Here is a 57,671-nt window from a genome sequence, read left to right as displayed (position 1 = left end):
CGAAAATTCGGTACAGGCTATCCCCTTGAAAAAAGGGGAGGAATTATTAAGTGGCTTATTTTTAATGTTTTGAACTTTTCATTTTCATTTTTGTCATGTACGGAAATAAAAGAGTCTAAAGAAACGAAGAAATCTTTTGTCAAGACGATGAAAAAAACCTTTGCATAGCATAGCTACGGAACTGTTTTTTGAAGATTTATTGGCGAAAAAGAACAAGTTTATTGGGCTGTTTTATATGTGCAATTGGTATTATTTGGGCGTTCCCCTATCGGGTCGCGCTTTCCGCACTACACGGTAGTTTGCTCCAATCGCTAACGCGGGCATATTTACCAGCTATTTGCATTGGTATTAAGGGCTCACATAAATTTTCAAGGAATTAGGCAAAAAAGTTTTTCCATTCTAAAGAGAAAAAATTTAGTGTCCACGGCACCCCTTTAATTAGCTCTGAAGAGTTTTATTTTTGATCGCAACTTTATTGCACAAAACAAAAAACCACGCTAAAGGCGTGGTTTTTTGTTTCAATCAAAAGTTGTAAATCTAATTTACAAGGTCTTCTTTTGTTACTTTTTCAATTTTAACCAATGCGGTTTTTTTATTATTTTTTATGGCCTTGATACTGGCATCTACATCAACTTCCGTTCCTTCAAACGTTTCATAACTTGTATGGGGCTTTTCTCCATTTTTTTGGGTTATGGTGGTTACAACCGCTTTAACGGTTCCATCATCATTTGTAGTTTTTTCAATTTTAACTTCTCTCGTCATTTCAACTGTTTCAGGTACATTATTTGAAACATAGGCAGTAACCACCTCTGGGTTTAAAGCAATACTTGGTGCGATAACCAAAGCCACAACCGACATTAATTTCAATAGAATATTCAATGAAGGGCCCGAAGTATCTTTAAACGGATCTCCAACAGTATCACCAACCACTGCCGCTTTATGGGCATCGGTACCTTTTCTACCTTGTTCTTCGATGGTTTTTTTAGCATTATCCCAAGCACCACCTGCATTCGATTGGAAAATTGCCATAAGCACACCACAAGTTGTTACACCTGCCAATAAGCCACCTAACATTTCGGCACCACCAATAAATCCAACAGCAACAGGAACAGCAATGGCCAACACCCCTGGCAGTACCATTTCCTTAATGGATGCTTGTGTTGAAATGGCTACACATTTATCGTATTCTGCATACCCATCAGCGGCATCAAAAATAGCTCTATCTTCTTTTGTAGCTTTACTCATATCAGAATCATACTTACGCATAACAGCTAAAGCAGCTTTTAATTGTGGAATATCCCTGAACTGGCGACGCACTTCTTCAATCATGGCCATAGCTGCACGACCCACGGCGTTCATCGACAAGGCAGAAAACACAAATGGCAACATGCCGCCTACCAACAAGCCTGCCATAATACCGGGTTTTGATACATCAATGGAGCTAACATGGGCTGTTTCCATAAAGGCAGCGAATAATGCCAAAGCAGTTAATGCTGCCGAGGCAATAGCAAATCCTTTACCAATAGCTGCCGTGGTATTTCCAACGGCATCCAGTTTATCGGTACGTTCTCTAACTTCTTTAGGTAATTCAGCCATTTCGGCAATACCACCGGCGTTATCAGAAATGGGGCCATAAGCATCAACAGCCAATTGAATGCCCGTATTTGCCAACATACCTACCGCTGCGATGGCAATACCGTATAATCCTGCAAAATAATGGGATACCAGTATGGCTGTGGCAATTAATAAAATAGGGATCATGGTAGACATCATTCCAATACCCAAACCTGCAATAATATTGGTGGCAGCTCCGGTTTCAGATTGCCGGACTATGGAATTTACAGGGCCTTTTCCGGTACCTGTATAATATTCCGTTACTTTACCAACCGCTAAACCAGCGACCAAACCGGCAATTGTTGCCCAAAAGACACCCATGGAGGAATACTCCATCCCTTTAAAAATATACGTTTCTGGTATAAAAGCATCAATAATAAAATACGATGCTATGACCATTAATAATGCAGATCCGAACTCACCAACATTTAAGGCCGTTTGTGGGTTTCCACCATCTTTTACTCTTACAAAAAATGTTCCTATAATGGACATGATGATACCAACCGCAGCCAGTACCAACGGTAAATATACCGCACCCATGCCACCAGCTACATCGGGCGTAATAATGAGGGCTCCCAAAATCATGGTACCTATAATGGAACCCACATACGATTCAAATAAATCGGCCCCCATACCGGCAACATCGCCCACATTATCACCCACATTATCTGCAATGGTTGCAGGATTCAATGGATGGTCTTCAGGAATACCAGCTTCTACTTTACCAACCAAATCGGCGCCCACATCGGCAGCCTTTGTATAAATACCACCACCAACACGAGCAAACAATGCAATGGATGATGCCCCTAATGAAAACCCAGAAAGCACATTAAGTACCATGGATATGTTTTCTTCGCCGGGCCATATTTCTTGATAAATAGCAAAAAGACCGCTTAGACCCAAAACACCCAGACCAACCACGCCCAATCCCATAACGGCACCACCGGCAAAAGCGACTTCTAAAGCTTTTCCTAACGATGTTCTTGCGGCTTGCGTGGTTCTTACATTTGCTTTTGTGGCAACTTTCATGCCTATGAATCCCGCTAAAGCAGAGCAAATAGCTCCAACTACAAAGGAAACGGCCACCATGCCATCAGACCCTGCTTCTGCTTGGCCCTTAAAGAATAATAAGATGGCAACAGCAACAACAAATATGGCCAATATTTTATATTCGGCTTTAAGAAAAGCCATGGCACCATCGGTAATGTTTTTGGCAATCCGGATCATTTTCTCGCTGCCTTGGTCCTGTTTAGTAACCCAAGCACTTTTTACAAATACAAATACCAACGCTAAAACACCAAAAAGCGGTAAAAGTTTTACTATTAATTCCATACAAAGTCAGTTAGTTTAAATTAATTTTTTTTAACGGGGCTAAAATTAGTAAAATATATGTGATAAAAAAAGCCACCTTTGATTAAAGATGGCTCATTATTTTTTTAAAATATCGAGAATTCAATAATTATATAGTAAAGGTTCTTTTTTTCTTGTGTTCGCTTTCTTCATAACGTTGTACACATTCATGATAAATTCTAACCGCTTCTTTGGCATCGCCCCAACCACCAACATCAACTTTTTTCTCTTCCAAATCTTTATAAACTTGAAAAAAGTGTTCGATCTCTTTCAATCGGTGTGGATTTAATTCAGAAATATCATCCCTGTTGCTCCAAACGGGATCGGAAACGGGTACACAAATAATTTTTTCATCGGGTCCTTTTTCATCGGTCATATAAAAAACGCCTATGGGTTTTACCTCCATAACAACCATAGGGAAAGTGGGTTCAATACCTAAAACCAATACATCCAATGGATCTTTATCCAAAGCTAGGGTTTCAGGAATAAAACCATAATCACCAGGGTACATCATAGATGAAAACAAAGTACGGTCAAAACGTATTTTGTGCAATGTGAAATCGTATTCGTATTTATTTCTACTTCCTTTAGGTATTTCAATCAATACATCAAAGGTCAATGGATTTTTATCGCTCATTTTTTATTTTATTAGACGCACAAAGATACTTAACGCAATGGCGTTGAGCAATAAAAATTGCATGATTTATACGAATAAATTGTTATCTTGTGAAGGACTAATTCTAATAAATAATTCAAAAATCATGCGACATCTATTATCTGCATTTTTACTGCTTTTATGCTTACCGAGTATTCAAGCCCAAAACGAACCCTGGAAAGGGAAATTTGAACCTATTGATAATATGATTGCGCCTCCAAACACTTATAGAACAGCAAGTGGCGCTCCTGGAAAAGATTATTGGCAACAATGCGCCAACTACCACATAAAAGTGCTGCTCAATGAAAAGAACAATACCATTTCTGGTGAAGAAACCATTACCTATTTTAATAACTCGCCCGACGATTTGAGCTATTTATGGCTTCAGTTAGAACAAAATGTCAACAAAAAAGGGAATGAAGATTTTGGCACTTTTAATAATAATGTAAAAGATTCCATATCTGCAAGACAAATGCAGTTTTTAACCAGAGCCATAGACTTTCCAGCAGGGTATTCCATTAAAATGGTAAAGGATGCTTCAGGAAATAATTTGAAGACCATGGTTAACAATACCATGATGAAAGTAAAATTGAACACCATTCTTAAGTCTGGCGAATCTACCGGTTTTTCAATTGCTTGGTCGTACCCCATTACCGATAGAAGTATGTATTTGCTTTCTAGGGAGGGCTACGAATATTTCCCCGAAGACGGCAACACCGTTTACCTAATAGCCCATTGGTTTCCTAGAATGGCGGTTTATAATGACACGGAAGGTTGGCAAAATCAGCAATTCCAAAAATTAGGGGAGTTTGCTTTGGAATTTGGTGATTATCATGTAGAAATCACGGTACCGGATAATCATATTGTAGCATCAACAGGAACATTGCAGAACAGTGAAGAAGTGCTTACCAAAGCACAACGAAGCAGACTGGAAACAGCAAGAAAAACGTTTGATAAACCCATCATGATTATCACTAAAGAAGAAGCGCAGGCCAACGAAAAAACAAAGGCCATCAAACAAAAAACGTGGAAATTCAACGCCATGAATGTTCGCGATTTCGCCTTTGCATCATCAAGAAAATTTTTATGGGATGCGCAGGCCGTAAAACTGCCCACAAACACGGTTATGGGCATGTCGTTTTATCCAAAGGAAGGTTTGCCCGTATGGCAAGAAGAATCCACCAAAGCGGTAACCCAGGCCTTGGAAGTTTATTCTGAAGCTACTTTTGATTATCCTTATCCGGTGGCTATTTCTGTAAACACCTCTAATATTGGTATGGAATTCCCGATGATAAGCTTTAACGGTGGGCGCCCAAAAAATGGTAAAATAAGTGATGCTGCTAAACAAGATATGATAGGAACCATCATTCATGAGGTAGGTCACAACTGGTTTCCTATGATTGTGAGTTCCGATGAACGTAAATGGATGTGGATGGATGAAGGGTTGAATACTTTTTTGCACCAACGCACCTTGGCAGAAAGGTATCCTGATTTTAATAGCACCACGCCTAAAAGTATTGTGCCTTTTATGAATGGGGATAAAAATATTTTACGTCCTATCATGACCACTTCTGATTCTGAATTGCTAAATCAATTTGGTGCTAATTTTTATATGAAGCCCACAGTTGGATTGCAAATGTTGCGCAACTCCATTATTGGAAAGGAATTATTTGACGAGGCTTTTAAGGAATATGCCAATCGTTGGAAATACAAACACCCTAACCCAAGTGATTTATTTAGAACCCTTGAAGATGCCACGGCAACCGATTTGGATTGGTTTTACCGAGGCTGGTTTTTTACAACCGATCATGTAGATATGGAACTAAGCAATGTAAAATGGTTTAAGGTATTTGAAGAAAACAGTAATATTGAAGATAAAAACAAGAATAAAAAAGTAAAAATAGCGGCAACCGAAAAAAATGATGATGAACAAGCCAACGGTTTTTCGAACGGACCAGAGGTTATTACCATGACCAATACACCCGATACTGCTTATGGCGAGTTTTTATCACGATTAGATGATAAAGAAGTTAGAAAACAATTGTCTGGCAAAAATATATATGAAGTAACCATTAAAAATGTGGGCGGATTGGTAATGCCCGTGACCATTGAATGGGTTTTTACTGATGGCACCACGGAAACAGACCGATTGCCTGCTGAAATTTGGAGAACCAATGAATATGAAGTAAAAAAGACTTTTATAAAAGCAAAAGAAGTGAGCAAAGTGAATTTAGACCCTAATTTTGAATTTGCCGATACCGATGTGAACAATAACAGTTTCCCGAAAGTTGAAAACCAATCGGAATTTGATGCTTTCAAGAATAAAAAAAAGGGAAAATAGTTTTTGGAAATCTTCTTAAATTATTAAATAGCAACCAAAAGATTTACCACCTTATCTGAATAAATATTTACAGCAAACATTACATATTACATCAGCGGTAAATTAATGTAATACATCGACTAAATTAGTGTAATACATAGACTTATATTTATATTTACTCGCTATTAACCAATTAATATAATTAAAATGAAATCACTAAGTAAAATATTCACAATCGCATTAGTGCTTTTAGCATTCACATTTACTAATAATTTAAATGCATCAGCAAAAGACAAGGACAAACCCAACAAACCCAAAGTAAATGGAAACAACGGTAATGGAGTAGGTAATTATGATGGATTCCAAACAGGTAATGCTGGACATTCTGGCAACCAAGGAAATGATAAGCCTGTAGGAAACACTGGTCCGAAAAAAGACAACGGCAACGACTCTGTTCCATTAGATGGTGGGCTTTCAATTTTATTGGCAGGTGCAGCAATTTTTGGAATTAAAAAATTGCGCGATAACAAAAAGAATGTGATTTAGTATATTTATTATATATATAGTTATAAAAAAAGCTTTCTACGGAAAGCCTTTTTTATGGGATGATTTTATTGAACTCATTTAAAGCTTAATTTGAAGCTTTAAAACTAAATTTATTCTGAAGAATATAACTATAAACCACACTGATGATGATGGTTATAAACCTAGAAGGCGTGGGGTAAAACTTTAAGTAATCTACCAAAAACTTCATGGCAGCATAACTTATTAAAATAGCTCCTAAGCCAACCATTAAATATCTGAAAAACTGAACTCGTGGTAATAAATCGGAATTCGGAAATGTAATATACCTATTGAGTAAAAAGCCTGTAAAAAAAGTGATTGGAAATACAAAAAACAAAGAGGCTATGTGGGGGCTTAACACAAAAAAATGCATGTCCACATTCTGTTTTGCAAAAATAAAATTATAGAAAACGAAATATAGAATGGTGTCAAATAACAGATTGCTTCCTCCACATACTGCGTACCTATAGGTTTTTAGTGGAACAAACTTTTTAAAGATAAAGTAGAATGCATCTATAAACCGTAAAATAAATTTTATCATAGAAAAATCAGCTAAATCAAAAAAAAATTTTTGCCTTTATAAACATTTAGAAATGAAACCCGAAAGAGCCCGTAATACCAAATTTTCTGGCATCGGGATAATCTGTTCCATTTAAATAATTACCTCTAAAATTGAAATCGATCCTGAAAACCTTAAAAATGTTCCCTACACCGAACCCATACTCATAATACGGTTTTTTGTTAGGTGCTATCAATGGAATACTATTAGGATTTGTTGTGGTGCTCAATGCAATGTTCTCACTTGAAAGATCTCCGACAACGCCTCTGAAGCTCACTATTTCCCGAAGATTTAATTTTCTTAGAAACGGAATTCGGGAAAAGAAACGCCCGTTAAAATTATGTTCCAAATGAACCGATGCATAAGTATCGGACACAAACTCATAATAGTCTAATTGTGAGAAGGTGTTATAAATGGAAAAATAAGATTGATTGCCAGGGATAACACTTAACAACCCAAGCGGCACTTCGCCAAAAGTTTTGCCAGCTTCAATGGTGGTGGTCAATCTACCAAAACCGCCTACTTGCATAGGTTGTAAGTACGACATTTGCAGTTTGGTATAATCAAAATCACTATTGAATATATCTTTATCGCCACGGCTTATTTGGGCAAAAAGACGCGCAAAATCGTCATTGGCTTCTCTACGTTCCACACCAAAACCTGTCATTTTCCGTTTCGGAAAATAGGAAACCGAAAACGTTGTTTCATATTGGTTTATTTCAGGTTTTTCGCCATCAGGTGTGTTGTAATCCAAGCTAAATGTGGGTGATGCCGACTCTAAAGTACGGTAGTTTATGCCCAATCTGAAAATGATATTGCGCCAAGGTTCCAACTCTGCTGCCAAGGTTGTTAAATTTACATTGGTAAGTTTGTTGTTTGCACCGGTAACAATTACTGCGGACGATGCCAAACTCCGCCCTAAAACATCGGTACTTGTTGTTAAGCTGGCGCCTATTTGCTCTACATCGCGTCGGTTTCCACCCGAAATGATAAACCGATTTTTCTTGTCAATCAACCATTTTCCGGAGATCCCATATTTAAATTTATCGTCGTTGAAACCATAGGCTAAAAAACCTTCTAAACGCCATAAATCATTTTTACCAAAATAGGTGCGCCCTCCTGCCCGTAATCGCAAGCCTTCTACTTCATTAAACCCAAAGGTTGAAAAAATGGGGCCATAATCCAAAGGCAATGTATTGAACTCTATATAGCCTGATGCTAAGATGCTTCCTAAGTTATAAAGGCGTTTAAACTTTTTAACGGTTTTTAAGGTGTCTAGCATTTTATACACCCCTTTTTCATCTTTATTTAATGCTTCCAAACGGTTATCTGCCCAAAAGGCATCGTCTCTATCATAAATATCCTGATTGAAATCATAAACTTTTTCATCATAGAATTTTTTATCCAACGGCTTGTCAAACTTATAATTATTGTACAACGTGGTGCGTTTTCCGTAAACCCCTCGCGATTTTTCCTTTTTATTCAACGCAAAATCGGACATCATATAATCCCGTTTCACAAGAAAAATAGAATCGTTCAATACTTCAAATTCTTGCTCAATATAAATTTCTTTGACCCAGTTAATGTTGGCGCTTTTAGAAGCCTGAAGTTTGATTTCCTTAATGGCGAATGTGGTATCTGCTACCCAAAAATCGCCTTTAAACGTAAGCTCGTTTTTGCGTCTGGGATAATAAATAATGTTATAGCACCATTTGTTTTCTATAAAAGCACTGTCTTTTAAAACATAATTGTAGGTGCCAATTCCTGTTCTGGACAAGGGGCTCACAAAACTTTTATCGAAAAACTGGAGATAGTTATCGTAAATATCATAATCGGAATATAAATCATCCACAAAATCGATGACCATCTGGTTATCGCTAAAGCCCGAGTTTTTATTTCCTTTTAAAACCGCTTTTTGTTTGTTTAAAATATTATCGCCGTACACGGTGGAAACCGCTTCGTTAATAAATATGGGCAAATAGGTTTTTCCGGTAACGTTTGAGGTGTCCACTTCACTAAAAACAAACTCCATGCCCCTAAACAATTTGCTTTTTATAAGCGCACTGTCTATGGTGTTAATATCGAATTCTACTTTTTCGTATTTATCGAATTCGTATTGGTTGTAATGTTTTAAGCCGTTCTTGCGTTTATGTTCCCAGATTTTCCGAAGCAAATCAATCGCAGGATTGTTCTTTTTGGGTTGTTTTCCGGCAACAATAAACACTTGGTTTAACTGGGCAGCTTCTTCTTTTAAAATAAATTTTAAATCGTAGTTTACTTTTTTAACCAACGGTACATCTAAAGTTTCATACCCTAAAAAGGAAATTATTAAACTTGGCCACGTTTGGGTGGATTCCATATAAAACTTCCCGTTTTCATCCGTAATGGTGCCTTGCGTAGAGCCTTTGAAAATAACATTGGCAAAGGGTATGGGTTTATTATCTTCATCAAGCACATAGCCGCTTACTTTGGTTTGGGCGAATGTGGAAATAATTCCGAAGAAAAAAAATGTAGTAAGTAGTTTTGGGTTCATAATACAAAAAAACTTCATCAACAATCTTGCTAATGAAGTTTCTATAACGTAAATATTATTATTTTATTTATACAATACTTTTTTTACGGCCTTAATAACCTCGTCGCTATTTGGCAACCATTCTGCCAATAAAACCGGTGAGTAGGGTGCAGGCGTATCAGCGGTATTGATTCTTACTATGGGGGCATCCAAATAATCAAATGCTTCGGCTTGCACAAAATAAGTGATTTCTGTTGAAACATTTCCAAAAGGCCATGCTTCTTCCAAAATCACTAATCTATTGGTTTTCTTTACAGATTTTAAGACCGCTTCCTTGTCTAACGGACGCACGGTGCGCAAATCGATAATTTCACAAGAAATCCCTTCTTTAGCAAGTATATCGGCCGCTTTATAGGCTTCTTTGATGATTTTTCCGAAAGATACAATCGTCACATCGGTTCCTTCACGCTTTATGTCCGCTACTCCAATGGGCAGGATGTATTCGCCTTCGGGCACTTCGCCCTTATCACCATACATTTGCTCGCTTTCCATAAAAATAACCGGGTCATCATCACGAATGGCAGCTTTTAAAAGCCCTTTGGCATCATAAGGGTTTGATGGCACAATTACCTTTAAACCAGGTGTATTGGCAAACCAACTTTCAAATGCTTGGGAATGGGTGGCCCCTAACTGACCTGCAGATGCTGTTGGACCACGAAAAACAATCGGACATTTAAATTGCCCACCAGACATTTGTCTGATTTTTGCGGCATTATTTATAATTTGATCAATTCCAACCAAAGAAAAGTTAAAAGTCATGTACTCCACAATAGGTCTATTGCCCGTCATGGTGGAGCCTATGGCTATACCGGCAAAACCAAGTTCTGCAATAGGCGTATCAATCACACGCTTCGCTCCAAATTCATCCAACATGCCTTTTGATGCTTTGTAGGCACCATTATATTCCGCTACTTCTTCGCCCATCAAATACACGCTTTCATCCCTGCGCATTTCTTCGCTCATCGCCTCACAAATGGCTTCTCTAAATTGAATTGTCTTCATTAAGTATATTTTATTCGAATTGCAAAAATAACAATAAATGAAATACGGACTTATAAGAATATTTAAAAACTTACTATGCGTGCATAGTAAATATTCAGAATAAAATAATTAACTTCGTAACCGTTAAATAAGTCCGCAGTTTTCAGTAACAGTTAACGGTTTCAATTTTCCGATGCTTTTAGTGGACATAAACTAAAATTAAATATTTAAATAATTCAATATGAGGATATTAGTATGTATAAGTCATGTTCCAGACACAACTTCTAAAATCAATTTTTCAGATGGTGATACAAAATTTGACACGAATGGGGTTCAATTTGTAATCAACCCAAATGATGAATTTGGATTGACCCGTGCCATGTGGTTTAAGGAAAAGCAAGCGGTCCATGTTACCGTTGTAAATGTTGGTGGTGCCGAAACCGAGCCTACGTTGCGTAAGGCTTTGGCCATTGGTGCCGATGCCGCCATACGTGTAAATACGGTGGCAACCGATGGTTTTTCGGTGGCTAAACAATTGGCAAATGTAGTGAAGCAAGGTGATTATGATTTGGTAATTGCCGGTCGGGAATCCATTGATTACAACGGTGGTATGGTACCAGGAATGGTTGCAGGATTAACCCATGCCAACTTTGTAAACAATTGCATAAGTTTGGAGGTTGATGGAAATTCTGTGAAAGCTGTTCGGGAAATTGATGGCGGAAAAGAAACCCTTTCAACAACGCTTCCTTTGGTAATTGGCGGACAAAAAGGATTGGTTGAAGAAAGCGATTTGCGCATCCCCAACATGCGAGGTATTATGATGGCGCGCCAAAAACCATTAACGGTGTTGGAACCTGTTGATGCAACTAATGAAACATCGTCTGTAAAATTTGAAAAACCTGCACCAAAAGGTGCTGTTAAATTGGTGTCTCCAGATAATTTAGATGAGTTGATAAACTTGCTTCATAATGAAGCGAAGGTAATATAATCCTCCCCTAGCCCCTCCGAAGGAGGGGAACTTGTTGCGGAGAATACGCAAAAGAACAAAATTTAGTAATAATAAACGAGCTCAAAAGACCCTCTCCTTCGGAGAGGGGTTGGGGTGAGGAAAATTTAATAATATTATGTCAGTTTTAGTATATACGGAATCAGAACAAGGAAAATTTAAAAAAGTAGCTTTGGAAGTGGCTTCTTACGCAAAAGCAGTGGCGGACCAATTAGGCACTACTGTTACGGCCATTACTTTTAACGTTAGTGATGCTTCCCCGTTGGGAAACTATGGCGTTGATAAGGTATTGAACGTCAGTAATCCGGAATTAATCACCTTCAATGCCAATGGATATGCGCAAGCCATACAACAAGCTGCTGAAAAAGAAAGTACAAAAATCGTGGTATTAAGTTCCAGTGCCAATAGTAAATATGTAGCACCGCTTTTGGCAGTGGCTTTAAATGCTGGCTACGCTTCCAATGTTATAGCAGTCCCTTCTAGCACGTCGCCATTTACAGTGAAGCGTCCTGCGTTTACCAATAAGGCTTTTGAAATGCTTACTATCAACACCGATGTTAAAATAGTGGGGGTTTCAAATAATTCTTTTGGATTGGTTGAAAATAAAGGGAACGCTACTGCGGAAGACTTTTCGCTTTCCATTTCAGAATTGGGAGTTAAAGTAGAATCGGTTGACAAAGCCTCAAATAAAGTAAGCATTGCAGATGCCGAAATAGTTGTTTCTGCTGGTCGCGGCATGAAAGGACCTGAAAACTGGGGCATGATCGAAGAATTGGCTTCTGTTTTAGGTGCTGCAACCGCATGCTCTAAACCTGTATCCGATCTAGGTTGGCGGCCCCATGGCGAACACGTAGGGCAAACCGGAAAACCCGTGGCGGCCAATTTGTATATTGCTATTGGAATTTCAGGAGCCATTCAACATTTGGCAGGGATTAACGCTTCCAAAGTAAAAGTGGTTATCAATAACGATCCTGAAGCACCGTTTTTTAAAGCTGCCGATTATGGTGTTGTGGGTGATGCTTTTGTGGTTGTGCCACAGCTTATTGAAAAATTAAAGGCTTTTAAGGCGCAACAATAAAATTTTTTTTATAAATTGTATCGTTTAAAGAACTGCTTAAATTAGCATAATATTCTTAAATCTGCTTATTGCAGTTGGTAAAGTCCTAATTTAAACAGTTCTTTGCGTTTTAATACATTATGAGTTTAGTAAGATTAAATATAAAAGGAATTTCTTATAGCCAAACCCAAAACGGTGCTTACGCATTGATTTTAAACGAGGTAGATGGCGACCGTAAACTCCCCATAGTTATAGGGGCTTTTGAGGCGCAGTCCATTGCCATTGCTTTAGAAAAGGAAATTAGGCCTCCAAGACCTTTAACACACGATTTATTTAAAAATTTTGCCGACCGATTTGATATCATAGTCAAACAAGTCATTATCCATAAGTTGGTTGATGGTGTTTTTTATTCCAGTTTAATTTGCGAACGCGATAAAATTGAAGAAATAATCGATGCCAGAACCAGTGATGCCATTGCATTGGCACTTCGTTTTGACGCCCCTATTTTTACCTATAAAAACATTCTCGATAAAGCAGGCATTTATTTAAAAGTAAATCCTAAAAAAGAAGATGAAGAAGATACGCAAGACAGTATTTTGATGGATGAATTGATAGCCAATGAAATGGAACCCAATGCGCCCCGAGAAAACTTTAAAGGCAAAACACTGGAAGAATTGCACCATTTGTTGGATGAAGCTGTTGCAAATGAAGATTATGAAAAAGCAGCATATATTCGGGATGAAATTTCTAAACGGGAATAACGCCACTAAATTACCACCTTCTTATGAGAAAAGTATTTTTGTTAACTGTCTTTGCTTTATTAGTATGTAGTTTACCAATATCAGCACAAGACACCAATAAAAATACACTCCAGGAAACTGTTCTTTTAGAAACACAAATAACAAACCAAGTTACCGATTCCTTAGAATCTCAGGCAGAAGTAACAAAAAAAAAAGAAATTATAGCTCCAATTATAGTTTCAACACCCATTATACCAAGTCAAGGATTTTCAATTAGCAGTCTGTGGCGAGGCGCATTGGGAATGGTTTCTTTAATTTTTATAGCTTTTTTATTTAGTAGCAATCGTAAAGCCATCAATTGGAAAATTGCTGGGGTTGGTTTATCCTTTCAGTTATTAATTGCTGTTAGTGTGTTGAAAGTAGAATTTATAAAAACTGTTTTTGAATTTGTTGGCGGTTTATTTGTTCAGGTACTGGAGTTTACACGAGCAGGCAGTAAATTTTTATTTGAAGGGCTGGTGGTAGATATGGATACTTTCGGTTTCATATTTGCTTTTCAAGTGTTGCCTACCATTATATTCTTCTCTGCATTAACTTCAGTCTTATTTTACTTAGGAATCATACAAAAAGTGGTAAAAGGTATGGCTTGGTTACTTTCAAAAACATTGAAAATTTCTGGTGCTGAAAGTTTAAGTGTAGCAGGCAATATCTTTTTAGGCCAAACGGAAGCACCGCTTTTGATAAAGGCCTATTTGGAAAAAATGAACAAGTCTGAAATACTTTTGGTTATGATTGGTGGAATGGCAACCGTAGCGGGAGCGGTTTTGGCGGCATATATTGGATTTTTAGGCGGTGATGACCCGGTGCTTAGATTGTTTTATGCAAAACATTTATTGGCAGCCTCGGTAATGGCAGCTCCGGGAGCTATCGTCATTTCAAAAATATTATATCCGCAAACGGAAGACATAAATACGGATGTAACAGTTTCCCAAGAAAAAATTGGCTCAAACTTTTTAGACTCTATTGCAAATGGCACCACCGAAGGTTTAAAATTAGCTGTAAATGTGGGCGCCATGCTTTTGGTTTTCGTTGCATTTATTGCCATGTTTAACGGTATTTTAGGTTGGATCGGGAATGTTTCCACTATAAATAATTGGATAGCAGATAATACAGGGTATCAAAATCTATCCATAGAACTTATATTAGGCTATGCCTTTGCACCGCTAATGTGGTTGATTGGCGTTGCAAAAGAAGACATGATGATGATGGGGCAACTACTCGGTATTAAAATAGCGGCGAGCGAATTTATAGGTTATATACAACTTAGAGACCTAAAGGATATGGCGAATGCTACGCATTTAAACTACGAAAAATCAATTATTATGGCAACGTATATGCTGTGTGGTTTTGCAAATTTTGCTTCTATAGGCATTCAAATTGGGGGTATTGGCTCGTTGGCCCCTGGGCAACGTAAAACGCTTTCACAATTCGGTATAAAAGCACTTATTGGTGGTAGTATTGCATCGTTGGTTTCTGCAACCATCGCAGGCATGATAATTGGTTAGGAATTCCTGCCAATGCAGGGATCCCATCAACCTTAGTCACTAATATTATTATATTTATTGGTCTTAAAAATAGTTAAAACTAAGCACCTTAGTGCATCTCGCTTTCCCCAAATTACTCAGGGCTAAAAATTTTTAATCGCAAAACCACAAATTAATTATCACAGTTTTATGTGTTTTTCGCAAATTTCACGAATCAGACTTTCAGTCTGCTAATCAAACCTATGGACTTCTAGTCCATAGTGGTTTATTAAAGCTTCAAAAGTAAATTTTGACGTTTTTCGTAACTTCTCCATTAAAACCCACGTAAATTTTTAGTAAAAAAAAGGTAGTTCCTTAGAGATAGAATAAATCAGAAGGAACCCCATCTATCTTAGTTAATAACTTTATGATATTCATTGAAGCTTCGTGATTAAGGTTTTGACTCTTTTTTCTATTTTTAACCTCAAGAAAATTTTAGTTTAATTTAAAGAGATCCCCACCTACGTGGGGAATAGGATGAAACAATATCACGACTTAGTAAAGCACGTTTTAGAGCACGGAAATGAAAAGGGAGACCGCACAGGCACGGGCACAAAAAGTGTTTTTGGCTACCAAATGCGTTTTGATTTAAGGGAAGGGTTCCCGATGGTAACCACAAAAAAACTGCATTTAAAATCGATTGTTTATGAGTTGCTTTGGTTTTTAAAAGGGGATACCAATATTAATTATCTTACCGAAAATGGGGTGCGTATCTGGAACGAGTGGGCTGATGGGAATGGCGATTTAGGCCCTGTGTATGGCCATCAATGGCGAAACTGGAATAGCGACGACATCGACCAAATTAAAGAAGTTATTCAAACTTTAAAAAGCAGTCCGAATAGTAGGCGGATGTTGGTTTCTGCTTGGAATCCTTCAGTATTACCGGATACTTCAAAATCGTTTAGCGAAAATGTTGCCAACGGTAAAGCGGCGTTGCCACCTTGCCATGCCTTTTTTCAGTTTTATGTGAGCCCCACAACCCCTGAAGGAGGCATAAATGCAAAACCCCAATTGTCTTTGCAGTTATATCAGCGTAGTGCCGATATCTTTTTAGGAGTGCCTTTTAATATTGCATCGTATGCATTATTTACCATGATGATGGCGCAAGTGTGTGGTTATGAAGCAGGGGAATTTATCCATACATTTGGCGACGCCCATATTTATAGCAACCATTTTGAACAATTGGAACTACAACTTTCAAGAGACATCAGACCGCTTCCTAAAATGAAACTAAACCCAGAAGTAAAGGACATTTTCGACTTTACTTTTGAAGATTTCACACTGGAAGATTACCATCCACATCCACACATAAAAGGTAGTGTTGCTGTATAAAAAAATGCCCTCAAATTTGAAGGCACTTTTCGGTTTAATTGTTCGGATTTAACTAAACGTTTACCACACTGTTATCAGCAACAGCAAAATCATTCCATACATACGCATCGGCAGCATCGTCATTAACAAAAGCTCCATCTACAAGGTATTTAAATTCATAAGAATTGTCTTGATCTAAGTCCACAGTCCCTTTAAAAGTCCCGTTTTTTAATTTTTTAAGCGGAGTAGCCTTCGCGTTCCATTCATTGAAACTTCCTACCAATGACACTTTTTTTGCGTTTTCAGCAAGGATAGAGAACGTAACTTTACAAACCGGTTTGCTTTTTAGATATTGTTTTGAAATAGCCATAATTTAATTTTTTGTGTTGTTTTATACTGCAAATTTAAAAAACAATTTTCCCGTACTAAACTTTTAATCCATTAAAAAACAAAGAATTATCAATTTAGTAATATCGATTGAAAAAAAATTAATGTTAGCAATAATTATAGCACTTTATTTATGTTATTGTCAACTCTAAAATTTTGTTTTTGATTGATTTTCAGGTGTTTTAAAATAAAACGTTCGTGAGAACAGAACGTTTCCAAGATTGTAAATGCATCATTATGAAACATCAAAACTAAATTTTTTTCGCACAACCAAAATGATTATAGGGATGAAACACCTGCCCATCGGCTCTTATGTTTGATGAATTAAAAACAATAAGCATAACCAGATGAATCATTAAAAAACAGTAACTTTGTGTTTATAATTCAAGCAGTATGTTCGGTAAAAAGAAAGAGATCCCACAAATAGACAAAGAGCAGTTAGAGCTTATAAAAAACGCCCAAAAACGTATTGAACAAAAAAAGCGTTTATACGTTCATTTTGTGGTTTTTTTAATTGGCGCGGTTTTTTTGATAATTGCCAACACCGTTTTGGGAATTGGCAAGGATTTTAAATTATTTGAAATCAATTGGTTTGTTTATGCCATAGCCTTTTGGTTGTTCTTGTTCCTTTACCATCTATTCAATGTGTTCATTACCCATAAATTTATGGGGAAAGCTTGGGAAGCGCAACAATTGAACAAATTGGTTGCAAAACAAAAAGAACGTATAGAAAAACTTAAAAATGAGTTGCCACAACATAAGACTTTGATGGGACCTGACGATTTCAATACTCCGAATTCCGAAGAAAAAAAAAAGTCTGAACTTACCATTGTAGTTGCCGCCGCCGAAAATAATGCGATTGGCAAGCACAATAAATTGATTTGGCACATTAGCGACGATTTAAAACGATTCAAAAACCTAACCAGCGGACATCATATTATTATGGGAAGAAAAACATTTGAAAGTTTTTCTAAGCCTTTACCTCATAGAACCCATGTGGTTATTAGCAGGAATTCAGATTATCAAGTTCCTGAGGGTGTTATTTTGGTACATACGCTAAATGATGCCATTAAAGCTTGCATTAATGACTCTCAGCCTTATATTATTGGTGGTGGTGAAATTTATAAACAAGCTATTTTGCTGGCCGATAAAATTGAGCTGACGCGTGTGCACGAATCTTTTCCTGCCGATACCTATTTTCCAAAAATCGATGCTTCTGTTTGGGAAGAAACCTCCAATGTATTTCATAAAAAGGATGTGGAAAACGAGTTTGATTTTTCTTTTATAACTTATGAACGGAAGTAATAGTTCATTATTCCTGAACAAAATGTAAATGCATATTATCTGTAGCTAGCGCTCGTTTTGTAGTTGAAATTCAATTTGTTGCATTTTATTTTAGCTGGCCTTCGCAAATAATAATTGCCTTTTTAACTCTATTTGAGACCAATAAACTTAAAAAAGCCCATTAATTTCAGCATCAATGGTATTGATAACCTGGCCTAAATCTTCTGGTTTATCCACAAAATCCAGTTTATCAACATCAATAATCAATAGTTTGCCTTTTTTGTAGCCGTGTATCCAAGCTTCATAGCGTTCGTTCAGCCTGCTTAAATAATCGATGCTGATGGAGTTTTCGTATTCTCGACCCCGTTTATGGATTTGAGACACTAAATTAGGGATGGTGCTTCGCAAATAAATAAGCACATCGGGCCCTTTAACCAGCGATTCCATTAAATCGAAAAGCGATTTGTAGTTTTCGTAATCGCGATTGGTCATCAAACCCATCGCATGTAAGTTCGGGGCAAAAATGTGGGCATCTTCGTAAATGGTTCTATCTTGTATAATATCTTTTCCACTTTCACGAATTTGCAAAACCTGACGAAACCTACTGTTTAAAAAGTACACTTGCAAATTAAAGCTCCAGCGTTCCATTTGGTTGTAAAAATCGTCTAAATATGGGTTGTCCACCACATCTTCAAGTTGTGCTTCCCATTTGTAATGTTTTGCTAGTAATTTTGTTAGCGTTGTTTTTCCTGCGCCAATATTTCCGGCAATAGCAATATGCATAATTCTAGTTGATTTTTAATTGGAATTGGTAAAGCGTTCCATCGCTATAAATATACAAGGTTTCGTTGGTTACAAAAAACTGATTTATCAACAAATTCGGCAAACTAATGGGAGCAACCGTTCCTGAGTCTTTTTTTAAATAGAATAAAGCGTTATCCTTTTTGAAAACCATGTTTTCATTGTCTATAACCAATGAAGAATACCCTTCATTTTTCATTTTCTTTAAAAGATTTCCAAAATAATCATATACATACAGTTGCTTATCGGTAAGCACCCAGCAGTTATTATAGTTACTTTTAATATCTAAAACAGGACTTTGAATCGGCAAGGTTTTAGCCCTTGTGCTATTGGTTTTATAATCAAAAAGTTCCAATTGTTGGGTATCTTGGTTAAAAACCCAAAGCGTATTGTCAGAACCTGTTGAAACAAACGAAACGTTTTTGTACTCTGGCAATGTGTTAAAATCTATTTTAAATATTTCGGCCAAACGATTATCCAGAATCACCACCGTATTAAAATCTTTATAAAACAGATTGATTTTTAAAGGGTTAAACGTGTTTACGGTTGAAATATTTCCCAGTTGAAAGTTACTGTATCCAATGTCAATGCCTTTTGTTTCCTTGCTGTTTTTAAAAAGCACGTTGTCCTGAATATAAAAAGTAGTATCAAAATTGTTTGTGCTAACAAAGGCATCCGCTTGTAACACTGTTTTTGTTACCAAAGCGCTTGAAATAGGCTCTTGTGAGCTTACGGACAACGAATAGAAAAAGAATAAAATGAATATATGTTTCATAGAAGTTTGAAAAATACAAAAATCAAACGGGTTTCAATAAAAATAATTGTATGCATCAAGTTTAAAAGCTTCAAATAAATTTAAGAACACTTTAACACTTAGCAGTTTAAACTTATTATCATGTTCACGGTCTTAGTAGTGTATAAAAATATATTTTTACAACAATCTATAATAGCATGTTTTATGAAACTCCATTTTAAAAAATTAAATATCATCGTTTTTGTACTTCTGGTTTCTGTATGTGCCTTTGGGCAAAAAGATTTTCAAGGAAAAGCCTATTACTTTTCAAAAACTACGGTAGATATGAGCAATTTTGGTCGCCCAGGCATGAGCGAAGACCAAAAAAAGCAAATAGCGGAACGCATGAAAAGCATGCTGGAAAAAACATTTGTGTTAACCTTCAATCAATCGGAATCTTTATATAAAGAAGAAGAAAAATTAGAAGCCCCAGGAGCGGGAGGTAGCCGTTTTGGTATGATGATGGGCAGCATGACCAGTGGGCCCCAATATAAAAATATTAAAGACCAATTGTTGTTACAGGAACAAGAACTTTTTGGGAAACAATTTTTGGTTAAAGATTCTTTGCCCAAATTTGATTGGATAATGGAAAGCGAAACCAAGCAAATTGGCCAATACACGTGTTTTAAGGCAACAGCTACAAAAACAGTGGATGCTGAAAGCGGTTTTAATTTTAGACGACCCCCTGACGATGAAAAAACAGATGCACCTACAACCAAAAACATTCAAATTGTTGCGTGGTACACAATGCAAATTCCAGTAAATCAAGGCCCTAGTGATTATTGGGGACTTCCAGGATTGATTTTAGAAGTAAGTGCTGATAAGACTATTATATTATGTTCTAAAATTGTATTGAATCCTGAAGTCAAAGATGTTATTAAAGTCCCTTCAAAAGGAAAGGAAATTACCAAGATTGAGTATGATGAAATAGTGAAAAAGAAAACCGCGGAAATACGCGAAAACTTTAGATCTAGAGGTGGCCCTGGTGGTGGAAGAAGATAGTAGGCACAAATAAAGCATATTGATAACCACCCATAAACATTCATTGATGAAATTAATATTAACCACACTCCTCCTATTAGCTACCAGTACCCTTTTTGCCCAAATAAAGTTGGAAGGCGTTGTAAAAGACAGCATAGGAAACCCCTTAGAACTTGCCAATGTTATCGCCATCAACCAAGAAACAAAAGCCTTGGATTCTTACGGAATTACAAACGATCAAGGGCGTTACAAACTCAGTTTAAAAAAGAACGCAACTTATAAACTTCAGGTAAGTTATATTGGCATGAAAACGGCAGAGGAACTTTTTGAATCCAAAGATGTCGATCTTGTTAAGAACATCACTTTACAAAATGACAATACCTTAGATGAAATTAATTTGGTTTACGAAATGCCCGTAGTAGTAAGGGGCGATACCTTAATTTACAATGCCGATTCATTTAATAAAGGCACGGAACGCAAGTTAGGCGATGTGCTTAAAAATTTACCCGGAGTGGAAATAAATGATGACGGGCAAATACAAGTTGAAGGCAAAGTAGTAACAAAAATAATGGTTGAAGGCAAAGAATTTTTTGATGGCGATTCAAAATTGGCCACACAAAACATTCCTTCAAATGCCGTTGACAAAGTTCAGATACTAAAAAATTACGCTGAAGTTGGGCAATTAAGCGGTGTTACCAACAATCAAGACAATGTAGCCATAAACATTAAATTAAAAGAAGGAAAAACCAATTTTTGGTTTGGGAATGTAACCTTGGGCGGAGGTGCTTCCAACCAAAACGGTCTGTACTTAATACAGCCCAAATTGTTTTATTACAGCCCCGAATACAGCATCAATACCATTACAGATTTGAACAATATTGGCGAAGTGACCTTTACACGTCGTGATTATTTCAACTTTACCGGTGGTTTTAGAAACCCGAGCAGAAGCAGCGGCACCAATATTAATTTAGGAAGCAATGATTTGGGGTTTTTAACGGTTCAGAACAATAGGGCAAAAGATATAAACACCAAATTTGGAGGCGCCAATTTTAGTTGGGCGGCCAACAAAGCATTGGATTTAAGTGGATTTGCTCTTTTTTCGAATAGTAGAACAGATTTAGAGGAAAACAGGGATATTCAATACACCAACCCCGCACTTGGTATTCCAGATGAAAGCACTACGAGCAATACCACGCAACGAAGCGATTTAGGCATGCTAAAGCTGTCGGCAAAATATAAACCTAACACTAGAAATCAGTTGGATTATGATATTTTAGGGCGCCTTTCAAAAGAATCGCAAGACGAGCGTTTTTTCTCATCGGTTAATGGCAATATTGGGCAATTTGAAAACTCAAGCCCCTATAGCATCAGTCAAAATCTAAATTATTACTACACCCACAATGAGAATCATATTTTTGCTTTGGAAGTTCAGCATCTATTGCAAGACGAAGATCCTTTTTATAATGCCGTTTTGGAGGATAAAGAAAATTATGATGGTACCGCCAATAACTTAGGATTGGATGGTGCGCAATTGGGCTATAACATTGCTCAAAATAAACGTGTTAAATCCAATCAAATGGATGCCAAACTTGATTATTGGAACATTTTGAATACCAAAAGCAATATTAATTTCACTTTGGGAAGCGTTTTAAGCACACAGCAATTCGACTCTAATATCTTTCAGTTTTTAGATGACAATTCCCAATTCAACCCAACACCAACCATTAATGATGGACTTGATACAAACGATATTAAATACAATTTTAGCGATGTGTATTTAGGCTTCCATTATAGATTGAAAACTGGAAAATTCACTTTTACACCTGGGGCTTCAGCACATGCCTACAGTGCCAAAAACACGCAGTTAAACATTCAGGTTACCGATAATTTTTTCCGTTTGTTACCAGATTTCAATATGATAATGCAATTGAAAAAAAGTGAGCAAGTAACTTTAAATTACAGGATGCAAACACAGTTTACCGATGTTTCCAAGTTTGCAAGTGGTTTGGTTTTAAATAGCTATAGCGCCTTGTTTTCTGGAAATCCAGAGTTGGAAAGCGCCTTGTCGCACAATATCAACCTAAATTATTATAGTTTTAATATGTTCAATTATACCAATGTATATGCTGGCCTTAATTACAGCAAAAGCATTGATAACATTAGGAACACATCGGTTTTTGAACCCGGTAGCGTCATTCGTATAAGTTCGCCCTTCAATTCTGGGTTTGCCGACGAAAGTGCTAGTGCCAATGGTCGTTTTCAGCGTGCATTTGGTAAAATAAGAGCCTCTTTAAGTGGCAACTTTAATTATTCCAAGTTTAACCAATTTATTCAAAATAGGCTATCAATAAACGAAAGTTTTTCGCAAACCTATCGAACCGAATTAAGGACTAATTTTAAAACGGCCCCTAATTTTGAGCTTGGTTATAGATACACTATCCAAGACAACAACCAAGGGAGCAACAATACAAAATTTTATACCAAAGCGCCATCCATTGAGGTAGATGCGCTTATATTAAAATCATTTACCTTTAAATCTGATTACTCTTATACTAATTTTAGTAACGCCAATGGCACTATTAACAGTTATGAGTTTTTGAATGCTTCGTTATCATACAGAAAAGATAAAGACGCTAAGTTGGAATACGAAATCAAAGCAACTAACCTGTTCAATACCAAGTCTCAGAACAACAGTAATACCGGTGCAATTTCAGTAAGTGCTACCGAGTATTTTATACAGCCCTTGTTTGTGTCGTTTAGGTTGCGCTACGAATTGTAAAATGGCAGGATTTTATTTTGCATAGTTGGTAAACTATAATATATTTGCGCTCGGTTTTGGGGAGATACTCAAGCGGCCAACGAGGGCAGACTGTAAATCTGCTGATTTCATCTTCGCAGGTTCGAATCCTGCTCTCCCCACGGATAAATAGAAAAAGCAAGCAAAATATAAAGCTTGCTTTTTTGTTTTGTGGGTTTTTCTATTTTCAAAACGTAGTTTTCAGGATGGACGGAGTCAATCCTGCTCTCCCCACTTTAACTCGGAAAGTCTGCTTTTGCAGGCTCTTTTTATTCTAAACTGTTTTGAAATGTGTTTCAGAAAATAGTTTAGAATGAAAAATGTGCGCTGTGATAACAGCGTTACTTTTCATTTTCACAAATGGAGAAATAGGATATTTAATCCTGCTCTCCCCACTTTAACTCGGAAAGTCTGCTTTTGCAGGCTCTTTTCTTTTTATCTCGCAAAGCCGCAGAGACGCAAGGTGTATGACTTAAACTGAACAAGATACTGCTTATTGATTGGGATTGGTTTTAAAAACCTTGGGAGTGTTGCTGTGAAAATTTGCGGAATCTGCAGGAGAAACCTATCGCAAACTCTCCAACCAATCATACAACCTATCAGTCCAAGTTTGAAGGTGCCCTTTCCCCAATGCCAAACTATAACCATGTCCTCCGTTGGGATATATATGCATTTCGGTTTTAATGCCTTTATCTTTCAATGCTTTATACAAATTCAGGCTGTTTTCAATGGGAACTGCATTATCATCTTCAGAATGTACCATAAAAGTAGGCGGTGTATTTTCGGTTACTTGCAATTCATTGGAATATTGGTTTATCAACGCTTCAGTAGGATTATCGCCTAATAATGCCTGTTTAGAACCTTTGTGCGTATAATCTGGTTTCATGGTAACAACGGGATAAATCAATGCCATAAAATCCGGTCGTGCAGAAATGGTATCGATAGCGGTTTCTTTAAAAAAGTTGGGTTTATCAAACTGAGTTCCTAATGTAGAAGCTAAATGCCCTCCTGCCGAAAAACCAATAACTCCAATTTTATTTGGATTGATGCCCCATTTCGCAGCTTGTGAACGCAGCAATCTTATAGCCCGTTGCGCATCTTGTAAAGGTGCTTCATAAGACACTTTTATGGATTTGGAATTCGGTAGTCTATATTTTAAAACAAAAGCAGCAATGCCTTTGGAATTAAACCATTTGGCTATGTCCGTTCCTTCCCAATCATAAGCTAAATACTGATAGCCGCCTCCAGGACAAATGATCACCGCTTTTCCTGTAGCGTTGCGTTTGGAAGGCAAATACACCGCCAAAGTTGGTTTCTGCACCAATGACATTCTAACAATATCGGTACTTTCAACAACCTCCTCTTCGTTTGATTTTTGGCTGTTAGGAATGTCGCCATCCCATAAAGGTATTATTTCTACTTGGGCGAAACCACTGAACATTACAAATGATAAACAAAAAATTAAAATCGTTTTTTTAGCTGACATTCCATTAGGTTTTAGAAATCATTTTTATATGGGAAATTTTCCTCTAATTTTATCCAAACACAAATTGTGAATGCTCCCAACATGGGTATGCTTTTTAGAGGTATCAGGTTTGTAGGTACCATCCTGTACTTGTCCACCAATTTTCTGGTAAGCTTCCCTAAAACTTTGTCCTTCAACAACAAGTGTATTAATATTATCAACCGTAAACAAGTATTTATATAAATCGTTGTGAATATCAACATCTTTAACGATGATTTGCTGAATGGAATAGTTAAAAATATCCAGAATGTCTTTTACATCCTCAAAGGCAGCAATCATATTTTCTTTTAGCAACTGAAAATCTCTATGATAGCCACTTGGCAAATTGTTGGTTATTAACAACATTTCTGTTTGAAGTGCTTGTATTTTGTTGCATTTTCCTCGAATCAACTCAAAAACATCTGGGTTTTTTTTATGGGGCATGATGCTACTGCCTGTTGTTAACTCATCTGGAAACGATATAAAGCCAAAATTCTGACTCATATACAAACACACATCCATGGCAAAACGGCTCATGGTGTTGCATAAACTCCCTAAACTGGCAGCAATGGTGCGTTCGCTTTTGCCTCGGCTCATTTGAGCAGCAACCACATTGTATTTTAGGGTTGAAAAATTCATGTCTTTGGTCGTGAATTCCCTGTCAATAGGAAACGAGCTTCCGTAACCAGCGGCAGAACCCAAAGGGTTTTGATCGACTGTTTTTAAAGCGGCATTTAGCAAATAAACATCGTCGATCAACACCTCTGCATACGCCGAAAACCACAACCCGAACGAAGATGGCATGGCCACTTGCAAATGGGTATATCCAGGAAGCACTTTGTCTTTATAAGTATCTGCCAATCCTAAAAGGGTTTCAAAAAGAGTGTGTGTTTTCTGTTTTACAATGCCTAAGTTTTCTTTGTAATACAGTTGCAACGCCACTAAAACTTGGTCGTTTCTGGAACGTGCGGTGTGGATTTTTTTACCAACCTCGCCCAAAGTTTTAGTCAACTCAAACTCAATCTTGGAATGTACATCTTCAAATTGTGGGTCTATTACAAAAGTGCCATTATCAATTTGGGCTTCCAATTTTTTTAATCCACCTAATAATTCCACTAATTCGTGTGCTGATAGAATACCGATTTTTTGAAGCATTTTAGCGTGTGCCCGTGATGCGATGACATCGTATTTTGCAATATGCATATCAATTTCCCTATCGTTTCCAACGGTAAATTGTTCTATTTTTTTATCGATTGATATGCCTTTATCCCAGAGTTTCATAAATTTCTGCGAAAGCAGAAATCTCTACTTTCATTTTTAGTTATTATTTCAGATCTTTCAGGTTTTAAAAACCTGACAGGTCTATTTCATGTTTTCTATTTCAGACCTACAAGGTTTTTAAAACCTTGCAGGTCAATCATCAAGATTCCTGCTTACGCAGGAATTAAGACCCGATTCAACAATTCAACATATATTTTTATGCCTTCTTCAATTTCATGCAAATAAATAAATTCATCTGCTGAATGCGAACGTGGACTATCGCCTGGACCCAATTTTAATGATTTACATGATAACCATGCCTGATCTGATAATGTTGGCGATCCATACGTAGTTCTTCCTAAGGCAATTCCTGCTTGCACTAATGGATGTTCCACCGGAATAGATGATGAATTCAAATTTAAACTACGTGGCGCAATACTTGAACATGGTGCATTTTTATGTAAAAATTCTGCTATTTCGGCATTCGTATATTTATCGTTGACTCGAACATCTATCACTAATTCTACATCTGCTGGCACCACGTTATGTTGCTTACCTGCATTGATTTGTGTGACGGTTAGTTTTACATCGCCTAAGGCTTCGGAGGTTTTTTCAAACGCTACGTCCTTAAACCACTGTAAAGTTTCAATCAATTTATAAATGGGGTTATCGTCATTTGGATGCGCTGCATGACTCGCCGTTCCTTTTACTTTGGCATCAAAAACCACCAAGCCTTTTTCGGCAACAGCTAAATTCATCAACGTGGGTTCGCCAACAATGGCAACATCAATTTTTGGAATGATGTTCAGCATACTGTTCAATCCATTGGGTCCGCTGCTTTCTTCTTCCGCGGAAGCGACCAAAATTAAATTATATTTTAAATCTTTATGGTTGTAAAAATGGGTAAATGTTGCGATTAACGACACCAAACACCCACCTGCATCATTACTTCCTAAACCGTATAATTTCCCATCTTCTACAATGGCTTTAAACGGGTCTTTCGTATAAGCGGTATTGGGTTTTACGGTATCGTGGTGCGAATTAAGTAACATGTTTGGTTTGTTGGCATCGAAATGCTTGTTAACTGCCCAAACGTTATTTTGGGTTCGCTTATATTCGATGTCATTTCGCTTAAACCAAGCTTCAATATGTGATGCCGTTTGGTCTTCTTCCGAAGAAAAAGAAGGTGTTTCTATTAACTGTTTTAATAGTGCAACTGCGTTATTTGTTAGTTCCTGTAATGCCATATTATAGAGTTATTCTTGTAAAATGATTGTTTTCTTGGGTCAACATCGCCGTGTTTCCCATATTTATGGTTTTTACGCCATGTTTTAAAGCGTCGAAACAATTCTCCAGCTTTGGAAGCATGCCGTCTGCAATAATGCCATCTGCCAATAATTGGTTGTATAAATTAGAATCGATGTGTTTTATCACCGAATTTTTATCGTTGATGTCTTTTAAAACACCATTCAATTCAAAACAATAATAAATGGATGTTTCGTAAATTTTGCTCATGCCAACAGCGACTTGTGATGTTATGGTATCGGCATTTGTGTTTAGTAATTGTCCGTTGCCATCATGTGTAATCGCACAAAAAACGGGAGTAAAATCCGCCTGGATTAATTTATCAATAGACTTGTGCGCTACTTTTTTAACATCACCCACAAAACCAAAATCGACTTCTTTTATAGGTCTTTTTTCTGATGAAATACTGTTGATATCGGCTCCTGTTAAACCAATCGCATCTATTTGTAATGCCTGTAATTGTGCTACGATGTTTTTGTTTACCAAACCACCGTAAACCATAGTTATCACTTCCAATGTTTCGGCATCGGTAATACGTCTGCCATTCACCATTTTAGATTCAATGCCTAATTTTAATGCGATACTGGTGGCGCGTTTTCCGCCACCGTGGACTAAAATTTTTTTTCCTTTTAAGTTAGCAAAGAGTTTTAAGAATGCGCTTAAAGACGCATCGTCCTCAATGATGTTCCCACCTATTTTTACTATGGACAGTTTTTCCATTTTTCTTTTATAAATCTCAGTTTAGCTTTGTGTTTTTTGTGAATCCTTTGTGCAACTTTGTGAAATAGTTATACACAAAACACACAAAGAAGACACAAAGTTTCACAAAGGAAATTAATCTACTTATTGGCTTCTAATAATTTCTTCAACACTAATTGTGCTGCATAAGTTCTATTATTCGCTTGTTCAATAACCAATGAATTTTGTCCATCCAAAACGGCATCTTCAACAATTAAATTTCTTCTAACTGGTAAACAGTGCATAAATTTAGCATCGCCTAATTTTTCATTAGTAATCATCCAATTGGGGTCTGTGTTAAGCACTTTTCCATAATCGTTATAACTGCTCCAGTTTTTCACATACACGAAATCGGCATCCTTAAATGCTTCTTTTTGATTGTTATTTATGGGCGTATTTCCTGTTATTTCAGGATTCAACCCATAGCCTTCGGGATGTGTAATGACAAACTCCACCTCCATTTTTTGCATGGCTTGAATAAAACTATTTGCCACCGCATGAGGTAATGATTTAATATGTGGTGCCCAACTTAAAACTACTTTTGGCTTCGTTTTTTTGGTGTGTTCTGAAATGGTAATGGCATCGGTAAGCCCTTGAAGCGGATGTCCGGTGGCGCTTTCCATATTTACAATGGGCACCGATGCATATTTTACGAAGGACTTTAGCACATGCTCACTTTCATCTTTTTCTTTATCGGTTAATGTTGGAAACGCTCTTACGGCAATAATATCGCAATACTGCGACACTACTGCGGCGGCTTCCTTAATATGTTCTGCCGTGTTTCCGTTCATGATGGTGCCATCACCAAACTCAATGCCCCAGGCATCGCCAGAAACATTCATAACAATAGCATCCATACCTAAATTCAATGCTGCTTTTTGGGTACTTAAACGGGTTCGTAAACTAGAATTAAAAAACAATAAACCAAGGGTTTTATGTTTTCCTAAATCGATATGTTTAAGCGGATGTGCCTTTAATGCCTTCGCTTCCTCAATCCAAGTATGGATGTTATCTATATCGTGTATGGAGGTGTAGTTCTTCATTGTGTTAGTGTTATTTTTTTCATACCTACAAGGTGGGATGTCAAATATTAAGTACATAAAATTTAAAATTCCGTTCTCTTTTTTATCTTCAATAATGAATTTAAAAATGACCTAAAGTCTTTATTTTACTAGCTTTTTAGGTTTTTAACACCGAAAAAGTTTAAGAAACAGAACGAACGATTTTTTTATGAATACGCACAAATTTGACACCCCACCTACAAGGTTTTAAAACCTTGCAGGGTAATGTTTCTTTATAAAAATGACACGGTTATGTATATTAGGCTTTTACGTAATTAAATTTGACAAATACGTAACTACCTTTTTTAATACTCAACTGTATTTTTTTTATACAGTGTTAACAATAGTTCTGTTTAATACTATCTATTCTCAATTGCTATTAAAAACCAAAGCCCTTTTATTCTTTTAAAAAAAAGCCCTATATCAATGTTGTCCTTTATTTGAACATAATCAATTAACCTTTCGTCCGTTTCCTTTAATGTTTTTTGAAAATTATCATAAATTTGAACTCTTGTTAGCTTGTCTAAATTTAAGTTTTGGTGTTTCCAAAGTGATATTGGAATTGTGCTTTTATTTAACGATGAATCATTATTCTCAAAATCTATTCTTTTACTATAATCTAAAGGGAATTTAATTCTTTCTATTTGAAATTCTTCATTCATACTAAATTTATGTATAAATGAATCAAATGTTTCATTTTCTAGATAGTTGCTTATAATACCCGAATTTAATTTGTATTTATTAAAAAAATCTAATAATTCAGCAAGATTTTCTGAATTAATAAAACGTAAATTTATTTGTGAAGAATTAAGGCTATGGAATTCATCAGAATTTAGATATTTTTCTTGAATTGAATTTTCAGAATCAGAAATAAATTTTAGTTTAGTAATATTTGTTTTTTCATAAAACTCTGTTTCTATTTCAAGTATTTCTTTTAGTTTTATTTTCACCTCACTTTCATAGACAGGTTTTCCGTCAAATCCCATCATTATGTTTTTGGTAGTTAATAGTCCGTTTTTTAAAGTAATCGGTTCGGATAGATTTACTTTTTGTCGATTTAGGATTGACTCAATCTCAGATTCGGTCTGAAATACTTGGTTTTGACCAAAGCAGTTATTAAGTCCAACAATAAAAAATATTAATATTAAGTTCTTCATTTTCTTCAAAACATTACCAATTTATTTCTAGACCTCACAGGTTTTAAAAACCTCTGTGAGGTCTTTTATACTATTTTATTTTAGTAAAAAGTACTTTGTTCTCCATAGCATTTACCATGAAATTATCTTCCAGCCCGTTTACTATCCACGTTTCTATATTCGCTTTTTTGGTAACGGCAGCAGCTTCGATTTTAGACTGCATCCCGCCGCTTCCATGTTTCGATTTTGAATTGACCACTTGTTCCAACAAAACATCAAAATCGGCCACCACTTCAATGGTTTTTGGCGTACCATTCTCCATAGATTCCTTGGTATAAATACCATGGGTATTGGTAGCAATAATAAACAAATCAACCTCTAAAAGTGATGCGGTTAAAGCACCTAATTTGTCGTTATCACCAAATTTAATCTCATCGGTAGCAACCGTATCATTCTCATTAATGATGGGGATGTAATTATTACTTACCAATACATTAATCGTGTTTACGATATTGGTTCTGCTTTGCTCCTTTTCAAAGTCGGAATACGACAATAAACACTGTGAAGTAAGCAACCCATATTCCCTAAAAATCTCTTGATAGATACGTATTAAATGTGGCTGACCAATAGATGCCAAGGCTTGTTTTACATTAATATCTTTGCCTTTACTTTCCAATTTTACAAACTGTTTTGCCACAGCAATGGCACCCGAACTTACAATAACAAACTCACAAGTATCTTGTAAATGTGCTATTTGGTTTGCCAAATCTTCAATCTTACCTCTCGAAATATTATCGGTTTCTTTAGTGAGCGTATTAGAGCCCACTTTAAGCAATATGCGTTTCTTTTTCTGCATTATCTTATTTGTCCGTTTCCATGGACATACCATTTATTTGTTACCAAATGTTCTAAACCAATAGGGCCTCTTTGGTGTAATTTATCGGTGCTGATTGCCAATTCGCCACCCAAACCTAATTGGCCACCATCCGTAAATCGCGTAGAGGCATTATGGTAAACCGCTGCTGTATCTACATTTTCCATAAACACTTTAGCAACTTCGTTGTTTTTTGTAATGATGGATGAAGAATGCCCGCCAGAATATTTATTTATCATAGCAATGGTGTCTTCATTCGAATCAATTTCCGCCATCGCGATTTTATAATCTAAAAATTCTTTGTACCAAATGTCATCTGATTGAATGGCCTCAACATCATCAAATTTTGAAATCGCTTCATCACCTAAAATCTTTATTTTAGACTCTTTTAATTTTGAAATCAAGGTTTTTATGAAGGCTTCTTTATTTGGAAGGTTCTTATCAATCAATACTTTATCCAACGCATTACACGCCGAAATTTTGGTTGTTTTCGCATTGATAATGACGTCTAAAGCTATTTGTTGGTCTGCTTCTTTATGAACATACACAAAGTTATTGCCTCGACCGCTAATAATTACCGGACAGGTAGCATGTTCCTTAACAAAGGCAATTAAACGTTCGCCTCCACGAGGTACAATTAAATCGACTTTTTGCGTCGGATTTTCCAAAAACGCCTGGGTTTCTGTTCTGTTAAATTGTAAATATTCCACCCAATCGGTTGAAGCTCCATGTGCTTTCAGCGCTTGATGCCACAATTCCACGATTTTCAAATTTGATCTTAAAGACTCCTTACCACCTTTCAGTAAAATTTTATTTCCCGATTTAAAAGCGATTCCAGCAGCTTCCACGGTCACGTCTGGTCTGGATTCGTAAATAATCAGCACCGTTCCAAAAGAAGCGGTTTTATTATAAACCTGCATGCCATTATCGTGTTTAAAGCTAAAGCGTTCAATGCCCACTGGGTCTCTTTGAGCCGCTAAATGTTTTACCGAAGCAATCATTTCATTTACTTTAGAATCATCTGCTTTTAAACGGTCGTACATAGATATATCCTCCCCATTATAAGCCTCTAAATCGGCTTTGTTAATCTTAATTATAGCGGCTCTTTCAGAATCTAAAAGTGCTGCCATTTTAAGTAATACGGCATTTCTTGTTTCTATGCTTAATAAAGTATTCATAATTTTAGTTTTCAGTCGCAGTTACAGTTTTCAGTACTGCTAACTTAGATTTTTCTGAACTTTAAATCCCCAGACTTTCTAAGGTTTAAGTATCAGAGTTTTTAATAGTCATCTTACTTTAAAGCTACTTTTAAAGCTTTAAAAAATTGATCGACATGTTCTTTTTTAATGGTTAAAGGAGGTAAAATCCGAATCAACTTTTTATTTGAAGCACCTCCTGTAAAAATATGATGTTCGTAAATCAGCTTTTTTCTTAGGTCGCCGACTTCAAAATCGAATTCCAGTCCAATCATGAGTCCGCGTCCTTTAATGTTTTTTATCTGCGGAATTGTTTTCGCTACGGCAATGAAATAGTCTGAAATGTCATTGACATTAGCCATCAAGTTTTCTTCTTCAATCGTATTTAAAACCGCTAACCCAGCAGCACAAGCCAAATGATTGCCGCCAAAAGTAGTCCCTAACATGCCGTGTTTCGCTTCAATATCTGGATGGATTAAAATCCCTCCAATGGGGAAACCATTTCCCATGCCTTTCGCAATGGAAATAACATCGGGCGTGACATTGTAATATTGAAACGCAAAGAATTTACCGGAGCGTCCGTAACCCGATTGCACTTCGTCCGCAATAAAATACGTATTATTTGCTTTACATAGCGCGTCCACTTGCTCAAAAAACTCAGCCGTTCCCTGGTCCAAGCCACCAACACCTTGAATAAACTCCACAATAACCGCACATACATCGCCTTTTTCCAGTTCCTTTTTAACGCCTTCAACATCGTTCAAAGCTAAAAAAGTAACCGCCTGTTGTGCATTGATAGGTGCTACAATATTTTTATTATCGGTTGCCGCCACCGCTGCCGATGTGCGCCCATGAAATCCATTATTAAAAGCAACAACACGCGCTTTTCCTGTTTTGAATGAGGCTAATTTTAAAGCGTTTTCATTGGCTTCAGCACCCGAATTGCACAAAAACAATTCATAACCTGTACAACCAGAAAGTGTTTCTAATCTATCAGCTAATTCAACTTGCAACGGATTTTGAATGGCATTTGAGTAAAACCCTAAAGTTTTAACTTGATTAGTAATAGCCTTCACATAATTTGGGTGTGAATGCCCAATCGAAATTACGGCATGACCTCCGTAAAGGTCTAAATATTCAACACCTTTTTCATCGTAAACAAGCATATCTTTGCCCGAAACTGGTGTTACATTGTATAATGGATAAACGTCAAATAATGGCATTTTAATTCTTTTTAATTTGATTGATTTTTTCAAACGAAGCCACAATGCCTTGTATCAAAGCAGAGCTTAAACCTTGGTGCTCCATGGCATTTAAACCTTCAATAGTACAACCACTTGGGGTGGTTACGCGGTCTATTTCCTGTTCAGGATGTCTGCCCGATTCCAACAACAAACTCGCAGCACCAAAACAGGTTTGCGTTGCCAATTCGTGTGCTTGTTCTGCCTCAAAACCTAATTGTATAGCCCCTTGAGTAGTTGCACGTACAAGGCGCATCCAAAACGCAATGCCACTGGCGCAAATAACAGTAGCTGCTTGTATTAAATCTTCGGGAATCACCATAGTTGTTCCCAATTGGTTAAATATGGTTTGAGCCATCGCCACCTTGTCTTGCGCTTTTTCATTTGCCGCAATACAGGTCATCGATTTTCCAATGGAAATCGCTGTATTTGGCATCACCCGAATAATGTTTTTATCACTTCCAATAATGCCTTCAATTCTAGCAATATCAACCCCAGCAGCCACGGAAATAACCACATGTTTTTCTGTGATTTTAGAAGCAACACTTTCCAAAACAGCATTTATATGCTTCGGTTGTAAAGCAAAAATAACCATATCGCTTTGTTCAACAGCTAATAAATTATCGCTAGTAACAGTCACGTTTTTAACGTTTTCAAAACTTTTTACGGACGTCGTATTCTTATCGCTTAAATACAAAGCTTCAAAAGATTTATTTCCAATAAGTCCTTTTGCGATAGAGCTTCCTAAATTTCCTGTTCCAATAATGGCTATTTTCATTTTTAACGTTTTGTTGCCACGAATACACGAATAAAATTATTGGCGTTTTCGTGAGTTGTTTTCAAATTACTTTTTCTTCCTCTAATACTTCGGAAGAAGAAAATTTTATACTTATTATTATTTTGGGCGTTTCCCCTCGCTATTACCTACAAGGTTTTTTTAAACCTTGCAGGAACGCTCAGGGTCGCGCTTTACGCTGCAAGTCCTCGCTCGTGCCTCGCTGTGGGCTTTCCACTTCAATCGCTAACGCGCCACTCTTGCTGTAGAACCCACCCCTAACCCCTCCGAAGGAGGGGAATTGCGCATTGGTTCCTCCCCTTTGGGGAGGCTAGGTGGGGACTAAAAATAACTCCCCTTTAACTGCAACCCCATCGTTTCTTCCAACCCAAACATTAAATTCATATTTTGAATGGCTTGTCCCGAAGCTCCTTTCAATAAATTATCGATAATACTGGTTACCAATAATTTATTATTGTGTTTATGCAAATGTATTAAACACTTGTTCGTGTTAACCACTTGTTTTAAATGCAACACCTCATCAGATACAAAAGTGAATTTCGCATCTTTATAAAATGCTTTGAACATGTCTTTAGCTTCTTCCAAAGTGCCTTCAAAATCTGTGTATACCGTTGCAAAAATACCTCTTGAAAAATTTCCTCGGTTCGGCATAAATAAAATTTCAGAAGTAAAATTGTTTTGCAATTGCTTAACTGACTGATTTATTTCACCTAAATGCTGATGCGTAAATGGTTTATAATATGAAAAATTATTATCCCTCCACGGAAAATGTGAGGTATCAGACAATGATGTTCCTGCACCTGTAGCACCTGTAACCGCATTGATGTGCACATCATTACTTAACAATCCTTTTTCAGCAAGTGGCAACAAAGCCAACTGAATCGTGGTTGCAAAACATCCAGGATTTGCAATATAATTTGCTTTTTTAATGGCATTCCTTTGCAATTCCGGTAAACCATAAACAAAGGTTTTACCTTGAAACACTTTGTCTTTTTCAAGTCGGAAATCGTTTCCTAAATCAATAATCTTCGTGTTTTCAGAAAAGGTATTAGCCGATAAAAATTTTACGGAGTTTCCATGCCCTAAACATAAAAACAACACATCAACATTTGGGTTGATGGTGTCTGTAAATTTCAAGTCTAAATCGCCCAATAAATCTTGGTGTACACTGCTTATTTTATTTCCTGCATTGGATGTGCTGTACACAAAATCGATTTCGGTTTCAGGATGGTTGATCAATAATCTGATTAATTCGCCTGCCGTGTAACCGGCACCTCCTATTATTCCAACATGGATATTTTTCATTTTAGTTATAGTTCTATAAACCTACAAGGTTTTGAAAACCTTGCAGGTTATGTATTTTGCAGGTTTTCATTTTTAACAATCTTTAAATTAAGAATTTACTTGATGATAAATTTTATTCTGATTTCCTAAGATTTTTATAAACCCTTTCGCTTCATCGGCGGTCCATCCTTTATTTTCTTCCCCATAGCTACCAAATTTCGCATTCATTAAATCGTGATCAGAGCTAATTCCATCTAAATTAAAATGGTATGGCCTCAACGTTACAAACACATCGCCACTCACTTTGTCTTGACTGCTTTGTAAAAACGCTTCTATGTTTCGCATCACAGGATCTAAATATTGCCCTTCATGTAAGTGCATACCATAGAAACTCGCCAAATATTCTTTATGTTGTAATTGCCATTTGGTAAGCGTGTGCTTTTCCAATAAATGGTGTGCTTTAATTGTGATTAATGCCGCCGGTGCTTCAAAACCAACACGCCCTTTAATGCCCACAATGGTATCGCCCACATGGATATCCCTGCCAATAGCATAGGCTTTTGCAAGGTTATTCAAAGTTTCAATATTTATTTCTGAGTCGTTTTCGATGCCGTTTACAGCAACCAACTCGCCTTTTTCAAAAGTTAAAACCACTTTTTCATCCTCTGCATGCTTTAATTGTGAAGGGTATGCGCTGTCTGGCAATGGTTTATCAGAAGTCAACGTTTCTGAGCCGCCAACACTGGTGCCCCAAAGTCCTTTGTTAACCGAGTATTTGGCTTTTTCCCAAGACATATCGATGCCATTGGCTTTTAGATAGTCTATTTCCGCTTGCCTGGTTAATTTTTCATCCCGTATGGGTGTGATGATTTGGATTTCTGGTGCCAAGGTTTGAAAAATCATATCAAAACGCACTTGGTCGTTTCCAGCACCTGTACTACCATGCGCAATATATTCGGCACCAATGCTTTTAGCGTATTCGGCAATTTCAATAGCTTGAATAATACGTTCGGCACTCACAGAAAGTGGATAGGTATTGTTTTTCAACACATTTCCGAAAATCAAATACTTCACTACTTTTTGGTAAAATGTCGCCACCGCATCCACATTTTTATAAGTTGAAACACCCATTTTATAGGCGTTCGATTCTATATGTTCTATTTCAGCTTTGGTAAAACCACCAGTATTAACGCTTACCGCATGCACTTCATATTTTTTTGATAAACTTACGGCGCAATACGAAGTATCCAATCCTCCGCTATATGCTATAACTAATTTCTTCATTTTATTATCTTTATAACTTATTTTTTCTTTTATTTTAAATCGCCTATTTCCGCCTCAAAACAGGCATTCACATAATACCTAAAACTAAACTCATCGCGAAGTTTTCCTAATTTTTCCAGTTCTTCAACCAATACTGCCGACATTTTAGCCAAGGTAACATGCGTCATTCCCAACATTTCGTTGTAGCGATGCACTTTAGGCGTTTGTGCAACGGAAATAAGAAAGGTGTCAGAATAAAACTCTGTTATTTTAGCCATTAATAACAAACCCAGATTATGATTTCGGTATGTATCGTCTATCCATAGTGACGTACGTTCATAAACATAATGTCCTTTAACTTGGTGTTCGTGGACAAAGATATGACCATAAATCTGACCTTCTTTTTTCAATATAAAACATCCGTTTTCAGCACGTTTTTTCAACATTTCAACACCTACGAAATACAAAGTTGGAAGTGCTTGCGATCTTTCAGAAATAATTTCCAATGATTTATTTGAAAGTTTATAAACAAGCTGTATTTCAAGTCCTTCTGCTTCACAAAAATGTTCAGCTTTTTCTAAAACAGTTTTAACTTCTATGTCTGTTGTTGTATTCATTTCATTCATTGGCTGAATTCTTTATGGACAAATTCTTCGGTTGAAATATTTTCTGCACATTCTTCATCTTGACTCGTTTAAAATTTGCCATTTCAGGTAATTACTGATTTTTCATCACCATTACTTTTTATCTTTTTTTAGAAACATGGTTTCTTTAATATGTTTTAATCTATTAAAAACCTTTTCCTTAATTTTTTTGGGCTCAAACTTCTTCGCCTTCGGATCGTACAACATGCCTGTGCACAAACACATTTTGCGGTTGGTACGCGTTAAAACATCGTAGTTTTTACAGGTTTGGCAACCATCCCAAAAAGTTGGATCATCCGTCAGTTCTGAAAACGGCACGGGCTTATACCCTAACTCGGTATTCATTTTCATAACCGCCAATCCCGTAGTGATACTAAATACTTTGGCATCCGGGAACTTGGTTCTTGAATGCTTAAATACCTTATGTTTTATTTTTTTTGCTAACCCTGCACCACGATAATCGGGGTGGACAATCAATCCTGAATTGGCAACAAACTTGCCATGGCCCCAAAGTTCTATATAGCAAAAACCCGCAAACCGATCGCCATCCAACGCAATAACAGCATTGCCATTTTCCATCTTTTTTGTTATGTACTCTGGCGTGCGTCTCGCAATACCCGTGCCTCTAACCGCTGCAGATTCCGCAATGGTTTCGCAAATGGTCTCTGCGTATTTGGCATGTGATATATCGGCAATTACAATGTCCATTATAATTATAAAAATGAATTAAAAATTAGGATTGTTTTTTTGGTGAACCGCACGTAGCGATTCTTAAATAGAAGTGCACCCTTACGGGCGACGGGGAAAAATATAACCAAAGAAGCGTTTGTTAATTAAATAACTAACTGAATTTTGATATGCTATAAAGGATGTTTTGTACACTAAGAAAAAAATTAAAATGACGTTTGGGTTTTGCTGTTACAATAAGATTAAAAGCGGCGGCGACTGTGCGCTGGCAAACCGGGTATAGAAGAACGTATTTTATTTTTTAAAATTTTCATGTGTGTTTTTAATTTCTTTTCCAAAGGACACATGCTACATTCATATATTGATTTTAATAAAATAAACCCATGATTATGAATGTTTCATATTGTAAAACTATAATTTTATTCAATACAAAGTAAAAAAAGCAAATACTTTTATGAAAAAATTATCAATATCGGCCTATTTGTATTCTTTTTATTATAAATATCTCGTTATTAACAAATTTCATTGAATAATTAAAAACGTTATTCAATGAAATTTATTGCTAAAATCACACAAATCACAAAATATAATCCGTGCTAATAAAATTGGATGTTTTCTTTTCCAACAATTCCTTTAAAATGGCATTGTTATAGTCGTTATCTTTTGAAGCCACAAAGGTTCTAATTGAAAATGAACGCAAGGCATCGTGAACGCTCAAGGTACCATAAGCAGAATCCTTTCTTCCTGTAAACGGATAGACGTCTGGTCCACGTTGACAAGAACTGTTTAAATTCACACGACAAACCAAGTTCACCAAGGTATCAATTAATGGGGCTAATTTTTCAATGTTTTTACCAAACAAACTGACTTGTTGACCATAATTGGATTCTGCCATATCGTGTAACGGTTCTTCAATATCTGAAAACGGAATCACAGGAATTACAGGACCAAATTGTTCTTCGCTATACACTTTCATACCTGTATTAACAGGATACAAAACCGCTGGAAAAATAAAGTTTTCGGTTATTTTTCCGCCTTTTTCATTTAAAATACGGGCACTTTTTTCTAAAGCATCTGCAATTAATTCTTTAATATAACCTGGTTTTTCAACTTCGGGAAGCGGTGTTAACTTTACACCCGGTTCCCAAGGATTTCCAAATTTAAGGGCATCTACTTTTGCGGTGAAACGCTTGTTGAATTCATCTACAATCGATTCATGCACATACAATACTTTTAAAGCCGTACAACGCTGACCGTTAAAGGATAAAGTTCCTGCAATACATTCATCTACCGTTAAATCTAAATCGGCATCAGGCAAAACGATGGCTGGATTTTTAGCTTCCAAACCTAAAACCATACGCAACCTATTTCCTTTAGGATGTACTGCTTGCAAAGCATTGGCAGATTTACTATTCCCTATTAACGCCAATACATCTATTTTACCAGATTGCATAATGGGTGTTGCCAATACACGCCCACGACCGTAAATAATACTTACTACCCCTTTTGGAAAACTGTTTTGGAAAGCTTCCAATAATGGTGAAATTAACAAAACCCCCAATTTCGCAGGTTTGAAAATAACGGGATTCCCCATAATCAATGCTGGAATAAGCAACGTAAATGTTTCGTTTAGCGGATAGTTATAAGGCCCTAAACACAAAACCACCCCAAGTGGCCCACGGCGAATGTGTGCATACACACCATCATTTTTTTCAAACTTGGCCGAATCCCTGTCTATTTGTTTGTAGGCTTCAATGGTATCGTAAATATAATCGACCGTTCTGTCAAACTCTTTTTGGGAGTCGGGCAAGTTTTTACCAATTTCCCACATTAAAAGTTTTACAATTTCCTCGCGCTTGGTTTTCATTTGCTTTACAAACTTTTCCATGCAGGCAATGCGATCTAACACTTTCATAGTTGGCCATAAACCTTGTCCCTTATCATAAGCACTTAAAGCGGCGTTTAAAACCTCCAAAGCTTCTTTTTCGCCTAATTGCGGAATGGTACCTAAAAGTGTGGGCTTATAATTTTCTGTGGAAGAAATGGTGGAATATACCTCAGCGGTTTCTCCTTTCCACTCTTTTAATTCGCCATCGGACAAATAGGTTGATTGATGGAGAAGTGTTTTTATTTTATATGGTTCCGGAATTTCAATTGTAGCAGTGCTCATGTTTAAAAATTATAGTGTTAAAAGCAAATGCTAATATACCCATAATTTGATACAATCACTTTTAAAAAAAGGAAGTCCTCTTAAAAAATATCAAATTCTTAACGTATTATTTACATGTAAAGAAATTGCATAAAACTCAAACGTTTTCGACCATGGAATCAAAAAACAGAAACCATAGTTTTAAACCAAGAATTGAAACAGTTCTGGTTTATTGTTCAAATAATCGCCATAAAAATTATGTTGTTTCATTTTGGTGATTAGAGGCTCCAAATCGGAAGCAGATTTTAATTGAATCCCCACCACAGCAGAACCATTTTCACGATTTGTTTTTTTGGTATATTGAAAATGGGTAATGTCATCATGAGGCCCTAAAATATCGACCACAAACTCTTTTAACGCTCCGGCACGCTGCGGAAAAGTGAGAATGAAATAGTGTTTTAAATTGGCATACAACAGCGCGCGTTCCTTAATTTCGGGAGTTCGTGTAATATCGTTGTTACTGCCGCTAACCACGCAGACCACGTTTTTTCCTTTTATGGCATCCGCATAAAAATCCAATGCCGAAATGCTAAGCGCACCTGCTGGCTCAACAACTATGGCATCTTTATTATAAAGTTCTAAAATGGTTTCGCACACTTTTCCTGATGGCACGGTTATCATGGCATGTAAATTGGCTTTGCAGATGGGGAAGGTTAAATCGCCCACTCGTTTTACCGCAGCACCATCAACAAATTTTTCAATGGTTTCCAATTCGGTGTTTTGGTTGTTCTCCATTGAAACCGACATGGAGGGCGCCCCTTCCGGCTCCACACCAATAATTTTGGTGTTGGGTGATAGTTCCTTAAAAATGGTTGATAAACCTGCTGCCAATCCGCCGCCGCCAACAGCGATAAAAACATAATCGATGGGCGCGGTGGCTTGCTCTAAAATTTCGAGACCAATGGTTGCTTGTCCTTCAATAACTTTTTTGTCATCAAAAGGATGGATAAATACTTTATTGAATTCTTTACACTCCAACATGGATGCATGGTATGCATCATCATAAGTGTCGCCAACCAACTTAATTTCAATATAATCTTCCCCAAACATTTTAACCTGCTCTATTTTCTGGTTGGGTGTTGGCGCAGGCATATAAATAACACCTTTAATCTTCAACAATTTACAGGATAACGCCACACCTTGCGCATGGTTGCCCGCACTGGCACAAACCACACCGTTTTGGGATTCTTCCGCGGTAAGCGAACTTATTTTGTTATACGCCCCCCTAATTTTATATGAACGCACTTGCTGAAGGTCTTCACGCTTTAAAAGAATGTTAGCACCAAATTGGTTAGAATATCTATGGCTAGGGCTTAAAGGCGTCACAGCCGATACGTTTTGAATGGAATTGGCAGCTGCTTTGATGTCTTTTATTTTGGGGAAATAGGTTTGGTTTTTACTCATAAGTGTTGGTGATGTAATGCAATGAGATTTTGTTTTGGGTCGAAATCTTCAACAAAATCCGCTTTGTTCTCCTTTTTCAAGAGCCTTAATCAATGCTTTTTCTTTTTTTTCTTCACTTTCTAAAATTCGCAATGCGGAACGAATGACTTCACTCACCGAGCTATATCTACCAGATTTAACTTCTCCGTTTATAAATTCCTCAAAATGACTTCCAAGTGATATGGATGTGTTTTTTCCCATTTGACGTATGATTTTATCAAAAATACCAAATCTTGGTAATCTAGGCAAATTTGATTGATTACTTGGGTAGCATTTAAAAGTTTATGCGTAAAAAAAATGAGTATTGTGTAGCAGCATTTTTAATTTGAAAGAGTGAGGTAGTTTTAATAGGTTGTTACACATCTTAACTTTTAATTCGTTGTATCCAGAATTATTAAATTTATGTTCACACTAGTTGACTTAATTTTAACAATGGTATTTTTGTTTGTTTTAAAGTTAGTTTTTAAAAGAGCTAAATTTGAATTCAAATTTGGCACGGCTACTAAATTCAAATACTCTTCATTTTTATAAATGGAGTTACCAAAAACAGCAGCCAGTCCATAATGTTCTTCTTTTGAATTATCAGATATTGTTAGATTTGTCAAGTTAATGATCTCTGGTTTAGCTCCATTTAAAATGTTAGGAACAACTTGCATTATTGCCATTTCTGAATCATTGATTATAGCCATTCTGCTTCCACTAATAGAATTTAATCTGTTTACTGTATTATTATTTAAATCTATTATTAAGAAACCTTCGCCCCAAGTTGATAAATATAATTTGGAGTTAACTTTTTTCATTGAGGTAATTAAATCTTCTGTAAAAGTAATACCTAAATCTGTGATCGAATGGTCTTGAAGATTAATAGTGACAAGATGCTTTGCAGATTTTTTTTCCAAAGCGTTTTCTGCTAAAACCCCAATCAGGTCATTGTTATTCCATGCGAGAGCATAAAGATGTCTTTCAAAGCCACTAATATTAGAAGGCAATGTTAATGGGACAATTTGAGTTGTGCTTTTTTGTTTATCAAATATCAAAAGATTATTTGTTGGTGTTGGGTTGTAAATATATTCTATAGCATAAATTTTATCTTCTGAAGCTATCAAGCTGCTAGTAGATAAGATTGAACTACTACTTTCCTTCTTTATCTGTCCAATATTTTTTATATTTCCAGTATTATTTCCTATTTGAAATATTTCTCCAAGGTCTGAAGCAACTAATAGATTATAGTCGTCAGGAATTTGGTTATTTGTTTCATCTGTAATTCCACTGTCTGAATCCCCACACGAAAAAGTAAAGAAAGTTAACAATAACAGTACATAGTATAATTTGATATTTTTCATTGAGTTTTAGGAAAGGTTAAAAGGTTATAAGCTAGTTGCTCTTACATGAAGCTATCTTACTAAAAAGGAACGAATCAAAGTAAAGTTCAAAAGATTTCCCAAGTAGGTAAGAACCACACAATTATTTTTTAACGGTGTGCGCATAGTGTTTATTCATATTTTTCAGGGCTCACATTTATTTTTAAAACGAACTCTCCGTTTTTATCTTTATAATTATAAATCATGGTAATTCTATTTTCTCGATAAAGTGTCATGTCGGGGTTAGTTTTCATATTATTGACCACATTTGGCTCAATGAAATTTTTCATTTCATCAATATCAATATCTTGTTTTTCTAAATTTATTAATGTGTAATTGTATACAAATACATTATTAGGCATAGCCATTGTATTGTCAAGTCTAGTATTTTGGTCAACCATTACGGGACAGGATTTGTTTATTTCGCTAGCTGTTTCAACCATTACTTTGTCAAGTGATGGTTTCTTGAAAAAAAAATACTGAACAGCTAAAAACGATAGTACAAATGCAATTATACCGACTAATTTTGGATAGATATTTTTCTTACTTTCGGTTTTTCTTTGAGATTCTATATTATCTAAAATTTTAGGTTCTGTTTTAGGTAGTTCAAATCCACATCCAGAGCAATATTTTGCGATTTTATCATTGCTTATTCCGCAATTATTACAAATCTTTTCTTCCATATCATATTAAGTTTACTTTAATTTTATTGTTGATTTTTTTATTACTGGCAACTTAAATATATATCTACAAAATTTAACACATAATTTGATTTTAAAACCTAAAAAAAGACCTCACAGGTTTTTAAAAACTGTGAGGTCTAATATATATTGTTTACTTTATACTATCGGCTTCATAGCCTTCATAGACGCTCTTAAAAAACTACCTACTTTTTCAACGGGATGGTCTCTTAATGCTTTGTTTACAGCAATTAATTTGGCATTATCTACGGCTTTACCATTGTCTTTGGCATAGGCTTTACCAATAACATCGGTATCGATTTTCTTCATGAAATCTGCCAATAACGGTTTACATGCATGATCGAATAAGTAACAACCATACTCCGCAGTATCAGAAATAACACTGTTCATTTCATATAATTTACGTCTTGCAATGGTGTTCGCAATCAATGGTGTTTCGTGTAACGACTCGTAGTAAGCCGATGCATCAATGATTCCAGAATCGGTCATCGCTTCAAAAGCCAATTCAACGCCTGCACGTACCATAGCAACCATTAACACACCGTTATCGTAGTATTCTTGTTCTGAAATTTCAACGTTTCCTGCTGGGGTTTTTTCAAACGCAGTTTCGGCTGTGGCAGCGCGCCATCCTAATAAATCTTTATCGTTATTTGCCCAATCTGCCATCATGCCGCTAGAAAAACGTCCTTCCATAATATCGTCCATGTGTTTTTGGAATAATGGACGCATGATGTCCTTTAATTCTTCCGACAGTTCAAAAGCCTTAATTTTTGCAGGATTGGAAAGTCGGTCCATCATATTGGTTATACCGCCATATTTAAGACCTTCGGTAACGGTTTCCCAACCGTATTGAATTAATTTTGAAGCATATCCGGCATCAATACCTTTTTCAATCATTTTATCGAAACAAAGAATGGAACCTGTTTGTAACAACCCACAAAGTATGGTTTGCTCGCCCATTAAATCTGATTTTACCTCAGCAACAAAAGACGATGCCAATACACCCGCTTTATCGCCACCCGTTGCTGCTGCATAGGCTTTTGCTTGCGCCCAACCTTTTCCTTCGGGATCATTTTCTTCGTGAACCGCAATTAACGTTGGCACACCAAAACCTCTCTTGTATTCTTCCCTTACTTCAGTTCCCGGGCATTTAGGCGCCACCATAATAACGGTTAAGTCTTTACGGATTTGAGTACCTTCCTCAACAATATTGAAACCGTGGGAATAGGATAAAGTCGCTCCTTTTTTCATTAAAGGCATTATAGCTTTTACTACACTTGTATGTTGTTTGTCCGGTGTTAAGTTTAACACTAAATCTGCTGTTGGAATCAACGCTTCGTAAGTGCCCACTTTAAAACCGTTTTCTGATGCATTTACATAAGATTTACGTTTTTCTGCAATGGCTTCCGCACGTAAAGCATACGAAATATCCAATCCGGAATCTCTCATGTTCAACCCTTGGTTAAGGCCTTGCGCACCACATCCTACAATCACTATTTTTTTGCCTTTTAGTGCATTGACGCCATCTTCAAATTCAGATGCGTCCATGAATCTACATTTTGATAATTGGTTTAGCTTATCTCTTAACGACAGTGTGTTAAAATAATTTCCCATTTTTAATTTTAATTATTATTGATTATTGAATGCCTTAAGCATTTCGGTTACTTTCATTTCATCTTTAGTGACTGCAATGCGCCCTGAACGCACAAATTGCATGATGCCAAATACGTTTAAATCGCGACGCAAGGACTCGATTTCGTTTCTTCTACCCGATTTTTCAAGTACAAAAAACTCTTTATTTACCGTAACAATTCTTGTATTGCTTTCTTTTATGATGTTTTGGATTTGAGGTTCTTCAAACAACAACTCCGATTTGATTTTAAACATACAGGATTCTTGATAAATGGTCTGATCGTCTGTATGATAATAAGCGCGAATCACTTCCACTTGTTTTTCAAACTGGCCGACAATTTTTTTGGCATTTGCTTCGGATATATTCACAACAATTACAAAACGATTAACGCCTTCAATCTCTGACTGCGACGTTGTTAAGCTTTCAATATTGATATGTCTGCGCTGAAAAATAGCAGAGATACGATTTAATAAACCGATGTTGTTTTCGGTATAAATTGAAATCGTGAATGTTTTTATTTCTTCGTTCATATTTCTTTATGATGATAGAAAATAGATGATAGAAAATAGACTGTGTCAACAATGCTACAAGTTCATTTTCAAAAATTTACATCTTTTTTCTCTGTTCTTTATTCTATATTCTTTTTTCTTTATTCTATATTCTTTATTCTATATTCTTTTTTCTTTATTCTATATTCTTTTTTCTTTATTCTTTTTTCTCTATTCTATTAGTCTAATCTCTATATTCTATTTTTAGCATAAACGTACATCCGAAACCGATGCTCCCGATGGAATCATTGGAAATACATTATCTTCTTTTTCCACACAAACCTCAAGGAAATAGGATTCTTTTGATGCTATCATTTCTTTAATGGCATGTGCTAATTCCTCGCGTTTTGTAACACGTTTACTTTCTATATAATACCCTTTGGCAATGGCAACAAAATCTGGATTTGTCATTTCGGTAGATGCGTAACGCTTATCGAAAAACAATTGTTGCCATTGGCGTACCATACCTAAAAACCCGTTATTTAAAACCACCACTTTTACAGCCGCTTTTTGTTGAAAAATAGTGCCCAATTCCTGGATATTCATCTGGAAGCCACCATCGCCAATAATGGCAACCACTTCTCTATCCGGAGCGGCCATTTTAGCGCCAATAGCAGCTGGCAACGCAAACCCCATGGTGCCCAAACCGCCGGAAGTAATGTTACTTTTAGTCGTTGTAAACTCGGCATATCTGCACGCGATCATTTGATGCTGACCAACATCGGATACAATGGCCGCATTTCCTTTGGTCTCCAAATTTATTTGTTTTATTACCTCCCCCATGGTTAAACCTTCTTTGGTGGGAGTAAGATCTTCTTTTATCACTTTATCAAATTCAATGGCGTACAAATCCTTGAATTTTTGTAACCAATTGGTATGTGTGTTTTTATTTAATAATGGCAATAATTTAGCTAAACTGTCTTTGGAATTGCCTATGACCGCTACATCTGTTTTCACATTTTTATTAATTTCAGAAGGATCAATATCAAAATGAATGATTTTGGCCTGTTTTGCATAAGTGTTTAAACTTCCAGTTACACGGTCGTCAAAGCGCATACCGATGGCAATAAGCACATCACATTCATTAGTCAATTTATTAGGTGCATAATTACCGTGCATGCCTACCATGCCCACATTTAATGGATGTGAAGTTGGCAACGCAGAAGCACCTAGAATAGTCCACGCCGCTGGAATTCCGGCTTTTTCCACAACAGCTTTTAACTCATTTTCAGCTTGCCCTAAAATAACCCCTTGACCCCAAACAATAAATGGTTTTTTGGCACCATTAATCAATTCAGCAGCAGCCGAAACAGCTTCTGGTTTGGTTTTTGGAATGGGAACATAACTTCTTATCCCCGTACATTTTTCATATTTAAAATCCAGTTCGCCAAATTGGGCGTCCTTGGTAATATCGACTAACACCGGTCCTGGGCGTCCACTTTTAGCAATATAAAATGCTTTGGCAATGACACTTGGAATATCTTCAGCTTTTGTAATTTGATGATTCCATTTTGTAACAGGCGTAGAAATGCCAACAATATCGGTTTCTTGAAACGCATCGCTTCCCAATAAATGTGAAGGCACTTGACCTGTAATACAAACAATGGGCGTTGAATCTATTTGTGCATCGGCAATTCCTGTAATAAGGTTGGTTGCACCTGGACCTGATGTTGCAATGGCGACCCCCACTCTACCAGAAATACGCGCATACCCTTGTGCCGCATGGGCTGCACCTTGTTCATGACGCGTTAGTACGTGATGGATTTGGTCTCTAAATTTATATAATTCATCATAAACCGGCATGATGGCACCACCAGGATATCCATAAAGTATATCAACCCCTTCTGCCATTAAGCATCTTATAATGGCTTCGCTTCCTGTAATCCGCATGGTTTCTTGTGCCACTTCCTGTTTTTTAGTTACTGTTTGTGTGTTCATAATCTCAACTTAAATTAATGAGATTCCTTCTTGCGAAGGAATTATTCCCCATCGGTAATACAGCCTTTGGAAGCTGAAGATACCGATTTGGCATATTTATATAAAATTCCTTTTTTGTGTTTTAACGCTGGTGCAACCCATTGTGCTTTTCTTTTGGCTAATTCTTCTTCAGAAATCAGCACATTAATAGTATTATCTTCTGCGCTAATTCTAATGGTATCACCAGTTTTAAGCAGCCCTATGGTACCGCCTTCTTGTGCTTCGGGTGTAATATGACCTACCACAAAACCATGTGTGCCTCCAGAAAAACGTCCGTCAGTAATTAAAGCGACTGTTTTTCCTAAACCGGCTCCCATAATCAGTGAGGTTGGTTTTAACATTTCTGGCATGCCTGGACCTCCTTTTGGTCCTACATAACGAATCACTACTACATCGCCCTTTTCTACTTCGCCGTTTGCAATACCTGTATTGGCAGCTTGTTCGCCATCATAAACCACTGCTTTTCCTTCAAACAACAAACCTTCATTACCAGAGATTTTCGCAACAGCACCTTCTTCAGCAAGATTACCATACAATATTTGAAGATTTCCAGACGATTTTAAGGCTTTATCTTTCGGATAAATAACATCTTGCTCCCCATCAAACGACAATGGTTCCACATCTTTTAAATTTTCCGCTAAGGTTTTTCCTGTTACGGTTAAACAATCGCCATGTAGATAGCCATTATCCAATAAATATTTCATGACGGCAGGGGTTCCGCCAACGCCGTGAACATCTTCCATTAAATATTTTCCAGACGGTTTTAAGTCGGCAATTAACGGGGTTCTATCACTAACACGTTGAAAATCCTCTAATGTAAACTCAATATCGGCAGCATGTGCAATGGCCAAGAAATGCAATACCGCATTTGTCGATCCGCCTAAAGCGTTTACCAATGCAATGGCATTTTCAATGGATTTTTTGGAAATAATATCCAATGGTTTTAAATCCAGTTCCAAAAGTTTTTTAATAGCGATGGCCGTGCGTTCACTTTCTGATAATTTATTCGGATTTTCAGCAGGAATAGAAGAGTTGTACGGCAATGCAAAACCCATACATTCTATAGCAGAGGCCATCGTATTTGCCGTGTACATACCACCGCAAGCACCAGCACCTGGTATCGCTCTCTTTATAATTTCCCTATATTCATCATCGTCAATTTCCCCAGCCATTTTTTGACCTAAAGCTTCAAAAGCCGATACAATATTGAGTTTTCTTCCTTTGTATTTTCCGGATGCAATGGTACCGCCGTACATCATGATGGACGGGCGGTTTAAACGCAACATGGCAATCACAGCTCCCGGCATATTTTTATCACAACCAACCACCGATATAAGCGCATCATAACTTTGTGCATTCATAACAGTTTCGATAGAATCTGCAATAATATCTCGAGATGCCAATGAGTAATTCATCCCAGAAGTCCCCATAGAAATACCATCGCTAACTCCAATAGTATTAAATCCTAAAGCCACTAAACCGGTTATCTTGCATTCAATTTTAACCTCGGCAGCTAAATTGTTCAAGTGCATGTTACATGGATTGCCATCATAACCCGTACTCGCAATGCCTACTTGGGCTTTTTGCATGTCTTCATCCGTTAAACCTACGGCGTACAACATGGCTTGTGATGCAGGTTGCGATATATCTTGTGTTAATCTACTACTGTGTTTATTCAGTTTATTCATTTTTAATATGGAAAATTTTATGCTTTATTTTATTGTACTAAATCTTATAAGGATTTTATGGTTTTCATTAAAAAACGCTTCAATCCTTAAAATAATGCTCGAAATTAAATTTTTACTAAATAAATTATAGTGCTCTTTATAAATCAAGGTTAAATCCATTAGGTTTAAAAATATTTTAACATATTGTTATCCAGCATTTTAAACGATTGTTTTTATGATGTCCAAAACACTCAAAATAATCACGAACTCATTTAAACTTTTTCAACTGGCTAAAAAATTATCCTTTTGCACCCATATTTTGTCTTTTTTTAGTTCCGTAGCGATGCTATGCAACAAAAAAAAGCCTTCAACTGGTCACAAAATGATTAATTTTCGCATCAATCAAAAAAGTTTAAATGAGTTCATTAAAAAAAGCCTTCCGTTTTTGGAAGGCTTATAAATTTATCATGTTAATATATAAATAGCCTTCCTATCGATACAAAATAATCACAACAACGTTGATAGAAATGCTATTTAAAATTTGTTTCTTCATAATTAAAGAGCAAATGTTGAAAAATAAAATGTAACTGCCAATTTATTAGTTAAAAAAATAAAAAACTATTTGCTTTCTCTTTTATTTTTTTACTTTTGTGCAACAATTAACAGAGGAAAGATTTGACTGATTGCAACCTCTTTGTACTGAACTTATTTCTTTATCATCTTTAAAAGATACTGAAACAAGTTCAACACAAACAAAAATGCTAAAGGCAGTGCAAACTTCCTTCGACTTTATCGTCAAATCTTGCCCATAATATAAAATTAAATGGCATATTTATTTACTTCGGAAAGTGTTTCTGAAGGACACCCCGACAAAGTAGCAGATCAAATTAGTGATGCTTTAATCGATAACTTTTTAGCATTCGACAAAGACTCGAAAGTAGCTTGCGAAACACTTGTTACAACAGGACAAGTCATTTTAGCTGGCGAGGTAAAATCGACCACCTATTTAGATGTTCAAAAAATTGCCAGAGATACCATTAACAAAATTGGCTATACCAAAGGCGAATACATGTTTGATGGAAATTCTTGTGGTGTATTGTCCGCAATCCATGAGCAATCAGACGACATAAACCGTGGTGTTGATAGAGCAAGCAAAGAACTACAAGGTGCTGGCGACCAAGGAATGATGTTTGGTTACGCCACCAACGAAACCGAAAATTTTATGCCATTGGCGTTAGATTTATCGCATCGAATATTAAGAGAACTTGCCGATTTACGTCGCGAAAATAAAACAATTCCGTATTTAAGGCCCGATTCTAAAAGTCAGGTAACCATTGAGTATAGCGATGATAATATTCCGCAACGCATTGATGCCATCGTGGTTTCTACGCAACATGATGATTTTGCCGATGATGATACCATGCTTGCAAAAATCAGAAAAGATATTGTAGAGATTTTAATACCGCGTGTGGCGGCAAAATTACCTGAAAGTATTCAGGCGTTATTTAACAGCGACATTAAATACCATATAAACCCAACAGGTAAATTCGTAATTGGTGGGCCACATGGCGACACCGGACTTACAGGTCGAAAAATCATTGTAGATACTTATGGTGGAAAAGGGGCCCATGGTGGTGGTGCTTTTTCAGGAAAAGACCCAAGCAAAGTAGATAGAAGTGCAGCTTATGCTACGCGCCATATTGCGAAAAATTTGGTGGCGGCAGGAGTTGCCGATGAAGTTTTGGTACAAGTAAGTTATGCCATTGGAGTGGTAGAACCTATGGGAATTTTTATTGATACGTATGGCACCTGCCCTTTTAATTTGACCGATGGTGAAATAGCTGAAAAAGTGTCTGGAATTTTCGATATGCGCCCGTATGCTATTGAAGAACGTTTAAAATTACGTGCCCCTATTTATAGTGAAACGGCAGCTTACGGACACATGGGACGTAAAAACGAAACCGTTACCAAAACATTCAATCAGCCAAATGGTGAAAATATCACTTTAGATGTTGAATTATTTACTTGGGAAAAATTGGATTATGTTGATAAAGTGAAAGCAGCTTTTGGGTTGTAATGCTTTAGTTTTTAATAAAATTTTAAAAGCTCTGTAATTTTTTATGGGGCTTTTTAATTTTATGTTGTTCAAGATTATAGTCGAAAAACCAGATTCCATTTGAAATTTCTTATTTTTGTTATAAATCGCTTAATCATGGATATACAAGCTGAAAAATTAGAATTAATGAAGTTGTTGTTAAATACCAACAACCCTTCCATACTGCAGTCCATGAAAAATATTCTAAAGAAAGATAAAACTTCTGATTTCTGGGACGAATTGACTGCTGAACAACAACAAGAAATCAACAATGCCGATAGCGAAATTAACAGAGGCGAAACAGTTGATTATACCACTTTTATGGCTTCTCACAGGTAATGGAAAGAACCATCATTCTTTCTAAAACGGCTGAAAGAAAACTTAATAAATTATTGGAATATCTTTATTGCAATACCTTCTTGAAGCAGGGAATCAAAAAGTCAAAAACCTTGAAAGAATGAGAGCGTTTTATCAGGTGTATGGAAAATCGTCAACACTGTTGTCGAAATATAAAAACAACAAATCGCAAACACTATCTGCCGAAACCATTTCCGAAACAGCATCTCGGAAATTAGAAAATGAAAACATCGGACAAAATCATATTTTAAAAACTTGCATAATGATAACTTTTAAGTTAACTTTGCGTAATGAATTCTCAAAGGCAAATAATTTTTCATAAATACTATTTTACCGATTTCTATTTGAAAACAGACCGAAAAAGTACAAAGTAAAATTGATTATGTTTTTAAGATTTTACGTACCGTTCATAATGTTCCGAAAAAATTCCTCGACCATATGAAGGGAACTGACGGACTTTATGAAATACGAGTTGAATTTGAAAGCAATATTTACAGAATATTTTGTTGTTTTGACAAAGGAAATTTAGTAGTTCTATTTAATGGATTTCAAAAAAAATCTCAAAAAACACCAAAAAAAGAAATTGATTTGGCCTTAAAACTCAAAGATGAATATTTTAACTCAAATAAGAAAAAGTAATGAACAATGAAAACATACGAAATGCTAAAAACTTTGATGAGTTATTAGACATTAAATACGGAAAAATAGGCTCTGAAAATCGAGATGATTTTGAAGAGAAAGCACAGTATTTTGTTATAAGCGAAATGTTGAAGGAGGCACGAAAAGAAGCCAACATGACACAAGAACAACTTGCAGAAAAGATTGGCACAAAAAAAAGTTATATTTCACGACTTGAAAACGGAAAATGTGATATTCAACTTTCTACACTTTACAGAATATTTGAATTTGGACTTGGAAAACGAATAAATTTAATTTTCGGATAACCTATAAAAAAAGCCAACAAAGTGTATAAAAATTAAACAAACTCAAAAAATATTATTTTCACTCCCTGTCCCAAATTTCCCTAATTTTGCCACATGGTAAAAGAATTACAGCTTCGTGTAAGCCTTAAAGAAGAAGAACGCAGCAATATTTTAGTTATAAAATCGGCGCACGCCCTAGATATTGACAAAGAAGATATTACAGGCGTAAAAGTGTTGCGTAAATCTATCGATGCCCGAAAACCTACCATTGTTTTCAATTATAAAGTGGCTGTGTATGTTCGGGAAGTGTTGCCAAAAACATCGGAATATCAATTTAATTATAAAGATGTTTCCAAAGCGAAACCCATCCATATTATTGGTTTTGGTCCTGCGGGTATGTATGCCGCTTTGCGCTGTATTGAACTCGGTTTTAAACCCATTGTGTTGGAGCGTGGTAAAAATGTAAAAGACCGCCGTCGCGATTTAAAAGCCATTAACCAAGACCATTTTGTAAATGAAGATTCCAACTATTGCTTTGGCGAAGGTGGCGCAGGCACCTATAGCGATGGTAAACTCTACACCCGAAGCCTAAAACGTGGCGATGTACGCCGTATTTTTGAAAATTTGGTTTTTCATGGGGCTACCGACCAAATTCTGGTGGATGCACACCCACATATCGGGACAAATAAATTACCCAAAGTAGTGCAAAACATTCGGGAAACGATTTTAAAGCACGGTGGCGACATTTATTTTGAAACCCGTGTTACCGATTTCATAATAAAAAACAACAAAATGCAGGCTATCCAACTGCAAAACGGCAATGAAATGCCTGCAAATCGGGTTATTTTAGCAACTGGACATTCGGCACGCGATATTTTTTATTTACTGCATAAAAAGGAAATAGCATTGGAAGCCAAATCGTTTGCTATGGGTGTTCGGGTGGAACATCCGCAGCATATAATCGATGGGATTCAATACCATTGCAGTGGCGAGCGCCATGCCCTTTTACCAGCTGCTTCATACAGTTTGGTGCAACAAGTGAATGACCGTGGCGTGTATTCATTTTGTATGTGCCCTGGCGGATTTATCGTGCCTGCCGCTACGGCAAATGGCGAAGTGGTGGTAAACGGGATGTCGCCATCAAAACGAAATAACTTATTTGCCAATTCTGGTATTGTGGTTGAAATTGATGTAAATAGGGATTTACCAAAATACGAGCATTTTGGCGCATTAAAAGGCTTGGAATATCAAAAAAACTTGGAACGTATGGCCTTCACTGCTGGCGGAAGAAGTCAGTCGGCACCTGCACAACGTTTAACCGATTTTGTTGAAGGCAGATTATCCGCAGATTTGAACCCAACGTCTTATCAACCGGGATTAAACTCGGCACCTTTACATTCGTTGTTGCCAAAATTAATAGGCAGCAGATTGCGAAAAGGCTTTGAGGCATTCGGTCAAAAAATGAAAGGCTATTACACCGCCGAAGCCAATGTTGTTGGGGTAGAATCCAGAACGTCGTCGCCCGTTTCTATTCCAAGAAATGAACATTTAGAACATCCGCAAATTGAAGGCTTGTTTCCTTGTGGTGAAGGCGGTGGTTATGCAGGCGGCATTGTTTCGGCTGCTATGGATGGCGAACGTTGTGCGGAAGCTGCCATAAAAAACTTATAACAAATAAATTTATGACTGAAAGGGAAAAAATGCTATCAGGAATCTTGTATAGCCCAACAGACCCGGAATTAATGAAAGAACGCCATAAGGTGCGTTTGTTGTTTCATAAATTCAATCATTTAAGTGAAGAACATTTAGAGGAACGTCAAAAAATACTCTATCAAATATTTGAAAATACTGGCGAAAATCTATTTGTAGAACCCCCTTTTCATTGCGATTATGGCAGCAATATTAAAGTCGGAAACAATGTGTTCATGAATTTTAACTGCTGTATTTTAGATGTTGCAGAAGTCACCATTGGCAATAATTGCATGTTCGCACCGCATGTTCAAATTTATACGGCTACGCATCCACTGGAATTTAAAGCCCGAAACAGCGGCAAAGAGCTGGCTAAACCCATCACGATAGGAAACAATGTTTGGATAGGCGGCAATGCCACCATTTGCCCAGGCGTTACTTTGGGCAATAACGTGGTAGTGGCTGCTGGTGCGGTAGTTACCAGAAGTTTCCCAGACAATGTGGTTATTGGTGGCAATCCTGCAAAAATTATTAAAACCATCGATAATCACTAAATTTATAATTCTTATTTTTGCTCAACAAAATTAACCATCATATGAACGCATACATATTTCCGGGTCAAGGCGCACAATTCACAGGAATGGGTCTAGACCTTTATAAAAACTCGCCTTTGGCACAAGAGTTATTTGAAAAAGCAAACAATATTTTAGGGTTTCACATCACAGACATTATGTTTGAAGGTTCTGCGGAAGACTTAAAACAAACCAAAGTAACACAACCTGCCATATTTTTACACTCGGTAATTTTAGCAAAAACCTTGGGCGACAGCTTTAAGCCTGACATGGTTGCTGGCCACTCGCTTGGGGAGTTTTCGGCATTGGTTGCCAATGGTGCTTTAACTTTTGAAGATGGCTTGAAATTGGTGTCGCAACGTGCCATGGCCATGCAAAAAGCCTGCGAATTACAACCAAGCACCATGGCTGCGGTTTTAGGATTGGACGATGCCATTGTTGAAAAAGTATGTGCTGAAACCGAAGGCATTGTAGTTGCCGCCAATTATAACTGCCCCGGCCAATTAGTGATTTCGGGTGATGTTGAAGCCATCAATAGAGCGTGCGAAGCTATGAAAGCCGCTGGAGCCAAACGTGCCTTGGTATTACCTGTTGGTGGTGCTTTTCATTCCCCATTAATGGAACCTGCACGTGAAGAATTGGCGGCCGCTATTGAAAATACAACATTTGGCAAACCAAACTGCCCCATTTATCAAAATGTAACTGCCCGTGCGGTAATTAGCGAAAGTGACATTAAAAAGAATTTGATATTACAATTAACTGCCCCTGTACGGTGGACGCAATCCGTACAACAAATGATAGCGGACGGTGCTACCTTTTTTACTGAAGTAGGCCCAGGAAACGTGCTACAAGGTTTAGTAAAAAAGATTGACAGGGAAGCCCAAACCGCTTCGGCAACTTTATAAATTATACATGAAGCTATCTAAACGTTCGTTATACATCATCGTGGTTATTGTTGCCACTATTGCGGTCGATCAAATTTCAAAAGTACTGGTCAGAAACAATATTCAACCGCGTACCGAGATCCATCCCGGAGAACGCATTTCATTAATTGGCGATGCTTTTATAATGATGAATGTTGAAAACTCGGGGGCTTTTTTAGGTATGGGAAGCGATTTGAATCCTACATTAAGAATCATTCTTTTGCTTATCTTACCTATACTGGTTTTAGGCTTTGTATTGAGGTATATTTTAAAAGATAAATCGTTGGATAACTGGTCGCTTTTTGCCTTTGCAAGTATTATTGGTGGCGGTGTTGCCAATGTTTACGACCGCATAGTTTACGGTTCGGTAACCGATTTTTTCTTTATCGATTTAGGAGGTATGTTTAGAACGGGAATTTTTAATATGGCGGATTTATCGGTAACAACTGGGATGATTATATTGGTGTTTGTTAGTTTTGGGAAGAAGAAATAAGAGTTGTAAAGAAATGTTTGTCGCTTAGATTTTTAGTAGAATAGATACGACTAAATTAACAGATTAAAATTATAGAATTTGGTGGAGTATTCAGTTATTTTATTAATCGAAATGATTCCATAAAAGTGTCCGTGTTTTTGTCATTTTCTCCAATATATGTAACAATATAAACTCTATTTCCGTTTCTAAATAATTTTCCTGCTATATAGCCTTTGCCTCCTTTGTCAACTAAATATTTTTTAAGTGCAAAAACAAAATGCAAACCCTTTAAACCGTTTTGTTGTATGGGTTCTTGAAACTCTAGCTTAAATGAATCAGCCATTTTATTTGCAAAATTCGTTACTCCCTGTGAATATATTTGCTCGTCAGTCATTGACTTAATCATATATTCTGGATAATCGTTGTACTCAATAGAAAAGACTTTATTTGGACCTAACGAAGTTCTAAATAAATGTATTTGAAATTTGTCAAGTCCAATTTGATTGTCAATGGCAGTATAGCCTGGTTTGATTGGGAAAGCTGCAATAAAATTTCCGCTTTTAGATGCAAATTCACCAGATTTTGTTTTATAAATATCATCATTTTCATTTCCACAAGAAATGAAAGTCAGCATTGTAAAAATTAGAATAAGTCTCTTAGCCATTATTGGGTTTTTATAAAACCTTAAATCCGCAAGCGATTAATTTGCTATTTTAAACATTTATTTTATGTGGTAAAAGTAATCTTTTCGGATAAT

Annotated in this window: 50 protein-coding genes and 1 tRNA gene; 19 read left to right on the top strand and 32 right to left on the bottom strand. The window is 36.6% G+C overall.

Going from position 1 to position 57,671, the window contains the following annotated elements:
• Positions 1 to 537: 537 nt before the first annotated feature.
• A complete protein-coding gene (locus ACU1LP_RS08060; RefSeq protein ID WP_445734011.1) occupies positions 538 to 2,946 on the bottom strand; it encodes a sodium-translocating pyrophosphatase in 2,409 nt (802 codons plus the stop codon).
• Positions 2,947 to 3,073: 127 nt separating this feature from the next.
• Positions 3,074 to 3,601, bottom strand: a complete 528-nt coding sequence (locus tag ACU1LP_RS08055) for an inorganic diphosphatase (RefSeq protein ID WP_445732931.1) — start codon at positions 3,599 to 3,601, stop codon at positions 3,074 to 3,076.
• 124 nt (positions 3,602 to 3,725) lie between these two features.
• Here ACU1LP_RS08055 and ACU1LP_RS08050 point away from each other — a divergent pair, with 124 nt between their 5' ends.
• Together ACU1LP_RS08050 and ACU1LP_RS08045 are read left to right on the top strand one after the other, a co-directional pair.
• Positions 3,726 to 5,960 (top strand): M1 family metallopeptidase, encoded by a 2,235-nt coding sequence (locus ACU1LP_RS08050; RefSeq protein ID WP_445734012.1) that lies wholly within the window; start codon positions 3,726 to 3,728, stop codon positions 5,958 to 5,960.
• Positions 5,961 to 6,146: 186 nt separating this feature from the next.
• Positions 6,147 to 6,485: a PID-CTERM protein-sorting domain-containing protein gene (locus ACU1LP_RS08045; protein ID WP_445734013.1), complete on the top strand. Its 339-nt coding sequence runs from the start codon at positions 6,147 to 6,149 to the stop codon at positions 6,483 to 6,485.
• Positions 6,486 to 6,570: 85 nt separating this feature from the next.
• On the opposite strand, the gene ACU1LP_RS08040 is transcribed toward ACU1LP_RS08045, so the two are convergent.
• From ACU1LP_RS08040 to ACU1LP_RS08030, 3 genes are all read right to left on the bottom strand, one after another.
• Complete coding sequence (locus ACU1LP_RS08040) at positions 6,571 to 7,044, bottom strand: GtrA family protein (RefSeq protein ID WP_445734014.1); 474 nt, start codon at positions 7,042 to 7,044, stop codon at positions 6,571 to 6,573.
• Positions 7,045 to 7,090: 46 nt separating this feature from the next.
• Positions 7,091 to 9,595: a DUF5686 family protein gene (locus ACU1LP_RS08035; RefSeq protein WP_445734015.1), complete on the bottom strand. Its 2,505-nt coding sequence runs from the start codon at positions 9,593 to 9,595 to the stop codon at positions 7,091 to 7,093.
• 63 nt (positions 9,596 to 9,658) lie between these two features.
• Positions 9,659 to 10,636, bottom strand: a complete 978-nt coding sequence (locus ACU1LP_RS08030; RefSeq protein ID WP_445736010.1) for a pyruvate dehydrogenase complex E1 component subunit beta — start codon at positions 10,634 to 10,636, stop codon at positions 9,659 to 9,661.
• Positions 10,637 to 10,856: 220 nt separating this feature from the next.
• Here ACU1LP_RS08030 and ACU1LP_RS08025 point away from each other — a divergent pair, with 220 nt between their 5' ends.
• The 5 genes from ACU1LP_RS08025 (at position 10,857) to ACU1LP_RS08005 (ending at position 16,333) form a co-directional block, all read left to right on the top strand.
• On the top strand, positions 10,857 to 11,603 hold the full coding sequence (locus tag ACU1LP_RS08025) for an electron transfer flavoprotein subunit beta/FixA family protein (protein ID WP_445736009.1): 747 nt from the start codon (positions 10,857 to 10,859) through the stop codon (positions 11,601 to 11,603).
• A gap of 136 nt (positions 11,604 to 11,739) precedes the next feature.
• A complete protein-coding gene (locus ACU1LP_RS08020) occupies positions 11,740 to 12,699 on the top strand; it encodes an electron transfer flavoprotein subunit alpha/FixB family protein (protein ID WP_445734838.1) in 960 nt (319 codons plus the stop codon).
• A 119-nt stretch (positions 12,700 to 12,818) separates the two neighbouring features.
• Positions 12,819 to 13,439, top strand: a complete 621-nt coding sequence (locus tag ACU1LP_RS08015) for a bifunctional nuclease domain-containing protein (RefSeq protein WP_445731253.1) — start codon at positions 12,819 to 12,821, stop codon at positions 13,437 to 13,439.
• Positions 13,440 to 13,462: 23 nt separating this feature from the next.
• Complete coding sequence (locus ACU1LP_RS08010; RefSeq protein WP_445736008.1) at positions 13,463 to 14,983, top strand: NupC/NupG family nucleoside CNT transporter; 1,521 nt, start codon at positions 13,463 to 13,465, stop codon at positions 14,981 to 14,983.
• 495 nt (positions 14,984 to 15,478) lie between these two features.
• Complete coding sequence (locus ACU1LP_RS08005; protein ID WP_445734683.1) at positions 15,479 to 16,333, top strand: thymidylate synthase; 855 nt, start codon at positions 15,479 to 15,481, stop codon at positions 16,331 to 16,333.
• Between the two features lie 52 nt (positions 16,334 to 16,385).
• On the opposite strand, the gene ACU1LP_RS08000 is transcribed toward ACU1LP_RS08005, so the two are convergent.
• The gene (locus ACU1LP_RS08000; RefSeq protein ID WP_445734682.1) at positions 16,386 to 16,682 is read right to left on the bottom strand and encodes an isoamylase early set domain-containing protein; all 297 of its coding nucleotides are present in this window, start codon (positions 16,680 to 16,682) and stop codon (positions 16,386 to 16,388) included.
• Between the two features lie 410 nt (positions 16,683 to 17,092).
• Between ACU1LP_RS08000 and ACU1LP_RS07995 the strand changes: the two genes are divergently transcribed.
• A complete protein-coding gene (locus ACU1LP_RS07995; protein ID WP_445731249.1) occupies positions 17,093 to 18,004 on the top strand; it encodes a dihydrofolate reductase in 912 nt (303 codons plus the stop codon).
• A gap of 147 nt (positions 18,005 to 18,151) precedes the next feature.
• On the opposite strand, the gene ACU1LP_RS07990 is transcribed toward ACU1LP_RS07995, so the two are convergent.
• A complete protein-coding gene (locus tag ACU1LP_RS07990; RefSeq protein ID WP_445731248.1) occupies positions 18,152 to 18,766 on the bottom strand; it encodes a deoxynucleoside kinase in 615 nt (204 codons plus the stop codon).
• A gap of 4 nt (positions 18,767 to 18,770) precedes the next feature.
• On the bottom strand, positions 18,771 to 19,559 hold the full coding sequence (locus ACU1LP_RS07985) for a hypothetical protein (RefSeq protein ID WP_445731247.1): 789 nt from the start codon (positions 19,557 to 19,559) through the stop codon (positions 18,771 to 18,773).
• A 183-nt stretch (positions 19,560 to 19,742) separates the two neighbouring features.
• Between ACU1LP_RS07985 and ACU1LP_RS07980 the strand changes: the two genes are divergently transcribed.
• The 3 genes from ACU1LP_RS07980 (at position 19,743) to ACU1LP_RS07970 (ending at position 23,477) form a co-directional block, all read left to right on the top strand.
• Complete coding sequence (locus tag ACU1LP_RS07980) at positions 19,743 to 20,579, top strand: GLPGLI family protein (RefSeq protein ID WP_445736007.1); 837 nt, start codon at positions 19,743 to 19,745, stop codon at positions 20,577 to 20,579.
• A 46-nt stretch (positions 20,580 to 20,625) separates the two neighbouring features.
• The gene (locus ACU1LP_RS07975; RefSeq protein WP_445736006.1) at positions 20,626 to 23,337 is read left to right on the top strand and encodes an outer membrane beta-barrel protein; all 2,712 of its coding nucleotides are present in this window, start codon (positions 20,626 to 20,628) and stop codon (positions 23,335 to 23,337) included.
• 58 nt (positions 23,338 to 23,395) lie between these two features.
• Positions 23,396 to 23,477, top strand: a tRNA-Tyr gene (locus ACU1LP_RS07970).
• Positions 23,478 to 23,920: 443 nt separating this feature from the next.
• On the opposite strand, the gene ACU1LP_RS07965 is transcribed toward ACU1LP_RS07970, so the two are convergent.
• From ACU1LP_RS07965 to ilvD, 23 genes are all read right to left on the bottom strand, one after another.
• Positions 23,921 to 24,841 (bottom strand): alpha/beta hydrolase, encoded by a 921-nt coding sequence (locus tag ACU1LP_RS07965; RefSeq protein WP_445731244.1) that lies wholly within the window; start codon positions 24,839 to 24,841, stop codon positions 23,921 to 23,923.
• 24 nt (positions 24,842 to 24,865) lie between these two features.
• Entirely contained in the window at positions 24,866 to 26,140 is a 1,275-nt protein-coding gene (gene argH, locus ACU1LP_RS07960) for an argininosuccinate lyase (RefSeq protein WP_445731243.1), read from the bottom strand.
• Between the two features lie 152 nt (positions 26,141 to 26,292).
• On the bottom strand, positions 26,293 to 27,366 hold the full coding sequence (locus ACU1LP_RS07955; protein WP_445731242.1) for a M20 family metallo-hydrolase: 1,074 nt from the start codon (positions 27,364 to 27,366) through the stop codon (positions 26,293 to 26,295).
• 1 nt (position 27,367) lies between these two features.
• Entirely contained in the window at positions 27,368 to 28,144 is a 777-nt protein-coding gene (gene argB / locus ACU1LP_RS07950) for an acetylglutamate kinase (protein ID WP_445736005.1), read from the bottom strand.
• Between the two features lie 119 nt (positions 28,145 to 28,263).
• Positions 28,264 to 29,205, bottom strand: coding sequence for an acetylornithine carbamoyltransferase (locus ACU1LP_RS07945; protein WP_445736004.1), 942 nt, complete (start codon positions 29,203 to 29,205; stop codon positions 28,264 to 28,266).
• 377 nt (positions 29,206 to 29,582) lie between these two features.
• Positions 29,583 to 30,380 (bottom strand): DUF4348 domain-containing protein, encoded by a 798-nt coding sequence (locus ACU1LP_RS07940; protein ID WP_445736003.1) that lies wholly within the window; start codon positions 30,378 to 30,380, stop codon positions 29,583 to 29,585.
• Positions 30,381 to 30,450: 70 nt separating this feature from the next.
• Entirely contained in the window at positions 30,451 to 31,215 is a 765-nt protein-coding gene (gene proB, locus ACU1LP_RS07935; protein WP_445731239.1) for a glutamate 5-kinase, read from the bottom strand.
• On the bottom strand, positions 31,215 to 32,411 hold the full coding sequence (locus ACU1LP_RS07930) for a glutamate-5-semialdehyde dehydrogenase (protein ID WP_445736002.1): 1,197 nt from the start codon (positions 32,409 to 32,411) through the stop codon (positions 31,215 to 31,217). Before ACU1LP_RS07930 ends, proB begins: the two co-directional genes overlap by 1 nt.
• A 113-nt stretch (positions 32,412 to 32,524) precedes the next feature.
• Positions 32,525 to 33,652 carry an aspartate aminotransferase family protein gene (locus ACU1LP_RS07925; RefSeq protein ID WP_445736001.1) on the bottom strand — a complete coding sequence of 376 codons (1,128 nt, stop codon included), beginning with the start codon at positions 33,650 to 33,652 and terminating at the stop codon, positions 32,525 to 32,527.
• 1 nt (position 33,653) lies between these two features.
• Positions 33,654 to 34,448 carry a pyrroline-5-carboxylate reductase gene (gene proC, locus ACU1LP_RS07920; RefSeq protein ID WP_445731236.1) on the bottom strand — a complete coding sequence of 265 codons (795 nt, stop codon included), beginning with the start codon at positions 34,446 to 34,448 and terminating at the stop codon, positions 33,654 to 33,656.
• A gap of 339 nt (positions 34,449 to 34,787) precedes the next feature.
• Positions 34,788 to 35,771 (bottom strand): N-acetyl-gamma-glutamyl-phosphate reductase, encoded by a 984-nt coding sequence (gene argC, locus ACU1LP_RS07915; RefSeq protein WP_445731235.1) that lies wholly within the window; start codon positions 35,769 to 35,771, stop codon positions 34,788 to 34,790.
• A gap of 87 nt (positions 35,772 to 35,858) precedes the next feature.
• Positions 35,859 to 37,034: an argininosuccinate synthase gene (locus ACU1LP_RS07910; protein WP_445736000.1), complete on the bottom strand. Its 1,176-nt coding sequence runs from the start codon at positions 37,032 to 37,034 to the stop codon at positions 35,859 to 35,861.
• Between the two features lie 29 nt (positions 37,035 to 37,063).
• Positions 37,064 to 37,630: a GNAT family N-acetyltransferase gene (locus ACU1LP_RS07905; RefSeq protein WP_445731233.1), complete on the bottom strand. Its 567-nt coding sequence runs from the start codon at positions 37,628 to 37,630 to the stop codon at positions 37,064 to 37,066.
• 120 nt (positions 37,631 to 37,750) lie between these two features.
• Entirely contained in the window at positions 37,751 to 38,365 is a 615-nt protein-coding gene (locus tag ACU1LP_RS07900; protein WP_445735999.1) for a GNAT family N-acetyltransferase, read from the bottom strand.
• A 556-nt stretch (positions 38,366 to 38,921) separates the two neighbouring features.
• The gene (locus tag ACU1LP_RS07895; RefSeq protein ID WP_445735998.1) at positions 38,922 to 40,514 is read right to left on the bottom strand and encodes an NADP-dependent glyceraldehyde-3-phosphate dehydrogenase; all 1,593 of its coding nucleotides are present in this window, start codon (positions 40,512 to 40,514) and stop codon (positions 38,922 to 38,924) included.
• 180 nt (positions 40,515 to 40,694) lie between these two features.
• Positions 40,695 to 41,957, bottom strand: coding sequence for a threonine ammonia-lyase IlvA (gene ilvA, locus ACU1LP_RS07890; protein ID WP_445735997.1), 1,263 nt, complete (start codon positions 41,955 to 41,957; stop codon positions 40,695 to 40,697).
• Between the two features lie 48 nt (positions 41,958 to 42,005).
• Entirely contained in the window at positions 42,006 to 42,197 is a 192-nt protein-coding gene (locus ACU1LP_RS07885; RefSeq protein ID WP_445735996.1) for a type II toxin-antitoxin system ParD family antitoxin, read from the bottom strand.
• A 170-nt stretch (positions 42,198 to 42,367) separates the two neighbouring features.
• Positions 42,368 to 43,339 carry a hypothetical protein gene (locus tag ACU1LP_RS07880; protein WP_445735995.1) on the bottom strand — a complete coding sequence of 324 codons (972 nt, stop codon included), beginning with the start codon at positions 43,337 to 43,339 and terminating at the stop codon, positions 42,368 to 42,370.
• 149 nt (positions 43,340 to 43,488) lie between these two features.
• Positions 43,489 to 44,040, bottom strand: coding sequence for a hypothetical protein (locus tag ACU1LP_RS07875; RefSeq protein ID WP_445732129.1), 552 nt, complete (start codon positions 44,038 to 44,040; stop codon positions 43,489 to 43,491).
• 156 nt (positions 44,041 to 44,196) lie between these two features.
• Positions 44,197 to 45,672: a ketol-acid reductoisomerase gene (gene ilvC / locus ACU1LP_RS07870; protein ID WP_445735994.1), complete on the bottom strand. Its 1,476-nt coding sequence runs from the start codon at positions 45,670 to 45,672 to the stop codon at positions 44,197 to 44,199.
• A gap of 15 nt (positions 45,673 to 45,687) precedes the next feature.
• Positions 45,688 to 46,221, bottom strand: a complete 534-nt coding sequence (ilvN, locus tag ACU1LP_RS07865; protein WP_445735993.1) for an acetolactate synthase small subunit — start codon at positions 46,219 to 46,221, stop codon at positions 45,688 to 45,690.
• A 222-nt stretch (positions 46,222 to 46,443) separates the two neighbouring features.
• Positions 46,444 to 48,177, bottom strand: coding sequence for a biosynthetic-type acetolactate synthase large subunit (gene ilvB / locus ACU1LP_RS07860; protein WP_445735992.1), 1,734 nt, complete (start codon positions 48,175 to 48,177; stop codon positions 46,444 to 46,446).
• A 41-nt stretch (positions 48,178 to 48,218) separates the two neighbouring features.
• On the bottom strand, positions 48,219 to 49,904 hold the full coding sequence (ilvD, locus tag ACU1LP_RS07855) for a dihydroxy-acid dehydratase (protein WP_445732133.1): 1,686 nt from the start codon (positions 49,902 to 49,904) through the stop codon (positions 48,219 to 48,221).
• A gap of 802 nt (positions 49,905 to 50,706) precedes the next feature.
• Here ilvD and metK point away from each other — a divergent pair.
• The 8 genes from metK (at position 50,707) to lspA (ending at position 56,935) form a co-directional block, all read left to right on the top strand.
• Positions 50,707 to 51,960, top strand: a complete 1,254-nt coding sequence (gene metK, locus ACU1LP_RS07850) for a methionine adenosyltransferase (RefSeq protein ID WP_445732134.1) — start codon at positions 50,707 to 50,709, stop codon at positions 51,958 to 51,960.
• A 135-nt stretch (positions 51,961 to 52,095) separates the two neighbouring features.
• Positions 52,096 to 52,317: a hypothetical protein gene (locus ACU1LP_RS07845; protein ID WP_445733657.1), complete on the top strand. Its 222-nt coding sequence runs from the start codon at positions 52,096 to 52,098 to the stop codon at positions 52,315 to 52,317.
• A 393-nt stretch (positions 52,318 to 52,710) separates the two neighbouring features.
• On the top strand, positions 52,711 to 52,974 hold the full coding sequence (locus ACU1LP_RS07840) for a type II toxin-antitoxin system RelE/ParE family toxin (RefSeq protein WP_445733659.1): 264 nt from the start codon (positions 52,711 to 52,713) through the stop codon (positions 52,972 to 52,974).
• Positions 52,974 to 53,279 (top strand): helix-turn-helix transcriptional regulator, encoded by a 306-nt coding sequence (locus tag ACU1LP_RS07835; RefSeq protein WP_445732136.1) that lies wholly within the window; start codon positions 52,974 to 52,976, stop codon positions 53,277 to 53,279. Before ACU1LP_RS07840 ends, ACU1LP_RS07835 begins: the two co-directional genes overlap by 1 nt.
• A gap of 93 nt (positions 53,280 to 53,372) precedes the next feature.
• On the top strand, positions 53,373 to 54,929 hold the full coding sequence (locus ACU1LP_RS07830; protein WP_445733656.1) for an NAD(P)/FAD-dependent oxidoreductase: 1,557 nt from the start codon (positions 53,373 to 53,375) through the stop codon (positions 54,927 to 54,929).
• A gap of 11 nt (positions 54,930 to 54,940) precedes the next feature.
• A complete protein-coding gene (locus ACU1LP_RS07825) occupies positions 54,941 to 55,501 on the top strand; it encodes a sugar O-acetyltransferase (RefSeq protein WP_445733655.1) in 561 nt (186 codons plus the stop codon).
• Between the two features lie 41 nt (positions 55,502 to 55,542).
• The gene (gene fabD, locus ACU1LP_RS07820; RefSeq protein ID WP_445735991.1) at positions 55,543 to 56,424 is read left to right on the top strand and encodes an ACP S-malonyltransferase; all 882 of its coding nucleotides are present in this window, start codon (positions 55,543 to 55,545) and stop codon (positions 56,422 to 56,424) included.
• A gap of 7 nt (positions 56,425 to 56,431) precedes the next feature.
• Complete coding sequence (lspA, locus tag ACU1LP_RS07815; RefSeq protein WP_445735013.1) at positions 56,432 to 56,935, top strand: signal peptidase II; 504 nt, start codon at positions 56,432 to 56,434, stop codon at positions 56,933 to 56,935.
• Positions 56,936 to 57,029: 94 nt separating this feature from the next.
• Here lspA and ACU1LP_RS07810 read toward each other — a convergent pair whose 3' ends face one another.
• Positions 57,030 to 57,578, bottom strand: a complete 549-nt coding sequence (locus ACU1LP_RS07810) for a hypothetical protein (RefSeq protein ID WP_445732140.1) — start codon at positions 57,576 to 57,578, stop codon at positions 57,030 to 57,032.
• Positions 57,579 to 57,671: the final 93 nt, after the last annotated feature.

The sequence above is a fragment of the Mariniflexile sp. genome, from assembly GCF_052728615.1.
This window is presented reverse-complemented; position numbering and strand designations above follow the sequence as displayed.

Bases quoted from the DNA above. Each gene is read 5' to 3' on its own strand.
- ACU1LP_RS08060 (WP_445734011.1), bottom strand. From the start codon at position 2,946: ATGGAATTAATAGTAAAACTTTTACCGCTTTTTGGTGTTTTAGCGTTG.
- ACU1LP_RS08055 (WP_445732931.1), bottom strand. From the start codon at position 3,601: ATGAGCGATAAAAATCCATTGACCTTTGATGTATTGATTGAAATACCT.
- ACU1LP_RS08050 (WP_445734012.1), top strand. From the start codon at position 3,726: ATGCGACATCTATTATCTGCATTTTTACTGCTTTTATGCTTACCGAGT.
- ACU1LP_RS08045 (WP_445734013.1), top strand. From the start codon at position 6,147: ATGAAATCACTAAGTAAAATATTCACAATCGCATTAGTGCTTTTAGCA.
- ACU1LP_RS08040 (WP_445734014.1), bottom strand. From the start codon at position 7,044: ATGATAAAATTTATTTTACGGTTTATAGATGCATTCTACTTTATCTTT.
- ACU1LP_RS08035 (WP_445734015.1), bottom strand. From the start codon at position 9,595: ATGAACCCAAAACTACTTACTACATTTTTTTTCTTCGGAATTATTTCC.
- ACU1LP_RS08030 (WP_445736010.1), bottom strand. From the start codon at position 10,636: ATGAAGACAATTCAATTTAGAGAAGCCATTTGTGAGGCGATGAGCGAA.
- ACU1LP_RS08025 (WP_445736009.1), top strand. From the start codon at position 10,857: ATGAGGATATTAGTATGTATAAGTCATGTTCCAGACACAACTTCTAAA.
- ACU1LP_RS08020 (WP_445734838.1), top strand. From the start codon at position 11,740: ATGTCAGTTTTAGTATATACGGAATCAGAACAAGGAAAATTTAAAAAA.
- ACU1LP_RS08015 (WP_445731253.1), top strand. From the start codon at position 12,819: ATGAGTTTAGTAAGATTAAATATAAAAGGAATTTCTTATAGCCAAACC.
- ACU1LP_RS08010 (WP_445736008.1), top strand. From the start codon at position 13,463: ATGAGAAAAGTATTTTTGTTAACTGTCTTTGCTTTATTAGTATGTAGT.
- ACU1LP_RS08005 (WP_445734683.1), top strand. From the start codon at position 15,479: ATGAAACAATATCACGACTTAGTAAAGCACGTTTTAGAGCACGGAAAT.
- ACU1LP_RS08000 (WP_445734682.1), bottom strand. From the start codon at position 16,682: ATGGCTATTTCAAAACAATATCTAAAAAGCAAACCGGTTTGTAAAGTT.
- ACU1LP_RS07995 (WP_445731249.1), top strand. From the start codon at position 17,093: ATGTTCGGTAAAAAGAAAGAGATCCCACAAATAGACAAAGAGCAGTTA.
- ACU1LP_RS07990 (WP_445731248.1), bottom strand. From the start codon at position 18,766: ATGCATATTGCTATTGCCGGAAATATTGGCGCAGGAAAAACAACGCTA.
- ACU1LP_RS07985 (WP_445731247.1), bottom strand. From the start codon at position 19,559: ATGAAACATATATTCATTTTATTCTTTTTCTATTCGTTGTCCGTAAGC.
- ACU1LP_RS07980 (WP_445736007.1), top strand. From the start codon at position 19,743: ATGAAACTCCATTTTAAAAAATTAAATATCATCGTTTTTGTACTTCTG.
- ACU1LP_RS07975 (WP_445736006.1), top strand. From the start codon at position 20,626: ATGAAATTAATATTAACCACACTCCTCCTATTAGCTACCAGTACCCTT.
- ACU1LP_RS07965 (WP_445731244.1), bottom strand. From the start codon at position 24,841: ATGTCAGCTAAAAAAACGATTTTAATTTTTTGTTTATCATTTGTAATG.
- argH (WP_445731243.1), bottom strand. From the start codon at position 26,140: ATGAAACTCTGGGATAAAGGCATATCAATCGATAAAAAAATAGAACAA.
- ACU1LP_RS07955 (WP_445731242.1), bottom strand. From the start codon at position 27,366: ATGGCATTACAGGAACTAACAAATAACGCAGTTGCACTATTAAAACAG.
- argB (WP_445736005.1), bottom strand. From the start codon at position 28,144: ATGGAAAAACTGTCCATAGTAAAAATAGGTGGGAACATCATTGAGGAC.
- ACU1LP_RS07945 (WP_445736004.1), bottom strand. From the start codon at position 29,205: ATGAAGAACTACACCTCCATACACGATATAGATAACATCCATACTTGG.
- ACU1LP_RS07940 (WP_445736003.1), bottom strand. From the start codon at position 30,380: ATGAAGAACTTAATATTAATATTTTTTATTGTTGGACTTAATAACTGC.
- proB (WP_445731239.1), bottom strand. From the start codon at position 31,215: ATGCAGAAAAAGAAACGCATATTGCTTAAAGTGGGCTCTAATACGCTC.
- ACU1LP_RS07930 (WP_445736002.1), bottom strand. From the start codon at position 32,411: ATGAATACTTTATTAAGCATAGAAACAAGAAATGCCGTATTACTTAAA.
- ACU1LP_RS07925 (WP_445736001.1), bottom strand. From the start codon at position 33,652: ATGCCATTATTTGACGTTTATCCATTATACAATGTAACACCAGTTTCG.
- proC (WP_445731236.1), bottom strand. From the start codon at position 34,448: ATGAAAATAGCCATTATTGGAACAGGAAATTTAGGAAGCTCTATCGCA.
- argC (WP_445731235.1), bottom strand. From the start codon at position 35,771: ATGAAAAATATCCATGTTGGAATAATAGGAGGTGCCGGTTACACGGCA.
- ACU1LP_RS07910 (WP_445736000.1), bottom strand. From the start codon at position 37,034: ATGAAGAAATTAGTTATAGCATATAGCGGAGGATTGGATACTTCGTAT.
- ACU1LP_RS07905 (WP_445731233.1), bottom strand. From the start codon at position 37,630: ATGAATACAACAACAGACATAGAAGTTAAAACTGTTTTAGAAAAAGCT.
- ACU1LP_RS07900 (WP_445735999.1), bottom strand. From the start codon at position 38,365: ATGGACATTGTAATTGCCGATATATCACATGCCAAATACGCAGAGACC.
- ACU1LP_RS07895 (WP_445735998.1), bottom strand. From the start codon at position 40,514: ATGAGCACTGCTACAATTGAAATTCCGGAACCATATAAAATAAAAACA.
- ilvA (WP_445735997.1), bottom strand. From the start codon at position 41,957: ATGAGTAAAAACCAAACCTATTTCCCCAAAATAAAAGACATCAAAGCA.
- ACU1LP_RS07885 (WP_445735996.1), bottom strand. From the start codon at position 42,197: ATGGGAAAAAACACATCCATATCACTTGGAAGTCATTTTGAGGAATTT.
- ACU1LP_RS07880 (WP_445735995.1), bottom strand. From the start codon at position 43,339: ATGAAAAATATCAAATTATACTATGTACTGTTATTGTTAACTTTCTTT.
- ACU1LP_RS07875 (WP_445732129.1), bottom strand. From the start codon at position 44,040: ATGGAAGAAAAGATTTGTAATAATTGCGGAATAAGCAATGATAAAATC.
- ilvC (WP_445735994.1), bottom strand. From the start codon at position 45,672: ATGGGAAATTATTTTAACACACTGTCGTTAAGAGATAAGCTAAACCAA.
- ilvN (WP_445735993.1), bottom strand. From the start codon at position 46,221: ATGAACGAAGAAATAAAAACATTCACGATTTCAATTTATACCGAAAAC.
- ilvB (WP_445735992.1), bottom strand. From the start codon at position 48,177: ATGAACACACAAACAGTAACTAAAAAACAGGAAGTGGCACAAGAAACC.
- ilvD (WP_445732133.1), bottom strand. From the start codon at position 49,904: ATGAATAAACTGAATAAACACAGTAGTAGATTAACACAAGATATATCG.
- metK (WP_445732134.1), top strand. From the start codon at position 50,707: ATGGCATATTTATTTACTTCGGAAAGTGTTTCTGAAGGACACCCCGAC.
- ACU1LP_RS07845 (WP_445733657.1), top strand. From the start codon at position 52,096: ATGGATATACAAGCTGAAAAATTAGAATTAATGAAGTTGTTGTTAAAT.
- ACU1LP_RS07835 (WP_445732136.1), top strand. From the start codon at position 52,974: ATGAACAATGAAAACATACGAAATGCTAAAAACTTTGATGAGTTATTA.
- ACU1LP_RS07830 (WP_445733656.1), top strand. From the start codon at position 53,373: ATGGTAAAAGAATTACAGCTTCGTGTAAGCCTTAAAGAAGAAGAACGC.
- ACU1LP_RS07825 (WP_445733655.1), top strand. From the start codon at position 54,941: ATGACTGAAAGGGAAAAAATGCTATCAGGAATCTTGTATAGCCCAACA.
- fabD (WP_445735991.1), top strand. From the start codon at position 55,543: ATGAACGCATACATATTTCCGGGTCAAGGCGCACAATTCACAGGAATG.
- lspA (WP_445735013.1), top strand. From the start codon at position 56,432: ATGAAGCTATCTAAACGTTCGTTATACATCATCGTGGTTATTGTTGCC.
- ACU1LP_RS07810 (WP_445732140.1), bottom strand. From the start codon at position 57,578: ATGGCTAAGAGACTTATTCTAATTTTTACAATGCTGACTTTCATTTCT.